Source organism: Flavobacterium johnsoniae, from assembly GCF_030388325.1.
Lineage (GTDB): Bacteria > Bacteroidota > Bacteroidia > Flavobacteriales > Flavobacteriaceae > Flavobacterium > Flavobacterium johnsoniae_C.
Genome location: NZ_CP103794.1, coordinates 461,374 through 519,044 on the forward strand (window position 1 = coordinate 461,374; position 57,671 = coordinate 519,044).

General features: G+C 33.6%; 42 protein-coding genes, 2 tRNA genes and 3 rRNA genes (2 of these 47 only partly in view). 10 read left to right on the forward strand and 37 right to left on the reverse strand.

The features are described from left to right. The 5 genes from NYQ10_RS02240 to NYQ10_RS02260 form a co-directional block, all read right to left on the reverse strand. Positions 1-3,700: the 5' portion of a hypothetical protein gene (locus NYQ10_RS02240; RefSeq protein ID WP_289878720.1), read on the reverse strand. It extends 77 nt beyond the left edge of the window; the window shows 3,700 of its 3,777 coding nt (coding positions 1-3,700); the start codon lies at positions 3,698-3,700; its stop codon lies beyond the left edge, outside the window. A gap of 26 nt (positions 3,701-3,726) precedes the next feature. Beyond that, the gene (locus NYQ10_RS02245; protein WP_289878721.1) at positions 3,727-6,033 is read right to left on the reverse strand and encodes a hypothetical protein; all 2,307 of its coding nucleotides are present in this window, start codon (positions 6,031-6,033) and stop codon (positions 3,727-3,729) included. A gap of 332 nt (positions 6,034-6,365) precedes the next feature. Next, complete coding sequence (locus NYQ10_RS02250; protein ID WP_289878722.1) at positions 6,366-7,994, reverse strand: hypothetical protein; 1,629 nt, start codon at positions 7,992-7,994, stop codon at positions 6,366-6,368. Continuing rightward, positions 7,991-8,623, reverse strand: a complete 633-nt coding sequence (locus tag NYQ10_RS02255) for a hypothetical protein (RefSeq protein ID WP_289878723.1) — start codon at positions 8,621-8,623, stop codon at positions 7,991-7,993. The genes NYQ10_RS02250 and NYQ10_RS02255 overlap by 4 nt, the downstream gene beginning before the upstream one ends. A gap of 69 nt (positions 8,624-8,692) precedes the next feature. Then, positions 8,693-9,244 (reverse strand): hypothetical protein, encoded by a 552-nt coding sequence (locus NYQ10_RS02260; RefSeq protein WP_289878724.1) that lies wholly within the window; start codon positions 9,242-9,244, stop codon positions 8,693-8,695. A gap of 180 nt (positions 9,245-9,424) precedes the next feature. On the opposite strand from NYQ10_RS02260, the gene NYQ10_RS02265 reads away from it, so the two are divergent. Next, positions 9,425-9,829: a helix-turn-helix domain-containing protein gene (locus tag NYQ10_RS02265; RefSeq protein ID WP_289878725.1), complete on the forward strand. Its 405-nt coding sequence runs from the start codon at positions 9,425-9,427 to the stop codon at positions 9,827-9,829. Between the two features lie 109 nt (positions 9,830-9,938). On the opposite strand, the gene NYQ10_RS02270 is transcribed toward NYQ10_RS02265, so the two are convergent. After that, positions 9,939-11,189 carry a site-specific integrase gene (locus tag NYQ10_RS02270; RefSeq protein WP_289878726.1) on the reverse strand — a complete coding sequence of 417 codons (1,251 nt, stop codon included), beginning with the start codon at positions 11,187-11,189 and terminating at the stop codon, positions 9,939-9,941. A 486-nt stretch (positions 11,190-11,675) separates the two neighbouring features. Between NYQ10_RS02270 and NYQ10_RS02275 the strand changes: the two genes are divergently transcribed. Continuing rightward, entirely contained in the window at positions 11,676-12,185 is a 510-nt protein-coding gene (locus NYQ10_RS02275) for a DMT family transporter (protein WP_289878727.1), read from the forward strand. 74 nt (positions 12,186-12,259) lie between these two features. Here NYQ10_RS02275 and NYQ10_RS02280 read toward each other — a convergent pair whose 3' ends face one another. From NYQ10_RS02280 to NYQ10_RS02320, 9 genes are all read right to left on the reverse strand, one after another. Continuing rightward, positions 12,260-12,853 carry a YdeI/OmpD-associated family protein gene (locus NYQ10_RS02280; RefSeq protein WP_289878728.1) on the reverse strand — a complete coding sequence of 198 codons (594 nt, stop codon included), beginning with the start codon at positions 12,851-12,853 and terminating at the stop codon, positions 12,260-12,262. A 268-nt stretch (positions 12,854-13,121) separates the two neighbouring features. Next, positions 13,122-13,231: ribosomal RNA gene (gene rrf / locus NYQ10_RS02285) — 5S ribosomal RNA — on the reverse strand. A 182-nt stretch (positions 13,232-13,413) separates the two neighbouring features. Further along, positions 13,414-16,295, reverse strand: a 23S ribosomal RNA gene (locus NYQ10_RS02290). A gap of 129 nt (positions 16,296-16,424) precedes the next feature. Then, positions 16,425-16,498: transfer RNA gene (locus NYQ10_RS02295), tRNA-Ala, on the reverse strand. A 107-nt stretch (positions 16,499-16,605) separates the two neighbouring features. Continuing rightward, positions 16,606-16,679: transfer RNA gene (locus NYQ10_RS02300), tRNA-Ile, on the reverse strand. A 125-nt stretch (positions 16,680-16,804) separates the two neighbouring features. Continuing rightward, positions 16,805-18,318, reverse strand: a 16S ribosomal RNA gene (locus NYQ10_RS02305). The 16S, 23S and 5S rRNA genes sit together here with 2 tRNA genes alongside, the layout of an rRNA operon. A gap of 435 nt (positions 18,319-18,753) precedes the next feature. Continuing rightward, the gene (locus NYQ10_RS02310) at positions 18,754-18,906 is read right to left on the reverse strand and encodes a hypothetical protein (protein WP_289878729.1); all 153 of its coding nucleotides are present in this window, start codon (positions 18,904-18,906) and stop codon (positions 18,754-18,756) included. A gap of 366 nt (positions 18,907-19,272) precedes the next feature. Continuing rightward, the gene (locus tag NYQ10_RS02315; RefSeq protein WP_289878730.1) at positions 19,273-20,508 is read right to left on the reverse strand and encodes an ABC transporter permease; all 1,236 of its coding nucleotides are present in this window, start codon (positions 20,506-20,508) and stop codon (positions 19,273-19,275) included. 89 nt (positions 20,509-20,597) lie between these two features. Then, positions 20,598-21,092 carry a YkgJ family cysteine cluster protein gene (locus NYQ10_RS02320; RefSeq protein ID WP_289878731.1) on the reverse strand — a complete coding sequence of 165 codons (495 nt, stop codon included), beginning with the start codon at positions 21,090-21,092 and terminating at the stop codon, positions 20,598-20,600. A gap of 72 nt (positions 21,093-21,164) precedes the next feature. Here NYQ10_RS02320 and NYQ10_RS02325 point away from each other — a divergent pair, with 72 nt between their 5' ends. Then, positions 21,165-21,872: a class I SAM-dependent methyltransferase gene (locus NYQ10_RS02325; RefSeq protein ID WP_289878732.1), complete on the forward strand. Its 708-nt coding sequence runs from the start codon at positions 21,165-21,167 to the stop codon at positions 21,870-21,872. 23 nt (positions 21,873-21,895) lie between these two features. Beyond that, positions 21,896-22,438 carry a YfiT family bacillithiol transferase gene (locus NYQ10_RS02330; RefSeq protein ID WP_289878733.1) on the forward strand — a complete coding sequence of 181 codons (543 nt, stop codon included), beginning with the start codon at positions 21,896-21,898 and terminating at the stop codon, positions 22,436-22,438. A 77-nt stretch (positions 22,439-22,515) separates the two neighbouring features. On the opposite strand, the gene NYQ10_RS02335 is transcribed toward NYQ10_RS02330, so the two are convergent. The 8 genes from NYQ10_RS02335 to NYQ10_RS02370 all read right to left on the reverse strand — a co-directional run bounded on the left by NYQ10_RS02335 (position 22,516) and on the right by NYQ10_RS02370 (position 28,999). Beyond that, positions 22,516-23,148 carry a 7-carboxy-7-deazaguanine synthase QueE gene (locus NYQ10_RS02335; RefSeq protein ID WP_276171994.1) on the reverse strand — a complete coding sequence of 211 codons (633 nt, stop codon included), beginning with the start codon at positions 23,146-23,148 and terminating at the stop codon, positions 22,516-22,518. Positions 23,149-23,248: 100 nt separating this feature from the next. Continuing rightward, on the reverse strand, positions 23,249-24,916 hold the full coding sequence (locus NYQ10_RS02340; protein ID WP_289878734.1) for a tetratricopeptide repeat protein: 1,668 nt from the start codon (positions 24,914-24,916) through the stop codon (positions 23,249-23,251). An 18-nt stretch (positions 24,917-24,934) separates the two neighbouring features. After that, positions 24,935-25,858, reverse strand: coding sequence for a PstS family phosphate ABC transporter substrate-binding protein (locus tag NYQ10_RS02345; protein WP_289878735.1), 924 nt, complete (start codon positions 25,856-25,858; stop codon positions 24,935-24,937). 6 nt (positions 25,859-25,864) lie between these two features. Then, positions 25,865-26,092, reverse strand: a complete 228-nt coding sequence (locus NYQ10_RS02350; RefSeq protein WP_289878736.1) for a hypothetical protein — start codon at positions 26,090-26,092, stop codon at positions 25,865-25,867. Continuing rightward, entirely contained in the window at positions 26,092-26,895 is an 804-nt protein-coding gene (locus NYQ10_RS02355; protein WP_184159656.1) for an energy transducer TonB, read from the reverse strand. The genes NYQ10_RS02350 and NYQ10_RS02355 overlap by 1 nt, the downstream gene beginning before the upstream one ends. 39 nt (positions 26,896-26,934) lie before the next feature. Next, positions 26,935-27,492, reverse strand: coding sequence for an ExbD/TolR family protein (locus NYQ10_RS02360; RefSeq protein ID WP_289878737.1), 558 nt, complete (start codon positions 27,490-27,492; stop codon positions 26,935-26,937). A gap of 19 nt (positions 27,493-27,511) precedes the next feature. Then, positions 27,512-28,123 carry an ExbD/TolR family protein gene (locus NYQ10_RS02365; RefSeq protein ID WP_289878738.1) on the reverse strand — a complete coding sequence of 204 codons (612 nt, stop codon included), beginning with the start codon at positions 28,121-28,123 and terminating at the stop codon, positions 27,512-27,514. Positions 28,124-28,174: 51 nt separating this feature from the next. After that, entirely contained in the window at positions 28,175-28,999 is an 825-nt protein-coding gene (locus NYQ10_RS02370) for a MotA/TolQ/ExbB proton channel family protein (RefSeq protein ID WP_184159650.1), read from the reverse strand. 380 nt (positions 29,000-29,379) lie between these two features. Between NYQ10_RS02370 and NYQ10_RS02375 the strand changes: the two genes are divergently transcribed. Beyond that, on the forward strand, positions 29,380-30,897 hold the full coding sequence (locus tag NYQ10_RS02375; protein ID WP_289878739.1) for a helicase HerA-like domain-containing protein: 1,518 nt from the start codon (positions 29,380-29,382) through the stop codon (positions 30,895-30,897). Positions 30,898-30,962: 65 nt separating this feature from the next. Here the strand turns inward: NYQ10_RS02375 and NYQ10_RS02380 are convergent, their stop codons facing one another. Further along, positions 30,963-32,303 carry an FAD-dependent oxidoreductase gene (locus NYQ10_RS02380; RefSeq protein WP_289878740.1) on the reverse strand — a complete coding sequence of 447 codons (1,341 nt, stop codon included), beginning with the start codon at positions 32,301-32,303 and terminating at the stop codon, positions 30,963-30,965. Positions 32,304-32,466: 163 nt separating this feature from the next. On the opposite strand from NYQ10_RS02380, the gene NYQ10_RS02385 reads away from it, so the two are divergent. The 3 genes from NYQ10_RS02385 to NYQ10_RS02395 all read left to right on the forward strand — a co-directional run bounded on the left by NYQ10_RS02385 (position 32,467) and on the right by NYQ10_RS02395 (position 36,458). Next, positions 32,467-33,261 carry a helix-turn-helix transcriptional regulator gene (locus tag NYQ10_RS02385; RefSeq protein ID WP_289878741.1) on the forward strand — a complete coding sequence of 265 codons (795 nt, stop codon included), beginning with the start codon at positions 32,467-32,469 and terminating at the stop codon, positions 33,259-33,261. A 71-nt stretch (positions 33,262-33,332) separates the two neighbouring features. Further along, a complete protein-coding gene (locus NYQ10_RS02390; protein WP_289878742.1) occupies positions 33,333-34,865 on the forward strand; it encodes a class A beta-lactamase-related serine hydrolase in 1,533 nt (510 codons plus the stop codon). Between the two features lie 144 nt (positions 34,866-35,009). Further along, on the forward strand, positions 35,010-36,458 hold the full coding sequence (locus NYQ10_RS02395) for a serine hydrolase (RefSeq protein ID WP_289878743.1): 1,449 nt from the start codon (positions 35,010-35,012) through the stop codon (positions 36,456-36,458). 121 nt (positions 36,459-36,579) lie between these two features. Here NYQ10_RS02395 and NYQ10_RS02400 read toward each other — a convergent pair whose 3' ends face one another. Further along, positions 36,580-38,970 (reverse strand): penicillin acylase family protein, encoded by a 2,391-nt coding sequence (locus NYQ10_RS02400; protein WP_289878744.1) that lies wholly within the window; start codon positions 38,968-38,970, stop codon positions 36,580-36,582. Positions 38,971-39,086: 116 nt separating this feature from the next. On the opposite strand from NYQ10_RS02400, the gene NYQ10_RS02405 reads away from it, so the two are divergent. After that, complete coding sequence (locus NYQ10_RS02405) at positions 39,087-40,643, forward strand: hypothetical protein (RefSeq protein WP_289878745.1); 1,557 nt, start codon at positions 39,087-39,089, stop codon at positions 40,641-40,643. 93 nt (positions 40,644-40,736) lie between these two features. On the opposite strand, the gene NYQ10_RS02410 is transcribed toward NYQ10_RS02405, so the two are convergent. Continuing rightward, a complete protein-coding gene (locus NYQ10_RS02410) occupies positions 40,737-41,048 on the reverse strand; it encodes a GIY-YIG nuclease family protein (RefSeq protein ID WP_289878746.1) in 312 nt (103 codons plus the stop codon). Positions 41,049-41,381: 333 nt separating this feature from the next. On the opposite strand from NYQ10_RS02410, the gene NYQ10_RS02415 reads away from it, so the two are divergent. Continuing rightward, complete coding sequence (locus NYQ10_RS02415) at positions 41,382-43,178, forward strand: hypothetical protein (RefSeq protein ID WP_289878747.1); 1,797 nt, start codon at positions 41,382-41,384, stop codon at positions 43,176-43,178. A 55-nt stretch (positions 43,179-43,233) separates the two neighbouring features. Here the strand turns inward: NYQ10_RS02415 and NYQ10_RS02420 are convergent, their stop codons facing one another. The 11 genes from NYQ10_RS02420 to rsgA all read right to left on the reverse strand — a co-directional run. Further along, positions 43,234-43,668, reverse strand: a complete 435-nt coding sequence (locus NYQ10_RS02420; RefSeq protein WP_289878748.1) for a YMGG-like glycine zipper-containing protein — start codon at positions 43,666-43,668, stop codon at positions 43,234-43,236. A gap of 350 nt (positions 43,669-44,018) precedes the next feature. Further along, positions 44,019-45,293 carry a kynureninase gene (gene kynU, locus NYQ10_RS02425; RefSeq protein ID WP_289878749.1) on the reverse strand — a complete coding sequence of 425 codons (1,275 nt, stop codon included), beginning with the start codon at positions 45,291-45,293 and terminating at the stop codon, positions 44,019-44,021. A 271-nt stretch (positions 45,294-45,564) separates the two neighbouring features. Then, positions 45,565-46,614 carry a tRNA preQ1(34) S-adenosylmethionine ribosyltransferase-isomerase QueA gene (gene queA, locus NYQ10_RS02430; protein WP_289878750.1) on the reverse strand — a complete coding sequence of 350 codons (1,050 nt, stop codon included), beginning with the start codon at positions 46,612-46,614 and terminating at the stop codon, positions 45,565-45,567. A 409-nt stretch (positions 46,615-47,023) separates the two neighbouring features. Beyond that, the gene (locus NYQ10_RS02435; protein WP_289878751.1) at positions 47,024-48,253 is read right to left on the reverse strand and encodes a 3-phosphoshikimate 1-carboxyvinyltransferase; all 1,230 of its coding nucleotides are present in this window, start codon (positions 48,251-48,253) and stop codon (positions 47,024-47,026) included. Between the two features lie 134 nt (positions 48,254-48,387). Beyond that, the gene (locus tag NYQ10_RS02440; protein ID WP_012022600.1) at positions 48,388-48,714 is read right to left on the reverse strand and encodes a nucleotide pyrophosphohydrolase; all 327 of its coding nucleotides are present in this window, start codon (positions 48,712-48,714) and stop codon (positions 48,388-48,390) included. Positions 48,715-48,717: 3 nt separating this feature from the next. After that, on the reverse strand, positions 48,718-50,682 hold the full coding sequence (locus NYQ10_RS02445) for a DUF3857 domain-containing protein (RefSeq protein WP_289878752.1): 1,965 nt from the start codon (positions 50,680-50,682) through the stop codon (positions 48,718-48,720). A 3-nt stretch (positions 50,683-50,685) separates the two neighbouring features. Continuing rightward, on the reverse strand, positions 50,686-52,677 hold the full coding sequence (locus tag NYQ10_RS02450) for a DUF3857 domain-containing protein (protein WP_289878753.1): 1,992 nt from the start codon (positions 52,675-52,677) through the stop codon (positions 50,686-50,688). Continuing rightward, a complete protein-coding gene (locus tag NYQ10_RS02455) occupies positions 52,677-54,689 on the reverse strand; it encodes a DUF3857 domain-containing protein (protein WP_289878754.1) in 2,013 nt (670 codons plus the stop codon). Before NYQ10_RS02455 ends, NYQ10_RS02450 begins: the two co-directional genes overlap by 1 nt. Positions 54,690-54,725: 36 nt before the next feature. Continuing rightward, positions 54,726-56,633: a DUF3857 domain-containing protein gene (locus NYQ10_RS02460; RefSeq protein ID WP_289878755.1), complete on the reverse strand. Its 1,908-nt coding sequence runs from the start codon at positions 56,631-56,633 to the stop codon at positions 54,726-54,728. A 64-nt stretch (positions 56,634-56,697) separates the two neighbouring features. Then, positions 56,698-57,150, reverse strand: a complete 453-nt coding sequence (gene dtd / locus NYQ10_RS02465) for a D-aminoacyl-tRNA deacylase (RefSeq protein ID WP_289878756.1) — start codon at positions 57,148-57,150, stop codon at positions 56,698-56,700. A 113-nt stretch (positions 57,151-57,263) separates the two neighbouring features. Beyond that, positions 57,264-57,671, reverse strand: partial view of a ribosome small subunit-dependent GTPase A gene (gene rsgA / locus NYQ10_RS02470; protein ID WP_289878757.1) — the final stretch only. The gene runs 570 nt beyond the window's last position; only the last 408 of its 978 coding nucleotides appear in the window; the start codon falls outside the window, past its right edge — the gene reads right to left on this strand; the stop codon is at positions 57,264-57,266.

Here is a 57,671-nt window from a genome sequence, read left to right on the forward strand (position 1 = left end):
AATAGTCTATATGCTCAGAATAGTCTAATATATTTGGTAATGTATTTATCATTGTTAAAATATCCTGATAAAATTCAATTTTCTTCTGATACACGGGAACCCAACTGCCAGTTGTACTTGAGGATCTACCAAAACTAATTTGTTTTGTAATTTCTACACCTTTAATCAGTAAGAGGAACTCTTTGAAAAATTCCACAAACCAATCTCTATAGTTGCAGTAGATAACTTCTACCAACATCAATAGTAATTTTTCATTGTTAGAATGTTTTTGAGTTAAATTAAAAATTAATGCCTTAACTTTTTCTGTTCTCTTTTCATTCGCATTCCTAAATCTGAATAAGGAATTAATATCATCTTCGATAAATAATATATATATATCTTTATTTAAAATCGTAATCAATAAGTCTTCTATCAATTCTTCATATTCAGGATACTCCCAAATATAATCAGTATTAATGTTTTCTAATCTAATTTTAGAGGAATAATCTAACCCAATCACATCATTTTTTAGACTATCATTAATAAAAGCCCTATCAATATCCAATATTGCCTTCAACTCTTTACCATCGTAATCAAAATGAGAATCAATCTCATACTGTGCCCAATAAGCATTTTTTAAAAGTTGGGGATGATTATTAAAGTAAGGTGCACATTCTGCACAAAAATGAAAACCAAAATCACGTCTTGTTTTTCGTACTTTATTCAGCATAATACTTGTTATGCAAGTGATAATATTATGATTTTCTAATTCCGGAATTTTCTCTTTATAGCTATCAAATATAGTTTCGTATTTCAGATAGTCAAGCATCCGATGAATATAAACGTAATCATCAGAATTTTTGAAATTATTTAGTAGTAATTCTAAGAAATTTTCATTTATCTGTTCCTTTGGCAACATAGTTAACAATACAGATTCCCAGTACGGTTTTCCTTTAAATTCATAATCGCTCATTATATTTATGAGTTCTTGTCCTGTCATAGTATTTTCTAGTAAGGCAACATTTACAACGGTTGATCTTAATGGGAAAACAACTTTACCACTGAAGAATAATCTCAATGCTTTTTCAAATTCAGATTTACCTTTTCTTGCTATAGAAATATAAATATCAGTAACAGCGGATTCTATGTGCCAGACATTATTGTCTTTTTGCTGTTTGGATAAAGCATCAATATTTATAAGGAACTTTTCTAAATATTCCCAACCATTTGCTCTCACAAAGTCATCAAACTCTTTTCTTTTTTCTTCTTCAGACTCTCGAAGAGATTTATCTCTTTTATATTCCCAATCATATTTTAAGAATTTGGATAGTTTCCTGATATCCGATTCAATAAACTTATTCCAATCTTCAGGATAAACAGTACCAGCTTTGGTTAACTGTTTAGCAAGTACACTTACAAATTTGCAATGCGCATATTGTTTGTTATCCAGCTTTTCAGAAATGAGTTTTTGATAAATAGGTAATTCATCTACATAAATACTCTTGTCAATATTTCCACCAGGACGAATAATTTGATGTAGTATTTTTTGTATTTGCTGGTTTTCAGAATCAAACAAGCGGTATATTTGATTAAGAATTCGCTCTCTCAATTTCATTAATTCATCTGATTTATATAAATCAAAATTATATATGGTAAATGCGTGTCCTTTAGCTGAGGCAAATTGTGTATAATGCCAACCTAACAGAGCTTCTGATAAATTCAGAAAAATACCATTTGCAAATGATTTTTCAATGTCACTTAACTTTTCATCTATCAAAATATCGAATAACATATTTTGCCTTAAGTATCCGTGTTCTCTGTCCTCTAGTTTATAATTAAAGTCTTCGTGGATAAACTTTAATATTTCGGGCAATCGACTTGGCTGTTTGTTTAACATTGCTAATGCAAGTTCAAGCGATGGTTTGAGTAGCTCATTTGGATGATTCCAAAAATCTTTTAAAAGTTCAAAATGCTTTGTGGCTCTTGTATGATCATTATGCTCATAACTAAAGGTAAGCTTTTCAGGTTGTTCTTCCTTTGGAAGGTCTTCTATCCATTTTTTTAAATACAACAGGCAATCCCGACCTTTGTAAAACCAAAAAAGATTGTAAAAAGCATATAATTCTTCATCTGAATTGACTTGCTTTATAACTTCATTTAAATGAGGCAATACTAAGTCTTTCACGTGATGATAAACAAATGTATTATTGACATCTATAAGCGTAGCACGGATTCTATTCGAAAACTTTTCAATAAAAGCGCCAATCCATTCTGCATAATTTATAGTGGTAGACTGGTCGTCAATAAAACACTTGTAAAATGCGTAAGTTGCTAAAACCTGATCTGACACTTTTACTATCTCATTAGAATAGACATCTAATATTTCATTATTGTGAAGCTCGATAATTGCAGTCCATAATTCATTCCAATTAATACCAAATTTTATTGAAAGTATATTCTTTAATTCTTCATTATTTCTATCTAAAACACCAAAAAATGAAACAATAGCGAGAGATTTGAGAATAATAGGATTATTAAAAACACCTATGTCTTCAGATATTTTTTTAAAGTACTTTTCATATAGTAATACAGGACTACTCAAATAATTTGTTTCTGAATCGGGGGTAACAGAATAAGTTGCCATTAGCGCAACTCTGGCATTTCCCTTGGCTAAATCTACTATTTTTCGTTTTATATCGCTATGATATTGAAGATTGGGTAAAGCCGTCACAATAATTTTTCCTATTTCCTCATCCTTAAATTCAGGTATATTAAATTCTTTATATGGGTAATTGTCAAGACTTACAGATACTTGTTTTTTCACATAATCTCGTGATGTAACTATTACTTTTGCAGAATAAGATTTGGAACCTTCCAATTTGCTCAGTAAGTAATTTAGGTTATTTATTGATTTATTAGCGTCATCAAATAAGATTATATGTTGTTTTCCTCGAGAAAAAAGATGCTGATAGTCATCCCATAATGAAACACCTGAACTTTGAATAACGATTGGAACATAATTATCTTTTGAAAGTTCCTCCAAAATCTTAACCGCCAATTTAGATTTTCCCACACCTGCACCACCTGATAATAACAAAACATCATATTTCTTTAAAGCTTCAATACTATTTTTAAGTTCTTCCTCCCTGCCAATGAATTCGTTGGTAAGCGATGGCTGTAATCCTTTTTCTGTTTTTAAAAGAAATTGATCGAGAGTGTATATATCTCCTTTTATCATTTTGATATTTAGATATTCTTCAGCTAATTTGGGGATGTCAAATATTAACATTGGCAAATTCTGAATATTTAAAACCTCGAACATCGTATCAGGATTATATGATTTTACTTTATTATTTAATAGATTATGTTCTTCTGCAGTTATTTTTTCATTACAAGCTAGTATGACTTTTTCTATTTTATTCTTTGCTATTGTTGTTACATCTTCCTTAAAACAATGGTCTATATCTTTTATAAGTTTTTCAAAAAAGGATTTTGATTTCCCTAATTTTTCCTGAGTTGTGCACTCCACAAAAATGTATTTCTCTTCATTTACAAAAAAAGAATCTGGCGTCCCTTTACTTGTTTTCTCTTTTCCAACAACGGCACCAGGAGCACCAATAAATTTATTGCCTTGTAAGTATAATAAATGGTTTACTAAGGTCTGAAAACTTGCCTGATTAATTGCTCTTAAAGCAATTTCTATTTGGGTTATGGTATTCATAGGGTTTTATCTATTATCAAAAAGTTCTAAGATGTTCGTTCTTTATTATCATTGTTTAGAGGTTCAATGTCGTTTATATGATTTGGGATACCTTGCTCCCTAAATTCAGAAGTAATATTAATTTGAATTACTTCTCTGGTGTCCTTCCAATGAATTATACTTAAAAATGAAAGAGCCAACTGAACTTTTAAATCTAGATTATCAGGTTCATTATCTAAATTCCATTTGTCTTTTATTTCTTTATTCTCTTCTTTATTGATATCAATAACTGATGCATAGATTTTTAATTCATCATTTATTGACACAAGTTTTAATTCTTCTTTTTCATTATCCAATAAATCCCTGTGTTCGACTGCTGGTAAATCATCTTTTCGTAATACAAATAATAAATCTTGAGAATTGTATTCCGTAGATGGTATATGTATAATTCTATCTTTAAAACTACTATTTTCAAGAATTTCGCGAACACGGTATTGAATATTTATTCCAACAATAATTATTTCAGAGTTTTCACCAATTAACTTAGATAAAGATGTTATTAAATCTTCCCGTTTTAATAAATATCTCTTCGTTTTTGCGACAAAAAATGAGTTTGGTATATACCGTTTTATACTTTCTCGTGCTATTGAACTAGCAAAAAAAGTATCATAATTTAAATGAGGTATATCATTTTCTGTAAAACCTGATTTGGACATCAAGATAATTGCTCCTCTTATTGACAACTTCAAGCTTCCTTCATTATGCTCATCATCCAAAGGAATAAAAATAGGATTATATACCTCAAAAGCTTCAGTAAGTATTGGAGTTGAACTTTCATAAAAATGCGTAATCATTTCCTTAGATAGCTCTGCATTACGTTTTTGTTCACCTATTTTATTTGTTATTTGTTCTTTTAACTCTTCAATAAATTGTTTAAACGTTTCTTTTTTCTGTAAGACTAATTCTTCATAGCCTAAAGCTTTTGTTAAATCTTTATTTTCAATAACATTATTTAAGCATTTTTCGAAAAAAGAAGTACTATCTAGCCAATTGCCCAATTCTCGTATATCATCAGGAAGATTAGGAAGGTCAGTGAAATTCTGATAAGTATAATATTGATTTAAAGAATACTGTCTTATAAACAAAATCGTCAGGTAACTACATATCCAATAATTTACTTGTCTCCGGTTACCTAAATTATCTAGCTCGGGAAAATAGTATTTTAAATCTATAGGTGTACCAATATTTTTAAACTCATTCCTAAAGTGCTCAAACCAATAAAATATCTCAGTCATTGACTCAGGTAACAATACATATTTAGGAGGTAGTGATTGAGAGTATTCAAAAAAGTACTTTAATAAATCATACTTTTTTCTATAATAAACTAATCCACCTAATGCATAATGGAACTCAATAAATCTCTTACGCTCTTTCTCTCTTCTTGCTACTTCCTGTTTATTAATTATTTCTCTTGCTTCAAAATCATAATTTTGATGTATTGGTTGAAGTCTAAAGTCATAATACTGGCTTGAATTAGCCCAAAACATTTTAACTAATCTAGGATAATCACAAATTGTGTATATATTTCTCCATAGCCAGTTATAAGTCTCTTCTGATATAGTAATCTCTTCAAAATCTTCTCCCAATAACCAAATGCCACTTACTGCTCTATGTTCAATAGCCCTTAATTTTCTATTTTGAACAACTGTAGATTCCTCATTTAGTTTATTTACCATAAAGTATAAATCCACAGGGTATTCTAATGGTTGATTTTTGGCGTGAGCTCTCCTTATGTTTGCAAAAGTTTTGTAGTAAAACTCTAGTAATGTTTCTTGCAAATGTTCATCTTGCTTTTCAACTGCATAATATGTTAGCTCATTAATAGCTTTCAGATAATATTGCCGAATTTCATCCTCTTCTGATAAAGCATCATATTTTTTCACAATATGTATTAGTAGTGAACTTGACTTACCATTAAATAAGATTACCTTATCTAACCATAGAAAGAAAAGTATTGTCAACACAAATGAGAAAGTAATAACTATAAGGTTGGATGAATTATTAATCATCCAGTTATCCCATCCCCAAAATGGTTCTGTTTTAAAAATTATGAATAAAAATGATACAAGTGTAAAAACAAGAAGAAGCTTAAAAATTGTAACTTTATACTCCTTTTCTTTATAGACAAATTTTAATGATTTCTGAGGGAATTCATTGTTAAATAATACAGGTATATATTGTGACTGATACTTGTCTCCAATATTTGATATTTTGTCAACAATAATAGGATAAGCAATACCTAAAATTGCAATATCTATTGCCACACATATTTCTATTACATTTTCAATAGTCATTAATAAAATAATTTTGGATATTTAATCATTCATTGGTGGAATGTATTTCACCTGCTCTGTTTATGAAGTCTACTAAAGGCCCCCTAAATAATTTTGGCTTTGCACAACTGTCTTGCGTGTAATTATATAAAAGCTAAAGTACAAAAAAAGCCAATGCGCTTTGCATTGACTTTTCTTAGTTAGGATATACTAATTGTTCAGAATTGATTAAAAAAAAGAGTTTAGTTTCTCTTAAATTTATATAATATCTCTTACATATACATGCTGGCTTTCTCAGCGCTGATCATTCTTTAATACTTCATCTTTTGAAAATAATGCTTCCTTACAAATAACTATTCATCTGAATCATCCTTATGAAAGTTCGATAACAATTTACTCTCAATAACCAAATTATGCAATTCATCCATCAGTTTTTCAACAATAACGTTCATTTGGACGACCTTTTCTTTATCCAGTTTAGACAGCCTATGATGAATAGCCATATTTTTATCTAAATAAGGAAAGAAATCCGTCCAGAACTGTTCTGTTAAATACTCATACTTTTGAATATCAGAATCTGCATAAAGGCATAATTGCCATAATGATTGACTGGATAGATAATTAGGCAGGTAATATGTTTTTACAAAAATGTATGTCCTGCAAAAGGATAGAAAAAACAATGAAAATAGATATTCTAAGCCTTGGTAGTTTCCTTTAGGATTATTGGCAATCTCAAAGAACTGGAAAGCACTGTTCTTACTCGATTTATAATGAAAGTACAAATCAGCGTGACAAGGATTATGAGGAACTTCCCAATGAAATTCTGGATGGTAAGGGCTGGATGAATATATGAGGCATTTCTTTTTAATAATGCTAGTAAAGAAACTCTGAGTATGAAAGAGATTTTTTTGAATCCAGCTACGGCTGTGGCTTATCAAAACAAAATCAAATTTCCCATTCATACTGCTTTTGAGTGATTGGCTTATCAAGCTTAATTTTTCGTTGCCTGCCCCTTCAGATATCAGCATAAGGTAATACGTTGTTTTTTCTCCAAATGTAATTTGTTGGTACAGATAAACTTGTTCGGCTTCAACAAAATTCAGTATGGTTTCAATAGCAGTTTCAAGAACTGAGTCTTTCGGTTTTCCGTCAATCTGATTCGGAACTTTTTCCACTAGGAATGATTGTTTTTTTATCATTCTCTTTAATTCATCCAACCGTTTTTCAATAAGTTGGTACAGATTCTCTTCGGCAATTCCAACAGCTTCGTACATCTCGTTTTGATATATTGCATCATCATCGGCGGTAGCTTCTTTCGCCTTCGCAAAAAGATCAGTGAGATAATATCTGCTATTACCACTTTTCACAAAGTATTTCTGAATCTCAGGAATATACTCGATCATATCGTTTATTCTTTCATCCAAATTCAGTGCATTAAAAGTAGTTCCTGCATAAAGTTCTTCTAAATATTCGAGATCATATTTTATCAATCTTGCATAGGATGTAAAAACACTGTTTGAACAACCTTCCGAAATGAGATTTTGGACTTGTGACTTATGAAGATCGTGATCGTGATAAAACCTTTCTTGAAAGGCATTGAACTTTTTCTTGTATTTTTTCCATTCCCTTGTAATGATGGGCGAATCTCTTAATTCTTCATTCTGGTAGATCACTGCCGAAGGCTGACAGTAGAATTCAACAAAAGGGTGACCCAAAGAAAATTTATGATGAAACTTTACGGAGTAGATGAAATAGACATCTATCTGATAGCGATTTCTAACTTTCTTTACCCATCTGCTTTGCTGTAGCTCTTGCGCATCGCTATTTTTTTCAATATGGATAATCAGATGCGAAAATACGGATGAATGATTTTTGCTGAAAAATATCTGAATAACACTGTACTGATTGACCAATTGTCTCAGGATATTTTCTATAAACTCGTTATCGAGTTTTGGAAATGTGAGTTTTTTTGAAGCTTTCATAATGTACGATTATTAAGGTTTTGATCTGGAATATTGAAATAGATATAGACCGATTCTAAAAATAGCCTGACTAATGCAAACCAAGCCATAAGGTCAATATGTTCCTGCAACTCAGGATCATTTTCCAGACCCTTTGCGCTTTCTAAGCTTAAATCCAAATTTTGAATTCTCTGCTGGAATTTTTCGTAATATTCTACTCCGACAACTGAAACGGTAATAATCAGCAGGTCGTGTACAAACTTTTCGGAACTGATTGAACCCAAAATATATCTGAGACTGTCATAACAATCATCGCTGGGATTTGGATTTTCCTTAAGTTCATAACAAAAATGCATCAGTAACTGAAGACAGGAGAAAAGTCCTGCCGTCTTCACATCGCTTGTTTCAGCATCAGGAATTTCAAGTTCGCCTGAAAGAAGCTCTTCCAGTCCGTATTCCTGCAAAAGTTCGGGATACCTGTCCAGCAATAAATCGAGCTTGGGATTTTTCAATTTTTCCAGAAGCTCCGAAATTCCTTTTTCGAGATTAAGCTTTTCTGAATCCTGCAGTAATATATTCAATGCTGTCTTTGCCTGCTCTGACGATTTTATAAGCCTTTTTCCTTTCTTAAAGTTTTCATTATTTTCCATATCATAAAAATTTAGCTTTAGTAAAGTTGGAAATGTGCAAAAGGATATTCTATTCCATTATTGGATATATTATTCTAAAGGGGTGATAATCTTTTTGATCTTTTCAAGACCACTTTCGCGCATCATCTGGCTTGCATCAAGCATTTTGACCAAATGGATATAGGGCGTGACCAGATCATAATCAAATTCCACGACATTGGGGGATAATGCTATATGTATGATTTCACAAAGAAAAAATTCAAATTCATCTAATGAATTCTCTGCAAATGCAATTTTGAATACGGTAAACGGATTGGCATACTCTTCTCTTGTCAATGAACCTTGATGAAGAATCGATTTACAGTCAGGTTCCTGCTTGAGTTTCCATTTTTTCCCTTTGTCTTTCAGGTGAAAACAAGCTTTAAGAAATGATCTGATGATAGTGTAGAAAAGAAATACCCGTCCTGGATACTCTTTCTTGTAAACTTCCTGCTTATTGATATAAAGAACCGCTTCTGCTAATCCATTCTTGTAGTGGTCAAGATCCGCATAATCAAAAAAAGCATCAATTACCTCAAAAGGGTTTTCTACCTCATAGGCGTACCAAAAATTCGTTTCAAAAGACATTTTTTTCTTTTTCATAATTGAAATTTTAAATATTGATTAGCCAAGTTCTATCATTTGGAAAGGATAATCTATACGGAATTCGGATATAATATCTGTCAAAATGGATATTTTACAGTATATTTTTTTACCTTTGAAATTCAGATTTTTTAATCCAAATGGCTTTATCTTTGAGCCTTCAAAAAATTGGTACTCGTTATGGAACAGAAAATACATCAGGGAAGAAATGTAAAACGCTTCAGGGAAATGCTTGGCATCAAGCAGGAAGCACTGGCTTTTGATCTTGGAGACGACTGGAATCAGAAGAAAATTTCTATGCTGGAGCAAAAAGATGTAATCGAGGATGATATGCTTAGGCAGATTTCAAATGCACTGAAAATACCAGTGGAAGCTTTTCAAAATTTTGAAGAAGAACAGGCGGTAAATGTAATTGCTAATACTTTTGGTAATAATGGTATTGGATATCAGAGAAATGATAATCCTACTTTTAATCCTATAGAGCAAGTGCTAAAGATGCACGAAGAAAAAATTGCTTTGTACGAGCGTATGTTGAAAGAGAAAGATGAAATGATGGCAAGGCTTGAAAAATTAATCAATAAATAGTAATAGGAATAATTCTTAATTCGTAAAAGGCTCAACTGTTTAGTTGAGCCTTTTAATATCTGATAAGGATAATTTAGATGTCTTAGAATTTCATTTACTTCAATCCCTATTAGAATTGAGAAATAAAAGAACTCTCCATTCCTTTGAAATTTTCTGCTATCTTCTCCATATCTTTTCCCACTTTTTCGTTTAATATCTTTGCATAGATTTGAGTAGTTGCAATATTCTTGTGCCCCATCATTTTGCTAAGACTTTCAAGCGGAACGCCTTCGCTTAGAAAAAGAGTGGCAAACGTATGCCGTGCCAAATGGAACGTTACCTTTTTGTTCTCAAGACACTGAATCAACTGGGATATCCGATTAAGGCTTTCATTGCAGACACTATTGGAAGGTACTGGAAATACCAGCCCATTTTGGGAAAGACCTTCATATTTGCTGATAATCATTTTTGGAATATCCAACAACATCACATTGGATGAAGTGGCTGTCTTTCTCCTGCGAATGATAATCCATTCCCTACCATCAAAAAACTCTTGAATATTGCTTTTTTTCAATCCTTTCATATCAGAATAAGAAAGTCCAGTAAAACAGCTGAAAACAAAAAGGTCTTTCACCAATTCATCTTTCTTTTTAATACATTCAAAAATAACGAGTTGTTCCAATTCAGTTCGTAGCAGATAGCCTCGATCCCTGTCCTTCTTGGTGTTTTTGTACTCGCTGAATGGGTTGCAGGAAAGATGTTTTCTGCTTATAGCCAATCGGCAAACGGTAGTAAGCCCGATCATATAGACCCATATTGTGTTGTGTTCTAGACTTTGGTCATTACGAAGATAGTAATCAAATTCCTGAATAAATTCACAATCAATAGTATTAAAAGAAATATCGGAACTTTTATATTTTGACCGGGCAAAACTTCTGAGATGGATTAAAAGGCTTTTGTATTTTCCAAGCGTTCCGTATGCCCGAAGTCCGCTATCGACCTTTTTCTCAAAGTCCAGTACAAATCTATCGAAGAATTTGAAAAATGTCAGCTCTCCCTTTTCCATACCAAGAAAAACATCTCTCAGCTTATCGCTATTTACACTTCCATCACTCTCCATAATTTTTGAGTGGCACTTTTCAATACCCATACGGATGCTGTCAAGTTTGGTGTTGAGGTTCTGTGCTTCCTTGCTTTTGCCCGAAACCCTGCCATATTTCAAATCCCAAGTAGAAGCAGAAATATCCAGCTTGGCACTGAATGTGGATTGCTTGCCATTAACGGTTATCCTGCACATAACAGGCACCATTCCGTTTTTCTTTGGTGCATTCTTTTTAAGGTAGAATAATACCTTAAATGTTGATCTTTTTGTCGTTTCCATAACTCAAATTTCTTAATGTTAAATTAAAATTTATCGAGCTGGGAAACAATATGAAATACAATGCAATAAACTGAAAAACAATCAAATACAAATATTCAAAGGTTTTTTAAAAGTAACGATTTGGTAACCGAACTTTTGTAATTCCTTGCGTTTTCTTGCTTTTAACTGCACTACCAAAAAGTGAAAAACAGTTGCAAATCCTTTATTTGCAACTGTTTTACCTGTTTTCTATCTTTGATGTATTTTATCTAAAACTTTATTTTAAAAATATATAATTTAAAATTGCTCAAATCATTTTCTGAAGTAGCAAAAATTTCTAAAGCTGGAGTATTGATTACCATTCACTGGATTTTTTTCTACGCCAGCATTAAATATTCCAACATATCAATTGGTGTTGTGTGTTATTGTCTGACTAGTTTTTTTACAGCTTTTTTTGAACCGATTCTCAATAAAAAAAGATTTAATCTGGTTCAAGTTTTATTAAGCATGCTTACATTACTAGGAATAAGCTTGATTTTCCATTTTGATTCCTCATATCAACTCGGAATATTACTTGGAGTAATTTCGTCAGCATTTGCTGCTTTATACACTATTTACAACGAAAGGCTAGTGCAACATTACGATAGCAAATTAATTAACTTTTATCAGATGCTTGGCGGAACTTTAGTTCTAGGAGTTATACTGCCTATTTATTTTTACAATTTTCCAAACCAAACTTTCGTTCCAAGCTTAACAGATACTTTCTATTTATTAATCTTAGCATCATGTTGTACCGTTGCGCTTTATGTTATGTTTGCAGAATCACTTAAAAAAATTCCAGCATTTACCATAAATCTAACCTTCAACCTAGAACCAATTTATTCTATTATATTAGCTTTCTTATTTTTTAATGAAGGACAATCGGTCAATTTCTCTTTTTATATCGGAATAAGCTTGGTAATGACCTCCGTTTTACTGCAATCTATTATTTCTATCCGAAAGAAAAACACTACATAACCTCAAATCTCTTAAAAGTATAAAACAAAAAAAACTCCTTTCACACAAAGGAGTTTTCTGTTTTTAATATATTTTTAGTCATTCAATCCTTTCCCATCAAGAATTCGTTGAATATTTTTTTCCACTCTCGACTCTCTTGTTTTAGATTGTTTAGGCTGCGAAAAATGAAGCAAATATGCACGTTGTCTCCCTGGAGTTAAAGCATAAAAAGCTTTTTTAAAATCAGAATTGGCATCAAATTTATTCTGAAGCTCTTCGGCAATTTCAAATTCAGAAACTTTTTTCAGTTCTACCTTTTGCCCTGATTTTTCAATTTCAGCCGCTTCAAAAATATACTTTTTTAGAATTTCTTTCTTATCTAAAATATCTTTAACATTCGCAAATCTAACTTGACGAGCCGCTTGTACATTCTCTGATTGCTGAATTAATATAATATCTGGATCTTTCATTAAAGCTCCTTTGAAAAACAAAAAAGCGCAATATTCCTTAAATGAATGAATCAAAACAATGTTTGCTTTTTCGAAAGTATAACAAGGGCATCCCCATTTTAATTCTTCTGACAAATGACAGTCTAAAACAATTTCTCTCATTTGTTCGATTTCGGCTTTCCATTTTTCAGCTTTCTCGAAATAAAAATCAACTTTAGGATTTGTAGCATATTGTGCCATAAATTTTCAAATTAAAATTATCCTTTAAATTTAATAAATTTTAAAAATTATCCGATAAGTCTTTTTCAAGATTAAAGAAACCTAAAACATTTTAAAGACATCCTAAGACAAGTTTACCTAAAGAATAGTGGAAACCAACTCAAATAAACCAAAAGACTTCATTATTCGAAGCAATATTAAAAAAAAAAAAAAACAATAAGCATTCAAAATATTTCCGAAAATCTATAAAAACAGAAAACCCCATCCGATTAGGATAGGGTTTTCAAAAGAAAGGCGACGACATACTCTCCCACATGACTGCAGTACCATCTGCGCAGGCGGGCTTAACTTCTCTGTTCGGGATGGGAAGAGGTGAGCCCCGCCGCAATAACCACCTTAAGGTTTTTAGTCTAAAGTTTAAGGTCATAAAGCCTAAAGCCATTATTGCGGCTTTTTAACTTTTGACTTTCCTCTTTACGACTTACTCGCGTCGAGCAAATATTTTAACATACTGAGATAAAGAAAAGAAGAATATTTTAGAAAGTTCCTTCCCGATCCGCTGGGCGGATCGGGAAAAAGGCGTGCATAAGCTTACGGATTATTAGTACTACTCGACTGTGACATTACTGCCTTTACATCTGTAGCCTATCAACGTGGTCATCTTCCACGATCCTTAAAAGAAATCTCATCTTGTGGTGGGTTTCGCGCTTATATGCTTTCAGCGCTTATCCCTTCCCAACGTAGCTACTCTGCGGTGCCCCTGGCGGGACAACAGATACACTAGAGGTTAGTCCAATTCGGTCCTCTCGTACTAGAATCAGATCCACTCAAATTTCTAACGCCCGCAGTAGATAGAGACCGAACTGTCTCACGACGTTCTGAACCCAGCTCGCGTGCCACTTTAATGGGCGAACAGCCCAACCCTTGGGACCTTCTCCAGCCCCAGGATGTGACGAGCCGACATCGAGGTGCCAAACCCCCCGTCGATATGAGCTCTTGGGGGAGATCAGCCTGTTATCCCCGGCGTACCTTTTATCCTTTGAGCGATGGCCCTTCCATGCGGAACCACCGGATCACTATGCTCTACTTTCGTACCTGATCGACCTGTATGTCTCTCAGTCAAGCTCCCTTATGCCATTGCACTCTACGCACGGTTACCAAGCGTACTGAGGGAACCTTTAGAAGCCTCCGTTACTCTTTTGGAGGCGACCACCCCAGTCAAACTACCCACCAAGCACTGTCCCCCACATCGCGGGGTTAGGCCTCAGATAAACAAAGGGTTGTATTTCAACAATGACTCCACAACGCCTGGCGACGCCGCTTCAAAGTCTCCAACCTATCCTACACATCATTTATCCAAGGTCAATACTAAGCTATAGTAAAGGTGCACAGGGTCTTTTCGTCCCACTGCGGGTAAACGGCATCTTCACCGTTACTACAATTTCACCGAGCTCATGGCTGAGACAGTGTCCAGATCGTTACACCATTCGTGCAGGTCGGAACTTACCCGACAAGGAATTTCGCTACCTTAGGACCGTTATAGTTACGGCCGCCGTTTACTGGGGCTTCAATTCAATGCTTCTCCGAAGATAACATCTCCTCTTAACCTTCCAGCACCGGGCAGGTGTCAGGCCCTATACTTCATCTTACGATTTTGCAGAGCCCTGTGTTTTTGATAAACAGTCGCCTGGACCTCTTCACTGCGGCCCCGATTGCTCGGGGCGACCTTTCTCCCGAAGTTACAGGTCTATTTTGCCTAATTCCTTAGCCATGAATCTCTCGAGCACCTTAGGATTCTCTCCTCAACTACCTGTGTCGGTTTACGGTACTGGTTCTTATTGCCTGAAGTTTAGAGGTTTTTCTTGGAAGCCCTTAGGCGCACTATCTCTTTGTCCGAAGACTCCGAGTACTATCGCATTTCACCAAACTCTCCGGATTTGCCTAGAGAGCCTATAGCTAGGTGCTTTAACGAACTATTCCGTCAGTTCGCGGCGCTTTCATCACTCCGTCACCCCATCACAGCAATAAGAAGTACGGGAATATTAACCCGTTGGCCATCGACTGTCCCTTTCGGGTTCGCCTTAGGACCAGACTAACCCACAGCTGATTAGCATAGCTGTGGAAACCTTAGTTTTTCGGTGTGCGGGTTTCTCGCCCGCATTATCGTTACTTATGCCTACATTTTCTTTTCTGACCGGTCCAGCATACCTTACGATACACCTTCTGCCCTGTCAGAATGCTCCCCTACCACTTTGCATTGCTGCAAAATCCATAGCTTCGGTAATATGTTTATGCCCGATTATTATCCATGCTCGTCCGCTCGACTAGTGAGCTGTTACGCACTCTTTAAATGAATGGCTGCTTCCAAGCCAACATCCTAGCTGTCTGGGCAGACAAACCTCGTTCTTTCAACTTAACATATATTTGGGGACCTTAGCTGATGGTCTGGGTTCTTTCCCTCTCGGACTTGGACCTTAGCACCCAAGCCCTCACTGCTGTGAAACATTATATAGCATTCGGAGTTTGTCAGGAATTGGTAGGCGGTGAAGCCCCCGCATCCAATCAGTAGCTCTACCTCTATATAACTGTCATCAGCGCTGCACCTAAATGCATTTCGGGGAGTACGAGCTATTTCCGAGTTTGATTGGCCTTTCACCCCTACCCACAGGTCATCCGAAGACTTTTCAACGTCAACCGGTTCGGTCCTCCACTGTGTGTTACCACAGCTTCAACCTGCCCATGGGTAGATCACACGGTTTCGCGTCTAACACTGCCGACTAAAGCGCCCTATTCAGACTCGCTTTCGCTGCGGATCCATGGCTTAACCACTTATCCTTGCCGGCAACGTTAACTCGTAGGCTCATTATGCAAAAGGCACGCCGTCACCCCACGAAAGGGCTCCGACCGCTTGTAAGCGCATGGTTTCAGGATCTATTTCACTCCGTTATTCACGGTTCTTTTCACCTTTCCCTCACGGTACTGGTTCACTATCGGTCTCTCAGGAGTATTTAGCCTTAGCGGATGGTCCCGCCAAATTCAGACAGGGTTTCACGTGCCCCGCCCTACTCAGGATACCACTATCTATTATGCTCGTTACCCATACGGGGCTGTCACCCTCTATGGCGCTCCTTTCCAGAAGCTTCCGGTTCCTTGCACATAAAATGCCGTGGTCCTACAACCCCAGCTATGCCGTAACATAACTGGTTTGGGCTAATCCGCGTTCGCTCGCCACTACTTACGGAATCACTTTTGTTTTCTTCTCCTCCGCCTACTTAGATGTTTCAGTTCAGCGGGTTTGCCCACCTATCGGTGTGCTATGCCTTCAGCATAGCGGGTTGCCCCATTCGGATATCTGCGGATCGATCTGTGTGTGCCAGTCCCCGCAGCTTTTCGCAGCTTATCACGTCCTTCTTCGCCTCTGAGAGCCTAGGCATTCCCCATGCGCCCTTATTTTGCTTATTGCACCAATCATAAAATCAATTATGACCGTTTTTTTTGTTTTTCCTATCTGTTAGAATCAGAAAAACGCTTTCTACTTTCTTATTATTTTCTTATCTCAATATGTCAATGAACTTTTTTCCTTTCGGAACTGTGGAGAATAACGGAGTCGAACCGTTGACCTCCTGCGTGCAAGGCAGGCGCTCTAGCCAGCTGAGCTAATCCCCCATTTTGAATCTTAGATTTTAGAATTCAGATTTTAGATTTCTAATTCTTCTCTAATTTCCTTTGGTGAATCCCAGCTTCCAGAATTTCCTTCAAATCAAGCCAAATAGTAGTCCCGGGCAGACTCGAACTGCCGACCCCTACATTATCAGTGTAGTACTCTAACCAGCTGAGCTACGAGACTCTGTTTTACTTAATTTTCATCATTTTTTTAAATTAACAGCAAGAGTAATGCAATCACGATTCCAAACCTACCGTCCGGCATCTTATTTCCCAATCGTGCCTTGCGGCTAACGGATTGGGCTCTAGAAAGGAGGTGTTCCAGCCGCACCTTCCGGTACGGCTACCTTGTTACGACTTAGCCCTAGTTACCAGTTTTACCCTAGGCAGCTCCTTGCGGTCACCGACTTCAGGCACCCCCAGCTTCCATGGCTTGACGGGCGGTGTGTACAAGGCCCGGGAACGTATTCACCGGATCATGGCTGATATCCGATTACTAGCGATTCCAGCTTCACGGAGTCGAGTTGCAGACTCCGATCCGAACTGTGACCGGCTTTATAGATTCGCTCCTGGTCGCCCAGTGGCTGCTCTCTGTACCGGCCATTGTAGCACGTGTGTAGCCCAAGGCGTAAGGGCCGTGATGATTTGACGTCATCCCCACCTTCCTCACAGTTTGCACTGGCAGTCTTGTTAGAGTTCCCGACATGACTCGCTGGCAACTAACAACAGGGGTTGCGCTCGTTATAGGACTTAACCTGACACCTCACGGCACGAGCTGACGACAACCATGCAGCACCTTGTAAACTGTCTTGCGAAAGATCTGTTTCCAAATCGGTCAGTCTGCATTTAAGCCTTGGTAAGGTTCCTCGCGTATCATCGAATTAAACCACATGCTCCACCGCTTGTGCGGGCCCCCGTCAATTCCTTTGAGTTTCAAACTTGCGTTCGTACTCCCCAGGTGGGATACTTATCACTTTCGCTTAGCCACTGAAGTTGCCCCCAACAGCTAGTATCCATCGTTTACGGCGTGGACTACCAGGGTATCTAATCCTGTTCGCTACCCACGCTTTCGTCCATCAGCGTCAATCGATTGGTAGTAACCTGCCTTCGCAATTGGTATTCCATGTAATCTCTAAGCATTTCACCGCTACACTACATATTCTAGTTACTTCCCAATAATTCAAGTCCTGCAGTATCAATGGCCGTTCCACCGTTGAGCGATGGGCTTTCACCACTGACTTACAAGACCGCCTACGGACCCTTTAAACCCAATGATTCCGGATAACGCTTGGATCCTCCGTATTACCGCGGCTGCTGGCACGGAGTTAGCCGATCCTTATTCTTACGGTACCGTCAAGCTCCTTCACGAAGGAGTGTTTCTTCCCGTACAAAAGCAGTTTACAATCCATAGGACCGTCATCCTGCACGCGGCATGGCTGGTTCAGGCTTGCGCCCATTGACCAATATTCCTCACTGCTGCCTCCCGTAGGAGTCTGGTCCGTGTCTCAGTACCAGTGTGGGGGATCTCCCTCTCAGGACCCCTACCCATCGTCGCCTTGGTAAGCCGTTACCTTACCAACTAGCTAATGGGACGCATGCTCATCTTTCACCGTTGTGACTTTAATTATAAGATGATGCCATCCTATAATGCTATGAGGTATTAATCCAAATTTCTCTGGGCTATCCCTCTGTGAAAGGCAGATTGCATACGCGTTACGCACCCGTGCGCCGGTCTCAGATTCCGAAGAATCCTACCCCTCGACTTGCATGTGTTAAGCCTGCCGCTAGCGTTCATCCTGAGCCAGGATCAAACTCTTCATCGTATATTTTTATATTATTATGCGATGCTTTTCCAGTCGGTTCTTTTCGAATCTCTCGATTCCATTACTCTTATTTTTTCTGTTTTGAAATCTCTTTCAAAACGGCTGTCAATTCAATATGTCTACGAACGTGTCTTCTTTTGTTTTTCGCTTATCTCTCAAAGCGGGTGCAAAACTAAAACTTCTTTTTATTTCCTGCAAGAAAAAATTCAAAAAATTTGAAACTTTTTTTTCGTTTCCATTTTCCCATTTTCCCTTCCAATCTATCAATGAACCTTCCCTGTTTTGCGGGGTGCAAATGTAAAACCCTTTTTCTTTTCCTGCAAGCTTTTCCGAATCTTTTTTTCGAAAATCTCTTTTCTTTCGATTCTTATTTCCTGGCAGTATTTCGATGAGCGTCTTGCTGATTGCGGGTGCAAAAGTAGAACCTTTTTCCAGTTATACAATACTTTTGGACGCCTTTTTTTCGCCTTTTCTCAAATTATTTTTTAACTTACTGATAACGGCTTCTTTACGTTTTGAAGTTTTTGGATTCCCGTAAGGATTTTCTCCGTTTGGCTGCGTTTTTCCTGTCTGCTGCCGCTTCCGCATTCCCGTTTTTGCGGGTTTTCAGGTTTGGCGGACGTTTTCCGCCCTTTCTCTAATTACGGAAAAATCCATTTTTAGCAAAAAAGCCCTTCCCAAGACGGGATTTATAGCCCCGATAGTCCCGAAGCTTCGGGAGGAAATCCTTTTTGGGGACGGGGTTCGCCCCAAAAAGATTGCAGCGCATAGCGGGAAACAGCTCCTGAAAATAATTAAAGTGTTTCCCTTTACATATGCTTGCACATAAAACGCAATGCCGTGCGCCTCTACAGAAAATTGGGGTTTAATTTCTTCCTTATATATATGCGTAAAAAGAAACCCGACAGATTTTTCAAATCTGTCGGGTTGAAATGGTAACATTAAACTCCTTTATTAATCAAAACGAATAGCTTTTACTGGAGATATTTTTGTTATTATATAAGATGGAATCAATAGTACCAAGAAACAAACGGTAACTGTAAGCAGATTTAACAAGAGAATATAAATCCAATTTAAATAAACAGGCGCTTGATTTACATAATAGTTTTCTGGATTCAGTTGGATTATACCAAATTGCTGTTGAATCAGTAAAATTGAAATTCCTATTAAATTTCCCCAGAATAATCCCCGAAGAATAAGATAAAAGGCATTATACAAAAATATTTTTCGAACCGACCAGTTATTAGCTCCCATCGATTTTAAAATCCCAATCATTTGTGTTCTTTCTAAAATAAGAACCAATAATGCGACAACCATATTAATTGTAGCAACTAAAATCATTACCGCCAAAATCACTACTATATTAAAATCGAATAATTGAAGCCAATCAAATATATAACTATATTTTTCTACAATAGTTTCAGTGTCAAGAGTAGAAGATGTTTTTTCGTAAACCAGATTTCCAATGGTTTTAATTTCATTAAAGTCATTTACAAAAACTTCAAATGCTCCAATTTGATCTTCATTCCACTTATTAATTCTTTGAATATGTCGAATGTCACCTATTATATAAGTAGCATCAAAATCTTGAAATCCTGAATTGAATATTCCAACAATTTTAAATCGACGACTATTAGGCAACTTTCCTTGTTCTTCTTTTATAAAAAAAGTATTGAATTGGTCGCCAAGTTTCAAATTAAGTCTGTTTGCCAGAAATCTTGAAATAATAACATCTTCATTTATTTGTTTACTAAAATCTGGCAATTTGCCTTCTACAATATATTCTTTAATATTATTCCAATCATAATCTGCCCCTACTCCTTTAAAAACAATTCCTTCAAATGCATTTTCTGTTCTTATAATTCCGGCTTTACTTGCGATTGCTTGTATATGACTAACTTCTGGAACACTTTTAAAATTAGGATAGAAATCTTGTTTTTTGGAAATTGGAACCAAAGTAACATCTGAATTATTATTATCATAATTAGAAATAATAATCTGTCCGTTGAACGCAGATACTTTGTCACGAATTTTTTTCTGAAGACCAATTCCTGTCGCAACAGAAACCATCATCATAATTATTCCAATTGCAATTGCCGAAATAGCAATTTTAATAATAGGCGCCGAGATACTGCTTTTGTAATCTTTTGCAGTAATAAGTCTTTTGGCTATAAAATATTCTAAATTCAAATTTTAGGTTTTTTAATTATTCCTTTCTCAAAAGTACACCTTAAAAGAATAAAACGAGAAATTCTTTAAATTAATTAATATTCTTTTCTTTAAAGAGGAAGTTTCTTTTTCATTTCTTCGACTATATTGTATGCTGCTGGGCAAATTTCAACATTTTTTAATGTTAGATTTGAAATCTGATAAAATTTGTTTCTATCGGTGTGAGGAAATTCTCGACATGCTTTTGGACGAACATCATAAATCATACAGTAATTCTCATGGTCTAAAAAAGTACAAGGAACACTTTTCAAAACATAATCTTTATCTTCATCAATGCGAAGATATTGCTCTATAAATTGCTGTGGCTTTTTTCTAAAATGCTTTGAAATCCGCTCAATATCTGCAAGAGTAAATAATGGTCCCGTTGTTTTACAGCAATTAGCGCACTTCAAACAGTCAGTTCTTTTAAATTCTGCATTATGCAAATCCTGCATAACGTAATCTAAATTCTTTGGCTGTTTCTTTTTAAGCTTATCGAAATACTTTTTATTTTCGTTATGCTTATCTTTGGCTAACTTACTTAAGTTATTTAAAATCTGTTTCAAGTTTAAAATTTAAAGTTGATCTGCAAAATTAAGCAACTTTGAACTCGAAACCTTAAACTTTAAAATAAAACAATGAAAGATCTTTTTGGAAAAGCGATATTTGATTTTTACACCAATAATTCGCCCGAAGATATTATTACTGAAACTTCAATTTCTGAAGAAGATGAAATGAGTGTCGAATATCTTTTTCGAGCTTATAACGAAATGCCAAAAATCGAGCAAAAAGCACTTCAATTGGCTTACGGAAAAATATTAGATGTAGGATGCGGAGCTGGAAGTCATGCTTTATCGCTACAAAATGAACGAAATTTGGATGTAACTGCTATTGATATTTCAGAAAAGGCAATTGAAACCGCACTTTTGAGAGGAATAAAAAATGCTCAAGTGAAAAATATTTTAGATTTTGAAGGCGAAAAATTTGATACTATTTTAGTTTTAATGAATGGAACGGGAATTTTCGGAAAATTAAAAAACTGTAATCAATATCTTTTGAAGTTAAAATCTTTACTAAATCCTGGAGGACAAATTTTAATTGATAGTTCAGACATCATTTATATGTTTGATGAAGATGAAGATGGTGGAAAATGGATTCCGTCTGAAAACGATTATTACGGAGAACTCGTTTTTAATGTATCTTACAAAGGACAGAAAGAAGAACCTTTTGATTGGCTATATTTAGATTACAATACACTACAAAATGCCGCAATTGCAAATGGACTAAAATGCGAACTTGTTTTAGAAGGAGAGCATTATGACTATTTAGCAAAACTTTCAATTTAAAAAACAAAACCGAATTCAGACTTATGAAAGAATTAGATTTAGAAAAATTAAAATATCCGATCGGAAAATTTATTGCTCCCGATGATTATTCGACTGAATATCTTTCTACCAAAATTCAAGAAATTGAAACATTTCCAAATCGATTAGAAAAAGAAGTGATTCATTTAACAGACGAACAATTAGACACACCTTATCGTCCAGACGGATGGACTGTTAGGCAAGTTATTCATCATTGCGCTGAAAGTCATATGAACTGTTACATCAGAATTAAATGGGCGTTAACCGAAAATAATCCTGTGATTAAAGCTTATGATGAAGTTCTTTGGTCTGAAATTCACGATAATTTGACAATGCCAATTAAACCAACACTTGATTTATTGAATGGATTACACTTTAGATTAGATTATATCATGAAAAATTTATCTGAATCTGATTTAGAAAAGACATTTGTGCATCCATCTGATAATTCAGAAAATAAAATAAAGAAAATTATTGGCACATATGCATGGCATGGAAACCACCATCTTGCACACATTACAACTTTAAAAAAGTATAAAAATTGGTGATAAGGACAAATTGTTTATTCTTTACACAGTTGTATACTTCAGCTAAACAAAAAATCCCTTCGTCTGAAGGGATTTTTTTATGGAATATTTAAATACTTATGTGTTTGTAACGAAACTCTCCATTTCGGATTATTCATAACATAATCAACAATAAGCGGTGTCATTTCTTCTTTTTTGCTCCATTCAGGTTGCAAAAATAAAATAGCATTGTCATTTACTAATTCTGCTTGTTCCTCTGCAAAAATAAAATCATGCTTATTATAAATAATCACTTTTAATTCGTGTGCATTATCATAAACGGTCTGAGTAGGCAGTTTATTTTTTTTAGGAGAAAGACAAATCCAATCCCAAACGCCTGATAGCGGAAAAGCTCCCGAAGTTTCTATATGAACCTTTAAGTTTTTTTCTTTTAAACTTTTTGTTAGAAGCGTCATATCCCAAGATAGAGGCTCTCCACCTGTTACAACAACAGTATCAGCATATTTTGCCGCGTTATCTACAATTAAATCAATGCTTGTTGGCGGATGAATTTCTGCATTCCAGCTTTCTTTCACATCGCACCAATGACATCCAACATCACATCCTCCAATCCTAATAAAGTAAGCAGCTCGCCCTGTATGCGCGCCTTCCCCTTGAATGGTGTAAAACTCTTCCATCAAAGGAAGCATAGCCCCTTTATTTACTTCTAATTGTATTTCTTTTGGTAACATTTTAATATTTTAAGAGTGCAAAGATAGTCAATAATATACATAACAAAAAAACCGATAGTTTTTTGAACTATCGGTTTTTGATTTATTATAAAAATCTAGATTATTTTAAAGATTTTATAGACTGTGTAGCATAAGAGTTTGCTGGATCTAATACTAAAGTTTTATTGAAATATTCAACAGCTTTAGCTTTGTCTGTATTTGCATAAGCAGCACCAATTGCATTATAAGCCTCAATAACTTTTTTAGTTGTTGCAGGTTTCGCTAACTCTTCTGGACCTTTAGCAGTTATTTTAGTAACATACTCTTCGTAGTTTTTAATGATCATGTCATCTTTATCCAATGCACTGTTGATTCTTCCTTTGTACAAGTAAGCTTCATCATATGATGGAGATGCTTCAAGAACTTTATCAAAAGTAGCGTTTGCATTTTCTAAAGCAGCTTTATCACGGCTTTCAGCAGGTTTACCAGCATTACCGTAGTAAACAGAAATTCCGTAATATACAGCATCATCTAAATAATTTTTAGACTCTTTATTGTTTGCACCAAGCTCAAAGATTGATGCCGCTTGCGTGTATTGTTTTTTACTAAATAATTCTTTTCCAAAATCAGCAAATTCTTCAACTACCAATGGCTCTAATTCGATTGCTTTTTTGATATCAGCTAAACCAGCATCAAAAGCAGCTTGATCAATTGTTCCATCAGCAGCAGTTCCTTTTTTAATTTTAGCTAAACCTAAATAATAGTAATCTCTACCAATTACTTTATTTCCAGGAGCTTTCATGAAATCTTCAATCGATTTAATAGCTACATCAACATTTCCGTTTTCGTAAGCCGCATAACCTAAGTATCTATAGATTCTTGGATTTACTTTATCCTCAGCAATCATTTTGTTTGCTACAGTTTCCAATTGTTTGTAATCTTTAACCAAGATTAAGAAATCTGCGTGACGCATTTTTGAATCTAAAGAGTAATCTGTTAAACTCAAATATTTCTCATAGTTTGTAATTGCATTTTGCAAATTAACTTTAGCAGTAGAAGGTTTATTTCTTGCCCATTTGTAATAAGTTTCAGCAAGTTCTCTGTAAACCGGTCCATAATTAGCATTCAAAGCAATTACTTCATTAAATGATTTAATAGCTTCGTCGTAAGATTTAGCTCCTTTTAACAAAACACCTAATTGCATTTTCGCTCTTAACAAAGTGTTATCAGCTGTAAAAGCATCACGGTAAGATTTGTAAGCATCATTTTGATTGTTAGATCCGTAATATGCATCTCCAATAGCTAAAAGAGCTTGAGCATTTTGAGGATCAACCAATAAAGCACGTTTTAAAACATCAACAGCACTTTTATAATCTGGATTTTCCGAATTCATATAAGCTCTAGCAATGTAAATAAATTCATTTACATCTTTTTTTCTCATATCTTTTGTTGCTAAAGCAAAATTTGCTTGAGCAGCTGCTGTATTTTTAGCATCTAAATCTAACTGTCCTAAACCAATATAGCTTAAGTTTTTCTTATCTGAAGCTTGTAATCCATTATTATAATAGATTTTCGCAGAGTCTACAACAGATTGATTTAAATAAACATTTCCTAAAACAAAATTCGCTTCACCGTCAGAAGGTTTAGATTTAATGATTGATTTAAGTATTGTTTTTGCTTTATCAAACTGTTCTGCATCAATAGCCTTTTTTGCTTCACTGATGTCTTGCGCTGTTGCCGCAGTCGCCGAAGCTACTAATGCAAGACTAAAAATTTTAAATTTATTCATCTTTCTATCGTAATTAATTTATTCTTTATCTTTTATAATTTCATTTCTAATTTTAAGTTTTCTTCCTGGAGTTTTGTACGGAAGCAAACCTGATTTCAAAACGATTCTTTGTCCAATATCTCCAGCTATGAATGAAGCAAATCCCATTCCTAGTCCAGAATAACCTTGACAGTTAATTATAAACAAATCACGTGCCAAAGGGTATTTCCCAGTTTCTAAGTCATTTTGAGTAGGACTAGAGTATTCATTGCTATTTAAGCCTTTTACGTAAAGAACGTTTATTTTATTTATAGTTTCCGTCATGTCAGGAGTAGGCTGATAAAACCAGTTAATACCTATAACACCAATCATTCCTTCGTTTTCAGAAACAAATTTTATTACTTCATTATTTGTTTTAAAAGAGAAAACTCCAGATTTCGGAACCTCTTTTACTTTCGCTAATTCTTTTATATAACGAACCGTACTTGAATTAGGATTATCAAAAACCAACCCTTTAATTTTTGGATCAGGTTTACCTTGAAGAAAATCGATTACACTTTTCAACGCAATAAGTGTATCATTATTGTTTTTGCTAGAAATAAATGCAATTGCATCGTGAGCAAAAGGCGTTACACGCGGATTGATTTTACTTTTTTCAAATCTAGCTTTTTCTTCTGCCGTTAAATCTCTAGTCGTTATTGCAACTTTTGTTTTTTGATTCAACAAATCATTGATTACTTCAGCTTCCGATTTTGGTTTCACCGTAATTTTTGCATCATAGTAAGTTCCTTCAAAAACAGCAACCTGATCGTCTACAATCTGTTTTACAGTCTCGTCAACCGCAATATCAAGTGATCCTTTTAAAATGGTTTCTTTTTCAGCCTCATTCTTGTTTTTTTGGTTGCAAGTAACAAACAAAAAGACAAAAATTATTAATCCCAAAGCCTTACTATATTTCAACATATCTTTTTAATCTTTTGAATTAATTAACCTTAAAAATCTAATTGCAGAATATACAATTAGTAATCCTCCGAAAGCATATCTGTATTTTGGTTCCATATTAAGCGGGAGTTTTTCCCAGAACATAATCATTAAACCGAGTACAAGATAAATTAAAAAAAACAGTATTCCTAAAACAAGAAGAAATCGCTCTTTGAGCGATTTCTTCTGAATATTATTAAGCATATCTTTTAACATTATTCTGCAGATTGAATAGTAATAGGAAGAGAGTATAATACCCTAACTTTTTTACCATTTTGCTCGCCGGGAGTCCATTTTGGACATTTTTTAAGAACACGAATTGCTTCTGCTCCTGTTCCGTAACCGATATCTCTTAAAACTTTGATATCTGTTAACGACCCGTCTTTTTCAACTACAAACGTAACGTAAACTTTACCTTTTAATCCTTCTTCCTCTGGAGTTTTATAATTGTTTCCTACGAATTTGTAGAATTTATCAATTCCTCCTGGGAAATCTGGTTTTACCTCGATACCAGCTGTGTTATACACAGTGTTATCTTCTTGAATTACTTCTTGAACTGGTCCTTTACCAACTGGCTCATCAACAGTTAGAACTGCATCTGGATCTCCTTTGATAGTTTCAGCACCAACTTTTTTGTCTTTCAAATCCACAATTTTCGGTGGATCTTCAGTAACTTCTTCCGCTTTTGCAACCACTGGTTTTACGAATTTAACCTGATCCACTTTTGGTGGTGGCGGTGGTGGTGGCGGTTGATTTGGTTTAATTTCCTCTTTTTTCTTTGGAGGTAATTTTACCGTTGCAATCTTAATATCGTTGTTTTCTTCCACTTCTTGCGAATCTGGTAAAAGACTAGCAATAAGAGGTGCAGCAACTGCAAAACTAAAAATAATAGAACCGATAATAAGTGCTTTCACAGTTGTTTTACCGTTCGATTTTCTTAGCTCGTATGCTCCATATATCTTATTACGTCCTTCGAATACGATATCAAGCCATTGATTTTTTATAATATCTAATTTCATATCTCTTGATTTTTTAGTTGATAAAATTTAAGATTGCTCTTATTTTTTATCAATCACTTTTGTCTCTTCAGGTGTAAACTCAGGAACGATAGCATAAGTATCTACTCCTGTAATTGCCATTTCATCCAAAATATCAACCAAATTTTTGTAATTTGATTTCTTAGTTGGTTTAATGATTACAATGATACCATTTTTAGGTTTTCCTAAAGAAGCAGAGTATGCTAAAACATTTTTCTTTTGTTTTAACAATTCTCTACGGATACCATCTTTACCATAAGTAATGTCTTTAGGACCTACTTTAGGAGTAGCTAATAACCCCATATAGTAAACCATTTTGTTATCGCCTCCTAACATTACTGTCATGGTACGATTTTCGTCTACTTTAGTGTCCTTATTATCTTTCTCATTCGGATCTTTATCTGGCAGAGACAAATCCATGGATTGAGGTTTTGACAACGAAGTAGTTAACATAAAGAATGTAATCAATAAGAATGCCAAATCTACCATCGCCGTTAAATCGACTTTAGAGCTTTGTTTTTTGCTTCTTACTTTACCGCCTTTACCACCACCGCCGTCGCCAGTATTTAATTCAGCCATTTTAGTGTATATTTTTTAATTAAAAGTCTCTCCCTCTCTTGCCTGTTACCAAGTTAAAAGAGTTGATTTTCTGATCTTGTAAGATATCCATAATTTTTTTAATTTTTGGATATTCTTCTTTAGCATCTCCTTTTATCGCAATCTGTAATTCTTTATCATCTAAATCAATTGTAGCTCTTCTAGAAATAAGAAGCCATTCTTTTAATTGATTATCTAATGAATCCAAAGGAATTCCAGGTTGTTCTGCTTTGGTTCTGTCCGCCGCTTTCATATCAATGATTTGCTTTAAACCTGCGATTGGCACACCAAAATCGTCCATAAGAGAAAATTTGGTTTTATCTTCTTCTGTGAAGTTGATACCGTATTTTGCTCCCATTCCTTCAAGAGTTCTTTTACGAATCTCTCTACCTTTGATGTCAAAAAACACTTTTCCTTTTCCTACTGTAATAATAGCCAAATCTGAATCTGGCAATTTAGTTTGAGCAACAGAAGAAGGCATGTCTACAGGAAGTGCTTCTGGCACTTTAGCAGTAGCGGTCAAAATAAAGAACGTTAGCAAAAGGAATGCAACATCACACATCGCAGTCATATCTGTCGATGTCGACTTTTTTTTCATTTTTATTTTAGCCATTATCTTTTTATTTTATTTTTTTGATATTGAAATTGAAATATCAAAAATTAATTATTGTCTTAAACTTCCTCTGAATTTTCTGTAAGTATTAACGATTGTAGTACCAGCCTCATCGATAGAGTAAGTTAAATCGTCAATTTTAGCAGTAAAGAAGTTGTAAGAGATGATCGCTAATACAGAAGTAGAGATACCTGTTGCAGTGTTGATAAGTGCCTCAGAGATACCTGTTGCAAGAGCAGCTTGATCTGGAGTTCCAGCAGAAGCTAACGCACCAAACGCTTTAATCATACCAGATACAGTTCCTAATAATCCTCCTAATGTACCTAAAGATACTAAAGTAGAAACAATAGTCATGTTTTTCTCTAACATTGGCATTTCTAATGAAGTTGCCTCTTCAATTTCTTTGTGGATTACTTCAGAAGCTTCTTCACTGTTGAATCCTTCTTTTTTAACGTCTTGATATTTAATCAAAGCAGATTTAATTGCGTTTGCAACAGAACCTTGTTGTTTGTCACATGAAGCGATAGCAGCTTCGATGTTTCCTTCCTTAATACTACCTTGAACATTTTTCATGAATGTATCTAAATTAGCTTTTCCAGCAGCTTTAGAGATAACAATAAATCTTTCAATAGAAAAAACAACAACCATTAAGAACATACCTAATAATGCTGGTACAATAAAACCTCCTTTGTATACCATTCCTAAAGTATTGATTGGGTGACCAGTTTCTGGATTCCCTCCCTCAAAGTTAGCAGGAGAACCCATAACGAATTTCCAAATTAAAAACCCAACTAAGATACACGCTACAATAATGATTCCTGTAATCATTCCTCCCCCATTTGAAGTGCTCTCTTTTTTAACTTTAACGTTTGCCATTTTTTTTAATTTTAATAGTTTTAAATAATTTTTATTTTTTAGTTATATTTAACTTGTAGAGGAGCAAATTTATACGTTTAGTTTAAATAAAAAAACTTTTTTTAATTTAATTGACCGAAATTTAACTTCAATTTAAAAAATATCTCATTAAATTGGTCGCGTCATTTTTTAGATAAAACAAAAAATACGACGATAATTGGAAAAATTACAACGTTTTAGTAAATATTCAAAGATTCCTTTGATATCTTCTTAAAAAGCTGCGAATTTTTTTTTTATTAATATTTCAATCAAAAAAGTCTTTTTCTTACTAAAAAAAATCATAATAAATGTGCTCGAAAACAAGCTATACTTATATAATCACCTAAATTACAAATAAAAACATGAATAAAAAAGACAATTTTATTGAAGCTATAAATACGGGGTATTCTTCAAAGGGTGATAGCATCATCTTAGGAGGGGCAATACTTGACGGTGAGCCACTTGCAGAAGCACATGTTAAGATTCCGCTTAAAACTTTAAATCGTCACGGATTAATTGCTGGTGCAACGGGAACCGGAAAAACTAAAACAATTCAGGTTTTTTCAGAACAGCTTTCTAATGCTGGAATTCCTGTTTTGATGATGGACATTAAAGGTGATTTTAGTGGTATAGCCAAAGAAGGAAAAGAACAAAGCTTTATTACAGAACGTCATGCTAAAATGAACATACCTTATAATGTAGCTTCCTTTCCTGTAGAATTAATGTCTTTGTCAAAACAAAACGGAGTTCGCTTAAGAGCAACGGTTTCTGAGTTTGGACCCGTTTTATTTTCCAGAATACTAGACCTTAATGATACACAAGCTGGTGTTGTTGCTGTAATCTTTAAATATTGCGATGATAATCAGATGCCTTTATTGGATTTAAAAGACATTAAAAAAGTTATCAATTATATTACTGAAGAAGGAAAAGATGAAATTGCTGCGAATTATGGAAAAATCTCAACGGCAACAACTGGAACAATTCTGAGAAAAATTATCGAATTGGAACAACAAGGCGGTGATTTATTTTTTGGCGAATTATCTTTTGAAACCGATGATTTAATGCGAATTGATGAAAACGGAAAAGGCTACGTAAATATCATCCGCTTGACGGATATTCAGGACAAACCGAAATTGTTCTCTACTTTTATGTTAAGTCTTCTTGCAGAAATTTATCAAAAAATGCCCGAGAAAGGAGATGCAGATCAGCCAGAATTGGTGATTTTTATTGATGAAGCGCATTTAATTTTCAACGAAGCGAGCAAAGCTTTATTAGAACAAATTGAAACGATTGTAAAACTAATTCGTTCTAAAGGTGTTGGTGTTTATTTTGTAACACAAAATCCGATGGATGTTCCGAGTGGTGTTTTGGCGCAGTTAGGTTTAAAAATTCAGCATGCGCTTAGAGCTTTTACAGCAAATGATCGCCAGGCGATTAAAAAGACTGCCGATAATTATCCTACTTCTGAATATTATAAAACAGATGAATTGCTTACTAGTTTAGGAATTGGTGAGGCATTGGTTACAGCTCTTAACGAAAAAGGTATTCCAACACCTTTAGTTGCGACCATGATGCGAGCGCCAATGAGCAGAATGGATGTTTTAACAAATGAAGAAATTGACGAAATAAATGCCAAATCTAAATTAGTTAAGAAATACGCTGAAGAAATAGATCGCGAAAGCGCTTATGAAATTCTAACCAAGAAAATCGAAGAAGCAACACAAGCCGCAACAGAACAAGAAGAACAAGCGCCAACAAAATCTTCAAAAGCAGAACCGAGCACGGCAAGCGTTGTTGGAAAATCGGTTTTGAAAGTGGTTACAAGTGCTACCTTTATTAGAGGTGTTTTTGGTGTTTTGACTAAAATCTTTAAGAAATAACCAATATCAAAAATCAATTACAATATCAATTTTAAATTGACATTGATATTGTAATTGACATTGATTTATTTTTGCAATAATTCCAGAATTTTATTTTCTACTTCTGGAGTGTTCCAGATATTTTCGATGTTTTCAAGTTTTAAAACTTCCTCCATAATTCCGTTTTGAAAATCTCCAATTGCCAAAGCTTCGGCATACGGACGATCGCTAAAAGTAACGCGGCTGTAAAGCGGAATCCATTTATCTGGATGTTTATCTGAGAAAATTTTCTCTATTTTCTTTTGCAATAAGAATTTTTCGTCGGCAGTTTTGGTACTCATTTCGAGGAAATTTCGATACGAAAGTTCTGCAATTGCATCGGCATTTGGTTTTCTTGAAATCTGATATTCGGCGAAAATCTTTTTCCAGTCGTCTCCGTATTTTTCAATCTTTTCATTTAAAACCGTAATATCTTCAAAACCGGCATTCATTCCTTGCCCGTAAAACGGAACTATGGCGTGACAAGCATCTCCAATAAGAGCAATTTTATTTTCAAAAGTCCAAGGAAAACACTTCATTGTTACCAAAGTACTTGTTGGATTTTTGAAGAAATCGTTTGCCAATTCCGGAATTACTTCTATCGAATCTGGAAAATTTTTCTCGAAGAAATCTTCAACCATTTTTCGATCTGTTAAAGATTCGAAAGAATTTGATCCTTCAAAAGGCATAAACAAAGTACACGTAAAACTTCCGTCAAGATTAGGAAGCGCAATTAACATATACTCGCCTCTTGGCCAAATATGAAAGGAGTTTTTATCTAATTTATGTGTTCCGTCTGCGTTTGCGGGAATATTCAATTCTTTATATCCCATATTTAAAAATTCCTGAGAATAATTAAACATACTCTGACGCTGCATTCTGTGGCGGATTCTAGAAAAAGCGCCATCGGCACCAAAAACCATATCAAATTTTCGTTCTTCCCACTCGCCTCTTTCGCTTTCGCCAATATGTAAAGTTGCATCGCTTAAAGTTACATCCCAAACTTTTTGTTCAAAATGAAACTCAGCTCCAGCTTCTTCAGCAAGATCAATCATTTTTCGATTCAATTTTCCTCTCGAAATAGAGTAAATAGATTCGCCTTCTTGACCGTAATTCTGAAAATTCAATTTGTCTACCAAATGAATGGCTCTTTTGTCCATCGGAATTGCAATTTCACGAACCGAATCGCCAACGCCAACTGCATCGAGCGCTTTCCAGCCGCGATTAGACATTGCCAAATTAATGGAACGTCCAGAGAAATTTATTTTTCTGATATCTGGGCTGCGATCATAAACGTGAACGGTGTGACCGGCTTTTTTAAGATAAATTGCCAGCAGCGATCCTACAAGTCCAGAACCAACAACTGCAATTTTTAATGAAGTTTGCATCGAGGAAAATCTAATATATTGGGACGTAAAAATAAGTAATAAAAATACATAAGCTTTAAAATAAAGGAAATATTTGCTTTTAATAACTCACAAGAAACTTTCAATTGCTTATTTTAGTCTACAATTTTTAAAATTTTAAACAACATCTAGAAAAAATCAAGAAATGAACCTTTATTCAGAACATTACGTAACTCAAAAGACAGAAAGGTTTGTCAATAAAATTTGGTGTCTGGATAACAGCTTCGGCGAAAGCCTGATTGAAAACAAACTTGTTTTGCCAAACGGCTGTTTTAATCTTGCTATTGTTTCTGGAAATGCAATCGAAGTTCATACCAGCAAAAACAAATATGTGATGAACGAAGGAATTTACTTTTGTTCGCAAATGACTAATAAAGTTTTGGTAAATATTCAACCTAAAACTAAAGTTACCATAATTCAGTTTCATGCTTGGACGCTTTCATTTTTTCCAAAATATGATTTGGGTAATTTTACAGATTCTATTATCAAAATTAATCCTGAAGAACTTCCTTTTCAGGTCGAAATCGATAGTCAAACTGAAATTTTATTAAATACTATAAATGTTCATTTTGAGGCATTAGCGTCTTTACATTCTGAAAAAAATATAATTGAAAAGATTTGCGAAATCATTAAAATTCGAGAAGAAGAAATTTCGGTTTCAGAAATTAGTTCAGAGCTTAATTTTTCGCAGCGATTATTGCAGATTAAATTTAAAACCGCAACTGGATTAACGATTAAAAAGTACATTCAGATTTTAAAATTCAGAAAATCCGTAGATCAAATGGTTAATGCTGATTTAGAAAAACTAAAGTTAACGGATATCGCACTTTATAATAAGTATTTTGATCAGTCTCATTTTATAAAAAAGTTTAAAGATGTGACTAAAACAACTCCAAAAACATTCGATCCAGATTTATATTTTCTTTCGAAAAAAAGATAAGATTTCGCTTTTGTACAATTTTATGAGTTTTGATTAGATTATTTTTGCAAAATTATTAATCAATCATCAAAATGAAAATCATCCATTACATTTTTCAATTAAAAATATTTTTAGTTGGAATACTATTCTTTCAGATTCAAAATGCAATTTCTCAAGAAGAAAAAAGCTCAGAATTGTACAAAATTATTATGTCGCGAGACAGTCTTCTTTTTAATGTCGGCTTTAATACTTGCGACATTTCTGTATCCGAAAGCCTTTGCAGCGATCAGTTAGAATTTTACCACGATAAAAACGGACTTTCTAACAAAGCAGACTTTGTAAAAACAATGAAAAGCGGTTTATGTGCTTCTCCATCAACGTATCAATCCAGAAGAGAACTTATTGACGAAAGCACTAAAATTTATCCGTTATATAAAAACGGGGTTCTGTACGCTGCTTTACAAACTGGAATTCATTATTTCTATGAAAATAAAACAAACAAAGGCGAACCATTTTTAAAGGAAAATGAAAAACTAGTTGGAAAAGCAAGATTTTCACACCTTTGGGTTTTAGAAAATAATGTTTGGAAATTAAAACGAATTTTGAGTTACGATCATGAACCAACCAACTCAATAGAAGAAAAAATCGCTCTTTTTGACAATGATCTGGAAACCGAAAAATGGTTAAAAGAAAATAATGTTCCTGCTTTAGGTCTTGGCATAATTTCGGAAGGAAAACTAAAACAAATTAAAACTTTTGGTCATTTAAAAAGAGAAGTTTCTGCACCTTTTAACACGATTTGGAATGTTGCATCTTTGACCAAACCTGTTACGGCAATTGTCACTTTAAAATTGGTTTCTCAAGGAAAATGGAATTTAGACGAACCTCTTTATAAATATTGGACAGATCTAGATATTGCAAAAGACCCAAATCTTAAATTATTGACTACGAGAATTGTTTTAAGTCACCAAACTGGTTTTCCGAATTGGAGGTCTTTTAATGATTCTAAAAAACTGGATTTCAAGTTTAAACCTGGAACGCAATATCAATATTCTGGTGAAGGTTTTGAATATTTGAGAAAAGCTTTAGAAAAGAAATTCCATAAAACTTTAGATCAATTGGCATCTGAATTAATTTTCGAACCTTTGAAAATGAATGATTCTCAATTGGTTTGGAATGACAAAATTGATCTTTCGCGATATGCAGTTAATTATGACAAAGACGGAAATGCGTACGAACCTACAAAAAATAAAACCGCAAGCGCCGCCGATGATTTGCTAACTACTGTTGGAGATTACGGAAAGTTTCTTTGCAGTGTAATGAACAGCGAAGGTTTAAGTCAGAACGTTTATAATGACATGATTTCTCATCAAGTTGAAACCAAGAAAAACAAATATTTTGGCTTAGGTTTTGAAATCTACGATTTAGGAAATGATAATTATGCTTTATCTCACGGCGGAGCAGATAAAGGTGTGCAAACGCTATTTTTTTTACTTCCAAAAACTAAGCAAGGCTTAATTATTTTTACAAATGTAGACGATGGTTATAAAGTTTACGCAAAGCTTATAGAACACTTTTTAGGAGAAAATGGAAAAAAGTTAATTGATATTGAAACCAAATCGTAAATCGGTCGTCTAACAATTTGTGGACATCAATTTATATCATTTGAAAAAATCGTATTTTCGATTTAAATTACTGAATATCTTTTTGTTACAATGTTTCAATCATCAATCAAAAACGAATTATTTCATTAATCCAAAACCATCATCATGAAAAAATCAATCCAACTTATTCTGCTTTTTGCTGCTTTTCAATTCAGCACATTAAGCGCTTTTGCTCAAGATAAAGCAAAACAAATCGAGCAGCTTTTAAACAAATACAACGAATACGGACAATTTAACGGTTCGGCTTTAGTTGCTGAAAACGGGAAAGTCATTTTCAAAAAAGGCTTTGGTTCAGCAAATATGGAATGGAATATTCCGAATCAGCCTGACACTAAATTTAGATTGGGTTCAATCAGCAAACAGTTTACAGCGCTTTTGATAGTTAAACTTGCCGAAGAAGGAAAGTTAAAACTAGATGTCCCGATCACGACTTATTTGCCAGATTATCCAAAAGAAAATGGCGATAAAATTACCACGCATCATTTATTAACGCATACTTCTGGAATTCCAAATTATACTAATGCGCCAAATTTCTTTAAAGACAAATCTAGAAATCCTTATACACCCGAAGAATTTGTAAAAACGTTTTCAAATCTTCCGCTTGAATTTACGCCTGGCGAAAAATTCAATTACAGCAATTCTGGTTATTTTTTACTTGGTTATATTATAGAAAAAGTTTCTGCCAAAACATACGAACAATATTTGCAAGAAATTATTTTTACGCCTTTAAAAATGGTTAATTCTGGTTACGATCACAGCGATGTAATTTTAAAAAACAGAGCCGCTGGTTACGAAAAACACGGAAAACAAATTGTAAATGCGGCGTATCTTGACATGAGTATTCCGTATGCTGCAGGATCTTTGTATTCTACTGTAGAAGATTTGTACTTATGGGATCAGGCATTGTATACGAATAAACTTCTTTCGGCAAAATCTATGGAATCTCTTTTTAAACCTTATATAAGCGTGGGAAAAGCGTCTTACGGTTACGGTTGGTTTGTTGATGAAGTTGAAAATGGCGACAAAGGCAAACTAAAAACTATCGGGCACGGAGGCGGAATTAATGGCTTCAACACCATCATTTCAAGATATCCTTCAGATAAAAATCTAATTGTTTTATTGAATAATACTGGCGGAACTGTTTTAGGCGAAATGAACGACGCAATTCGCGCAATTTTATACAATCAGCCTTTTAACCAGCCGAAGAAATCATTGGCTTTAGATTTATTAGATATTTATAATGAAAAAGGCGCTTCAACGGGAACTGAAACGTATAAAAAACTGAAAAATGATCCTTCTTATGCCATCAAAGAAAACGATATGAATCGTGTTGGATATCAGTTATTACAAGATGGAAAAAAGAAAGAAGCTATAGAAGTTTTCAAAATAAATACAGAAGCTTTTCCAAAATCTGGAAATGCATACGATAGTTTAGGCGAAGCTTATTTAGCTGACGGCGATAAAAAATTGGCTATCGCAAATTATAAAAAATCAGTAGAATTGGATCCAACTAATGAAAACGGCAAAAAAGTTTTAGCTGAGATTTCGAAGTAGTTTTTTTTTGAAAGGGACAAAGACTCAAAGAGACAAAAGGTTCAGAGGTTTTTATTGAAACCTTTGAACCTTTGCTATTAAGTTTAGGATGAACTTGAAAATTTAAACATAAAACCTGAAACTAATTTCTCAGTTTGAAAACCAGTTTAGTTGAAGTTTTTATAATTTCATCTTTATTCAATTTCATTTTTCTGAACTTTCCGGCGTTGTACATTTCTGCTTGATCGTCGTAATGTTTGCTGAAAGGATTTCCAGATTGTCCTGTTGGTAAAATACTCCAACTGTTTTCTACATCTGCAAAATCTACAATTCTTCTTGTTGAAGGTCCACCTTTTGTGTAATATTTTCCTTCGTCGTTAAATCCGAAAAATAAATTATTGATTACTTCATTTGATCCTGGCGAATTGAAAGGCCCGACATTAAATAATCCACGAAGTGCTGCCACTTTTCCTAACGGATGTTCGTGTTCTACGGTATGCACTTTTCCCCAATTCCATTCTGAAATATTTTCTCCCAATTGATTTTGTAATGAAACAACGGCGTCATGAAAAGATTTCGAAACAATTTCTGTTCTCGTTTCTTTTATATTTTTGGTTTTTATATTATCCCACCAAACCGAATTTTCATTTTTAATTTGATTGGCAATAACTTGTTTTCCAAGTGAAATTCCTGTAAACAAGTCGAAATTTTCCTTGCCCATTTCGTCTTCAAACGTATTTTTCAGATACAGATAAATCCATTTGTTGTAAATTGTTGGCGCAACGTCCTCTAGATTTGTTGTTCCTTTCCAAGATTTTAAAACTGTAATTACTTCTTTTTCTTTGTTTGAAAGCGGTTTTGAATCTAAACTAGAAATTAAATCTTTTACTACGCCAACTGCAACATCAGAAGTATTATCATAAATCATTTTGCTGATTGCTTCTTTATCCCAATCTGATTTTGCATCTAAAATTCCTGAAATTCTTTTCGCGCGATCTTCTGGCAAATAATATCCTGGATATAAATAACCATTATCAATTGCTTCTGGCTGATTATTTGCAGAATAAACATAACCCCATTTCGGATTTTCTGCCGACGGATTTTGTTCAAAATCTAAAAACCTCGTAATATCATCTTTACCGCTTGCACCGTCTAAAATTAAATGTGTATTAACGCCTTCATTGTGTCGATATAATTTTCCGCTTGCCCACCAACCAACATTTCCTTTGGCATCTCCGTACATTACGTTTAAACCTGGAGCCGCAATTAAACTAACCGATTTTTTAAAATCCGTAATATTTTTAGCATGCGAAAGTCCGTAAGCTGCATCTAAAATCTGAATCGGTTCTCGAGTATAAGTCCATGACATTGCAATCGGATTTTTCTTTTCTAGACGTTCCATCAAATCATTCATAATAGGCCCGTGACGCGTTATTTTAAAAGTCATCACAACATCTGAAGAATCTTTTACTTTAATGGTTTTCTTTCTGATTTCGTATTTACTAAAACCTGTTGGAGTTTGATATTGAGTTACATCACCCGTTTTATTTTTTTCTTGGTAAAAATCAATATCATCATTTTCAAACATCGTTAAACCATAAGCATAATCTCTATTATGTGCCAAAAGCGGAAATGGAGTTCCAGCCAAATAACATCCATATAATTCCTGTTTTGGCGTTACGATATGCGCTTCGTACCAAGTTGCAGGCTGAGAAAACCCAATATGCGGATCATTCGCAAAAATAACTTTCCCTGTTTTCGATTTATGAGGTCCAACAACCCAACTATTACTTCCAACAAAAGGAGGAATTGGAGATTGATCTAACATTGCCGTTATTGTTTTTGAAATCTCGGTATATTCTTCTGTTTTCTCTTTTGAGACTTTGATTTTCGTGTTATTAAATTCGCCTTCAATACCTAAATCTTTCAAGTACGCAGCGCCAAATTTGTTTTTAATATCTGTCAATAACGGATCTGTTTTTTGAGCCATTGCAAAACTAAAAGACATATATCCGAAAATATTGTAAACGTCTTTTATGGTAAATTTTTGCTTTTTTACTCCAACCAAAGTAAACTCAATTGGCGTAACTCCTTCTTCCAAATATTGGTTAATTCCATCTAAATATGCTTGCGTCAGTTTATAACTTTCACTGTTTTTATCTAATTTGGCAATGGCTTTCGCCGAAGCTTCTTCGATACCAATTCCAGCAAAAAACTTATCATTTTTAAGAGCGACACCCCCGAAGATTTCTGATAATCGTCCCGGCGCAATTCGACGCAATAACTCCATTTGCCATAATCTTTCTTGCGCATGTACATAACCTAAAGCCGTCATAGCGTCTTTTTCAGAATCTGCATAAATGTGAGGAATTCCAAAATCATCAAAATAAACGGTGGTTTCTTTTTCTAGATTTTTGAGTTGCACTTCACCTTCATATTTTGGTTTCAAATGAAAAATATAAGCAAACAAACCAATTGAAATCAATACAATAATAACCAATAAAGTCAGCAGGATTTTTTTAAGTATTCTCATATTCTAAAAACGTAAAAAGGGTAAAAATTCAAAATGATATAACTTTTCTCTAAAATCTTATAAAAGAAAACGCTCTTTAAAAGTCTAAATTTATGTATTTAAAATTAATACTATAAATGTCAATCTATAAAAAAATAGCGATTGGAGTAATTTCTTTACTTGTAATTCTACTTCTGGCGAATGTCGGACTGAATTATTGGATCAAAAAACAACTTCCGATTATCATTCACGAGAAAAACAAAACAGCTTATAATATTAATTATGAAAAGATTGAGGTTTCGCTTTTTTCTCGAAATATCTACGCTCAGACTTTATTGGTAAATCCGAAAAACGAACCAAAAGACAGCAAAAATGGACTTTTTTCTAAAATTGAATCCATTACCATAAAACATTTCAATATCTGGGATTTGGCTTTTCGCGATATTATTCAGGCAGAAAGTATTATCATCAATAAACCAAGAATCATTTTATACAAAAAAGGAGAAAAATTAATCAATAATAGCAAAAGTATTCAAAAAGAAATTGTCGATCCTTTTCGTAAAATTGTTGCCGTTTCAAACATTTACATCAATGACGGAACTGTTGATGTTATTTCACTAGATACTCAAAAACCGATTTTCAGCGTTAAAAAAATACTTTTAAAATTAGAAGGAATTTTAATAACTGATGCCACTCTAAAAGAAAAAATTCCGATTCAGTATAAAAGTTATGCTTTGGTAATTGATAGCTTATTTTACAGACCGAGTATTTTTTATCACATTAATATCGGAAAAATAAGCACCGAAAAGAACTTTCTAAAAATCAATAATTTTTCTAATATTCCACAGTTTAACCGACGAGAATTTACAAAACGTTTAGAAAAAGAAAAAGACATTTATACCTTAAAATTCGATTCGGCACAAGTTTCAAAAATGGATTGGGGATTTAAAAATGATCGTTTTTTCTTCAAAGCAAATTCATTAGTAATCAATCATTTTGATGCGAATATTTATCGCGGAAAAATGCCAAAAGACGATTTAAGCAAAAAATATCTTTACAATCATTTGTTGCGAAATATAAAATTTCCACTTCAAATTGATACGCTTCAGGTTTTAAAATCTAAATTGGTTTACGAAGAAGAAATTGATTTTTCTAAAGGTCCAGGAATTTTAAATTTTGATAAATTTAATTTGCAGGCAACAAATCTGCGAAGTGGTTTTGGTTTGAAAAAAGCTGCTGATGTAAAAATCAAAATAAAAACCATTTTCATGAAAAATTCTCCGCTTGATGTCGATTGGAGTTTTAATGTTTTAGACAAAAATGACGGTTTTCATATTCAAGGCGTGATTTCAAACTTTGATGTTCGAGCGATGGGGCAATTCAGCAAACCTTATATGAATGCTTCGTTTACAGGAACTTTCAATAAATACCGTTTTAATTTCTACGGAAATGATAATATTTCAAAAGGAAATGCTTCTCTGGATTACGATGATTTGAAAGTGAAATTATATAAAAAGAAAAATCCTGAAAAAGAAGCCAAACTGAAAAGCGCGGTTGTAAATTTATTTGTAAAAGACGATTCTAAAGACAAAGCAAAAACCGCCGAAGTTGAAATAGAAAGAATTCAAGAAAAATCGTTCTACAACTTTTTATGGCGAAGTATTGCGGAATCTTTGAAGAAGATTTTGATATAGAAGAATTTAAAATAAAATATTCTCTCAATCTTGTCATTCCGAGGAACGAGGAATCTTCGTTAGAAACTCTACAAAGTATCTCGACAAAGTAAGTCAACTAAAAATATAATTCAAAAAATCTAAGTCTGGATTAATCTTTTTAATCAATTCTATTTTCTTATCTCTGGTCCAACCTTTAATTTCTTTTTCACGACTAATTGCTTCTTGAATCCAAGTGAATTTTTCATAATACAAAAGAAATTTAGCAATATATTTCGACGCAAAAGTTTTGTTGTCTCCTGTAATATTTTCTTTATGCTGGCTTAAACGAACTCTAAGGTTATTAGTTACTCCAGTATAGAATACTGTTTTAAATTTATTTGTTATAATGTAAATATAATATGTGTGATAACCTTGTAATTCCATCTAGTCTAAATAATTATTTTATATCAATTTCAGAAACAAAAATAGAGAGATTTTTCTTATTTATTAATGGTTTAACATAAGCACTTATAATTTTGCATACGGAGTTTCTTGTGAAGATTCCTCGTTCCTCGGAATGACAATATTGAGGAAAGACCTTGGCGGATATTCATGTGGATAAACTTTATAGAGTTTCTTACGAGGATTCCTCGTTCCTCGGAATGACAAAATTGAGGATAATTAGTGACGATAAAACTTTACCCACAAACCTGACAATTATCAGCTTTTAAAAAAAATTATTGTTTTTCATTTGTCTCTATTTTAATCTAAAAACAAATGACCAAAACACCCTTACACACTTTTCATATTCCGGTAATGGGACTTGCCTATACGATAGACAGCCCGATACGAGTGGCACAATATGGGATTTCGTCTGTTGTTGCTCTTGCTGATGATGATTTAATTGAGAAAATGCGTAACTTTTATAGCAATAAGTTTAATATTCCTTACGAAGAAATTACTCAGAAATTTCACGATTATCGTGCAGAAAGAATTACTTCTTATTTAAATCTAGTTGATAAAATCGTAAAAGAAAAATTCGAAAGTTTCAAAATAGAACTCGCAGAAAGCAAAACGGCTCTAGAAAATTTCATATCAATGTTGCCCAATACTTCTGACATCAAAAAAGGATTTCAGAATTTATTAGACGATGGAATTTCTTTTAAAGAAAACATTCAGAATTATATCGAATCACATCTTTTTCCTGGAGAAATTGACGTGAATATTATGACGAAATTAGATAAAGATAATTTTGTAAAAAACGAACAGCTTCCAATTGAATTTAATGACGCACATGCCGCTTTACGAGGTTTCGCCAACAGCAATCTAGAATCTTCTGTTGTACTTTCTGCAGGAATGAATCCGAGATTGTTTGGTTACTTTGAAAACTTCAAAGATTTTTTTCCGAATGAAAATAACGAACTTAAAAAGAAAATTATTCTAAAAGTCAGCGATTTTAGATCGGCTATGATTCAGGGAAATTTTCTAGCTAAAAAAGGGCTTTGGGTTTCAGAATATCGAATTGAATCTGGATTAAACTGCGGAGGACATGCCTTTGCTACCGACGGACTCTTATTGGGCACCATTTTAGAAGAATTCAAGCAAAAAAAAGAACAATTGGTACAATCGGCTCACGAAATAATGATTAAAGCGTTACAGCTAAAAAATCATCATTTTCCAGAAAAACCTTTAGAATTAAAAATCACTGTTCAAGGCGGTGTTGGAACCGCAGAAGAACATGAATTTTTATTAGACGAATATAAAGTCGATTCTGTAGGTTGGGGTTCACCATTTTTATTAGTTCCAGAAGCCACTTCTGTCGATCAGGAAACACGAAATTTATTGATGAATGCTAAAGAAGATGATTTTTATTTAAGTAATATTTCGCCTTTGGGAGTTCCGTTTAATACTTTGAAAGGAACTACAAACGAGTTTTTAAAACAAAAACGTATTCACGAAAATAAAGCGGGAAGTTCTTGTCCGAAAAAATTCTTGGCTTTAAGCAAAGAATACGATCCACATGGAATTTGTACAGCTTCTAAAAAATATCAAGATATTAAACTTGAAGAATTAGAAAGCAGAAAAGATATTTTATCTGCTGATGAATTTGAAAAAAGCAAAATCAAGATTACCGAAAAATCCTGTTTGTGTGTTGGTTTGGCGAATGCATCTTATCTCGAAAATGATATTAAAATAAAAGGTCAAGCGCAAGGCGTCGTAATTTGTCCAGGTCCGAATTTGGCTTATTTTGATCAAGAAGTTTCTTTGAAACAAATGGTTCAGCACATTTATCAGGGAAAATCAGTTTTAAGAACAGATCGCCCGAATTTATTTGTGAAGGAATTAAAAATGTATATCGATTATTTTCGAAATGAAATTCAATCTATTTCTGGAGAGCTAACAAATGCTCAACTTAAGAAATGGAATACTTTTAAATCTAATCTGTTAGATGGAATTGAGTATTATAAAAATTTATTTGAATCGACAATGCCTTTTAAAGGTGACTTAAATCAACTCGATTCTTGTAAATCAGAATTAGTTGGTATTAAAATTCCCGTTTCAGAGTTGGTTTAAAATGAAAACCCCAAATTAGAATCTAATTTGGGGTTTGTTTTTATTTATAAAATAACTATTCTTTCTTCTTGTTTTTACTGTCAATAACAGCTCCAGTTCCTGTTCCTAAAGCAGCTCCTGCTAAACCACCAATAATAGCGCCTTCACCTTTCTTCTTACTAACAATTGCTCCAGTCGCAGCTCCAACCCCTGCACCAATTACAGCACCTTTAGCAGTTGCACTCCAACCTTTCTTTTTTGTAGTAGTTGTAGTTGTTGATGCATTTCCGTTTGCTGGTTGATGTACAACAACTACTTTTTCAGATTCAACTTTTTGTTCTTCCTTTATCTTAGCCATTTCAGTCTTCATTGAATCGATAACGCGTTGTTTGTTAATCTCAACTTTCATTGAATCAATACTGGCTTGTTTGGCTTTATTTATATCTTCTTTGCTCTGATGTTGGCAAGAAGTAAAAATTATTGCTGCTAATAAAATATATAAGCCTTTCATGATTGTAGTTTTTAAATTATACACTACAAAATACGGAATATCTGTTATAAGGGTTGTTACAGAATTTTTTAGAAAGGTTATAAGATTAGAAGATTATGTGGTTTTCTTGCAGAGTTTTTAATTTTTGGCTTGATGTTTTAATCTCGCAAAGACGCAGAGCCGCAAAATTTTTTCTCATTTTATGTCATTTCGAGGAACGAGAAATCTCCACGAGAAGCTCTACAAAGATTGGATTTTCGTTGCGGAGTTACTTGCGGAGATTTCTCGTTCCTCGAAATGACAAATAGTGTGATTAAAAATAGTAATTAAATAAATCTTTGTGACTTCGCGTCTTTGCGAGATTATTTTTTTTATTTCCCTAAAATTCCTTTTTTCAGAATTTGTCCGAAATCGTACATATCTTCATAAGAACAATACAAAGGAACTGGAGCCAGACGAATTACATTTGGTTCACGCCAGTCTGTAATTACTCCATTTTTCATTAAATAATCAAACAAACTTCTTCCTTCTCCATGAAGAAAAACAGATAATTGCGAAGCTCTTTCTTCTGGATTTGATGGTGTAATAATTTCGAAATTACCTGCAACTTCTTTATCAATTTCGTGTAGAATAAATTCTAAATACGAAGTTATGTGATCTCTTTTTGCAATCAAAGCATCCATTCCAACCTCAGCAAACATTTCAACAGAAGCCAAATATGGCGCTAAAGACAAAACCGGAAGATTACTAATCTGCCAACCATCTGCTCCGTGAACAGGATCAAAGTTTGGTTCCATTTTAAAACGGCGTTCTTTGTTGTGTCCCCACCAACCAGCAAATCTTGGCAAATCTGAATTGTGATGTTTTTCGTGGACAAAACAACCAGAAGCATTTCCTGGCCCTGAATTCATATATTTATAACTGCACCAAGCAGCAAAATCTACATTCCAATCGTGAAGTTCAAGTTTGATATTTCCTGCGGCGTGTGCTAAATCCCAGCCTACTTTTGCTCCGGCTTTTTGTCCAGCTGCAGTAATGGTTTTTATGTCAAAAACTTGTCCGGTATAATAATTTACTCCACCAATTAAAACCAAAGCCAATTCATCTCCAACTTCTTCAATTTTAGCTAAAACATCTTCCAAACGAATATTATGTTCGCCTTCACGACGTTTGATTTCTACGATTGCATCTTCTGGTTTATAACCGTGAAAATTAACCTGACTTTGAAACATATATTGATCTGATGGAAACGCTTTTTCTTCGCAGATAATTTTATAACGTTTTTCTTTTGGCTGATAAAAAGAAACCATCAACAAATGAAGATTTACAGTCAAAGTATTCATAACCGTAACTTCTGACGGAAGGGCACCTACAATTTTACTCAAAGGTTCTGCAAATCTTTCTTGATAATCCCACCAAGGTTTTTCGGCATAAAAATGACCTTCAACGGCAAGTTCTGCCCAATCATTCATTACTTCATCAATATAAGCTTTGGTACGCTTTGGCTGTAATCCTAATGAATTTCCTGTAAAGTAAATTACTTTTTTACCGTCAACTTTTGGAAAAATAAATTCTTGCTGATAATGGTTTAATGTGTCTTTCGAATCTAGCTCTCGTGCAAATTCGCGTGTATTTTGAAAAGTCATTGTGTTTTTGTTTTGTCTGCTAAAATAACAAAAATTGTTTGTTTTGTTTAAGGTTTAAAGTTTCAAGTTGATATACTGTGCGTGATTTAACGCAAAGTTCGCAAGGATTTTTCTCAGCTTGTGTTTATCAGACGCAAAAGAACGCAAAGCTTTGCGAACTTTGCGTTAAATTTCTCAACGAACGTCAAACCTGAAACTTGAAACCTTTTAAAACAGAAAACCCGACAGCTTCTAAAAACTGTCGGGTTCTTATCTTGAAAATTAATTTTAATTAAAGAATTAACATCGCGTCTCCGTAAGAATAGAATTTATATCCTTCTTTGATTGCTTCTTCGTATGCTTTTTTCATTAAATCATGACCACAGAAAGCAGAAATCATCATTAATAATGTTGATTTTGGAGTGTGGAAATTAGTAATCATACAGTTTGCAATACTGAAATCGTGAGGAGGGAAAATAAATTTATTTGTCCATCCTTCGTATGGATTCAAAGTATTTGCAGAAGAAACAGAACTTTCAATTGCACGCATAGAAGTTGTTCCTACAGCACAAATACGTTTTTTCTTTGCTTTTCCTTCGTTTACAATATCACAAGCTTGTTGAGTGATGATCAATTCCTCAGAATCCATTTTGTGTTTAGATAAATCTTCAACCTCAACTGGATTAAAAGTTCCTAAACCCACGTGTAAAGTTACCTCAGCAAAGTTCACTCCTTTGATTTCTAATTTTTTCAAAAGGTGTTTCGAGAAGTGTAAACCAGCAGTTGGCGCCGCTACAGCTCCTTCTTCTTTTGCATAGATAGTTTGGTATCTTTCAGCATCTTCTGGAGTTACATCTCTGTTGATGTATTTCGGAATTGGAGTTTCTCCAAGCTCAGTCAATTTGTTTCTGAATTCTTCATAAGAACCATCGTATAAGAAACGTAAAGTTCTTCCACGAGAAGTTGTATTGTCAATTACCTCAGCAACTAACGAATCATCATCACCAAAATAAAGTTTGTTTCCGATACGGATTTTTCTAGCTGGATCAACTAAAACATCCCAAAGGCGTTGTTCTGAATTCAATTCTCTTAATAAGAAAACTTCAATTCTAGCTCCTGTTTTTTCTTTGTTTCCGTACAAACGTGCAGGGAAAACTTTTGTATTATTTAAAATTAAAACGTCTCCGTCATCAAAATAGTTGATAACGTCTTTAAACATTTTATGTTCGATAGTGTTTTTTTGACGGTCAATTACCATTAAACGAGATTCATCTCTATTTTCTGCTGGAAATTCAGCCAAAAGTTCTTTCGGTAAATTGAAATTGAAGTGTGATAATTTCATATTTGAATTGTTGATTTTAGAGTGTAGATTTTAGATTTGTTTACCTAAAATTTTAAATCGGATGCAAATATACGATTGTGAGATAGGCGTTGTCAAGTGTTTTGACGTTTATTTTTAAAAGTCCTTGATTTTGTGAGGTTTCGAGATGCGTTAAAAGTGTTTTTTTTCTATAAAAAAGATTTTCAACATATTATTGTCATTTCGACGAAGGAGAAATCTTAGTAAGTAACTCCATTCCAATAAGCTAATCTTTGTAGAGCTTCTTGTGGAGATTTCTCCTTCGTCGAAATGACAAACTTTATGAGTACAATCAAATTCACAAATAAAAAAACCTCTGGTTAAAACCAGAGGCTATATTTATCGAGCTTTATTTAAATGAACTTATATAACTTATATGGTTCAAAAATTTTTACAATTCTGAGATTTGGAAATTCAACGCTCTTAAATCATTCCAGAAATCTGGGTATGATTTAGAAACTACTTCTGCATCATCAATAATAATCGGAACTTTAATTGCTAAAGGCGCAAAAGCCATTGCCATTCTGTGATCGTTGTAAGTTGCAATATGAATATCGTGTTTAATATCGTCAGACTTTACTAAAGTTAAACTGTCATTTGTTACTGAAATATTCGCGCCTAATTTTGTCAATTCGGTTTTTAAAGCTTCAAGTCGGTCTGTTTCTTTAATTTTTAAAGTATGAAGACCAGTTAAATGACATCCAATTCCTAAACCTAAACAAGTCACAACAATAGTTTGCGCAATGTCTGGAGTATTATTCAACTCAAAATTTACATCTTGATAATTAAATCCAGCTATTTTTTCCAAAGTCATTTTGTTGTTTTGGAAAGTCGTTTTTACACCCATTTTCGCGTAAAGAGAAACTAATTCTGAATCTCCTTGAAGGCTGTTTTCTTTATAACTGCTTAAAGTAATTTTTGCAGCATCGGACAATGCCACTAAACTAAAGAAATAAGAAGCTGAACTCCAGTCAGATTCTACAACCATTTCTTTTGTTTCAACTGCTTCTTTAGGATAAACTTTAATTACATTTCCTTCAAAACTAGTTTTAATATCTAAATCAGCTAATAAAGCCAAAGTCATTTTGATATATGGAATCGAAGTAATTTCTCCTTCTAAAGTCAATTCTAAACCATTATCTAATTTTGAAGCCACTAATAAAAGTGCCGAAATATATTGGCTGCTTACATTTGCTGCCAAAGTAACTTTTGAAGCCGTAACTTTTTTTCCTTTAATTCGGATTGGCGGATAACCAGCTTCTTTTTCATATGAAATTTCAACGCCTAATTGTGCCAAAGCTTCAACCAAAATTTTGATTGGACGTTCTTGCATTCTGCTTGAACCCGTTAAAACTACTTCTCTTCCTTCGTTAACAGAAAAATATGCAGTAAGAAAACGCATTGCAGTTCCAGCGTGGTGTATGTCTACAATTTCGTCATTTCCTGCCAAAGCTTTTTGCATTACTTCGCTGTCATCTGAGTTTGAAGTATTAGCTAAAGTAATATTTGGAAATAATGCTTTTAGTAACAATAAACGGTTCGTTTCGCTTTTTGAACCCGTGATATTTAGTTGCGAATCATCAATAGTGAAAATTGAATTCGTGCTTAATTTTAAATTCATTTTTTTAATTGTAAGTTGTGAATTATGAATTATGAATGATTAGAAACATAATTCAGCCCCGCAATTTACCACTCCCCATTCATAATTCAAAATTGAAAACCCATAATTCAAAACTTATGAGCGATATTTCACAATTATTTCAATTTATCATTGTTTTTGTGACGATCTTTATCTCTAACCGATTTTAAGTCCATTTTTTTGTCAAAAGCCGCCTGCAAATCGATTCCTGTTTGATTGGCTAAACATAAAACTACAAAAACAACATCTGCTAATTCTTCGCCTAAATCTTTATTTTTATCACTTTCTTTTTCAGATTGTTCTCCGTAACGGCGTGCAATTATTCTGGCTACTTCTCCAACTTCTTCTGTTAATTGAGCCATATTTGTCAATTCGTTAAAATAACGAACGCCGTGTTCTTTTATCCAAGTATCTACATCTAACTGTGCATTTTTCAAATCCATCTTCTAGGTCTTTTTAAGAATTATTTTGTCATTTTGAATTTCGATTATTTTCTGAAAAAAATCTTTTATCATACTATAATCTTCAGCTGCAAAGATAGCTTTACTTATTTCTTGTGTCACTTTAATTTGTATTTGATTTTCATCAGACATTATATTCATTGTATAAGAGGCCGCTTTGTCTTCCATTACAATTCTTATCGGAGAAGGCAATGATTCTACTTTATAGCCTTCTGGTATTTGCAAAAACATATTAAATCTTCGTTGCTCTGGAAAACCAAAATAAATTGGCATTTGTCTTTTTTCTAATTTAAATGGATTGCTTTTATAGGCAAAAAATAATAACGGATTCACAAATAATTTCCCTCCAATTACATCATACGCTTTATCGATACTGAAAGAAGCTTTTTCCATAACCGGCTTTGACAAGTCTTGAATATCAGCCCTATAATCTTCTATTTCGACGCCAATAAACTGCTGTTCAAATTTTTCTATGTTGCTCTCGTTTGTTTTAGTACCATATTTTTCTCTAAAAATCAAAGCATTATAATCTGTTTTCTGCAAAGACAAACTTCCTTCTAACTTTGCTTGCTGCGGATCTATAAATGCACTGACAGTATTATTAATTACGGAGAATTTGGTCGGAATTAATTCTACTTCTTCACTGTTCCCATTTTCTTTTATCAATCTTCCTTTCCAATTTAGAACATTTAGCGGAAGAATATTTGGAACTGTAAATTTACTCGTTGCATCTAGTAAAATTTGCTCTCCATCTATCGTTGCTGCTGCTATTAGATAATTGAAAACCGTTCTGTTAGGAAAAACTGGAACTCCATTTTCTACCGTACTTACCAAAACAGGATCAACTTGTATCTTTGCTGCTTTTAGCATAGAAATCAGCAAAAGATTGATTTCTGCTGTATTTCCTGTTTTTTCTTCAAATGCTTTTTTTACACCTTTATCAACATAATAGCCTTTCTTTTTATTCCAGTTCATTCTGTTCTGAACGAACTTAAAAATGGTATCCAAGCGTTGTCTCGGCGAATTTATGTTTAGCAGAATTCTCTTCAAATCTTCTTCATAAAAACTTCTATTTCCTAATTCTTTTGCAAAATCAGCATTTTTATAAGTTGACTCGGCTACACCTTCCCAAGTTTTGGTAAAGTTTACGACTGGTTTATCTGGAAATCTTTTTAGCTCTAATTCATTTTGAATTGAACCTTTGAAATTGTTTATGTTATTGACGTAGTTTTCATCTTGAAGTGCAGGAACATCAACTCCAGAATATAAACTATTAATTTGTTTATAATCGCTTCCGTAAACTTGTTTAATAGGCTGAACATCGGCGGTCATTTCTGGTTTATAAGTTCCAACAAGAAGTGTTTTATAAATAAAAAACTCTGGAATCTCAGATTTATATTCGAAATAATTTACTGGAATCTCGTATTGAAAATCAAAATCAGGAAGACGAACCAAATCTTCTGACTTCAAAGTATATTTAAATTCAATCACAGAACCGACTTTTACATTTGGCAAAGCGATTGAAGCAACATTCCAATTCTTATTTACTTTTTCTTTAAAGCTGCCTTCACTGTTTAATTTCGTTTTTACAACTGCTCCATTTTCAAGATTATAGGTCGCAGCATCAGAAAAAGTTACTTTATCGTCTCTTAAATTTTCGTAACCAACATAATAAGAAACTTTTTGAGTTGCCCAGCTTAAACCTTCCTTTTTATAAATTTTTACTCGAAACTCATAAACATGATTGGCAAGAAAACCGCTTTGTTCATTGTAAGTAAAAAAAGTTCGTCCTTTTTTAAATAAAATCGCGGCTGGCGCAGAAGTGTCTTTAGGATTTTCTTTTTCCGTCAATTCCTGAATTGTTACTTTTCCTAATTGAAACTTTTGAGCATTTATTCCGTTAAAAGAAAAAACTAAAAAAAAGAAAACAGCAAGAGAACGAAAATTCATTGGTTATATTTTTTTGAGAATAATTTTTTGATCTAGACTAACAATCATTTTTTGAAAAAGCATTTTTAATGAATCATAGTCATCTGCCGCAAAAATACTACTGTTTATGTCTTTAGAAAAACTAAACTGAATTTTGTTTCCATCTTTTAAAATATTCATCATTACAATAATAGAATTATCCAGAAACACATATTTTGCTGGTTTTGGAAGCGATTCAACATCATAACCTTCGGGAATTTCTAAATTGATTAGAATTTTCTCTAGGTTTGGATAACCAAAATAAATTCTCATTTGCCTTTTTTCTTGAACAAAAGGATTTTTCGCTTTTGCATAAAACAACATCGGATTTATAAATAGTTTTCCTCCAATGCTTTCAACAAAATTATTAGTTTCAAAAGCAAAAGTTTCTAAAATTGGATCAGAAAGATTCGTGTTTTTATTGCTTACAGAATAATCCGAAATCTTCAAATCGCCTAATTGTTGCTCTAGTTTTTCGATGTAATTTTCCTGATTTTTAGTCGCATTCTGAACTCTAAATCTGTAAGCATCATAATCGGTACGCAGAATTCTGGCTTTTCCATCTATTTTTCCATTTGCATTTAGTACAGCTACTATATTAGAAACTTCTTTCGAGGATTTAGCAGGAACTAAATCAATTTCTTTTGATGTACCATCGCTTTTAATTAATCTTCCTTTCCAATTTAAAACATTTAGAGGAAGAATATTTGGTGATGTATATTTTCTGGAAGCATCGAGCAAAATTTGTTTCCCGTCGATTTCTGCACACGCAATTAAATAATTAAAACCTGTTCTGGTAGGATAAACTGGAATTCCATTCTCAATTGTACTTACTAAAACCGGATTGGCATCGACCCCAGCCAATTTGAGCATGTTTATTAATATGAAATTAATTTCGGCAACATTTCCTGTTTGTTCTTTGTATGCTTTTTCAACTCCTTTTTTTGCGAAACAACTATTTATTTCGTTCCAATTCATTTTGTCTTGAACGAACTTAAAAATGATATTTGTTCTTTCTTCCAATGACTCTACATTTCCAAGCAGCTTTTTTATATCTTCCAGAAGAAAATCTCTTTTGCTAAGTTCTTTCCCGAAATTTTCATCTTTAAAAATTGTTGTTGCAACGCCTTCCCAAGTAATTGTAAAATCTTTAACGGGTTGTTCTGGCATTCGGATACGTTCTAACTCGTGTTTAATAGAACCTCTATAATTCTCCAAATTATCAATATAAGGCTCTTCAATTAAAGCAGGAATATTTTTTCCAGAATAAAAAGCGTTTATCTGTTGGTAGCTTAATGTTCGCGTTTGTCCATATTCATTGTCAAAACTTTGATTTCCACTTCCAAGTTTCGCATCGTTTTCTATTTTATTTTTTCCCGTCAGAATGGTTTTGTAAATATAAAACTCAGGAAATTCTGGTTTGTATTCAAAATAATCTACAGGAATATCAAATTGAAAATCAAAATCAGGAAACTCTACAATATTTTCAGATTTTAAAACATATTTGTATTCTATAATAGATCCAACTTTGACATTTGGAAGCGTTATCGTTTTTTCATTCCAATATTCATTAATTTTTTTCTTGAATAATCCTTGGCTTTCTAGTTTGGTTTTCTCCACTTTACCATTTTCCAAATTGTATGTCACAGCATTAGAAAACTCTAACATATCTTCTTTCAGATTCTGATAGCCAACGTAGTAACGTACTTTTTGATCTGCCCATTTCAGTCCTTCTTTTTTATAAATTTTAATTTTAAATTCATAAGTATGAACAGCAGAAAAGCCAACTTTTTCATTATAGGTAAAAACAGTTTTTCCTTTTTTAAATAAAATTGCGGCAGGCGCCGAAGAATCTACAGGATGTAATTTTTCTTCTAATTCAGCAACAGTAACTTTTCCAAGCTCATATTTCTGAGCTTGGATATTTATTGCACTACAGCATAACGCAATACAAAGAAGCAGGGATCTTAGCATCATTATATGCGTTTTAAAACTATTTTTTCTGTTTGTTTAGCTATTACACCTTTGTAATATTCTTTTAACATTTCGTATTGTTCTGTACTAATAATTGCCTCATTAATCTGATTTACAACCATTAACTGCAAAACATTCTCATTAGCTAAAATATTAAATTTGAAACTTCCTAGATTATTTTCCATGCTATAAGCAACAGGCTGTGGCAATGTTTCTACTGCAAATCCGTCTGGAATTTTAATTGTAATATTAAATTTATCTTGAAACGGATAACCAAAATCTACTGGATATTCGCGTACTTCTTGCTTAAACGGATTTTTTTCTTGAGCAAAAAACAACATCGGATTTACGTATATTTTTCCGCCGATCATTTCAGACAAATCTCCTCCTTTAAATGAATAAGATTCAATTGTTGGAGATAATAACTCTTTTTCGTTGGTTCTAGAATATTCGCTTACTTCAATTTTTCTGTTGCTATTTTCAAGTTTTTCCAAGTATTCATCTTCTTTCGATTTTTCGAAATTTTCTCTGCTCAACATAGCTCTATAATCTGTGCATTGTCTTCTGGCTTTTCCGCTTACTTTTCCATCAGCATCAATATCATAATTCATAAAAACAATATCATTTGATGTTTTATGCGGCATTAAATCTATTTCTTCAGAAGAACCATTTTTTCTAATCAATCTTCCAAACCAATTTAAAGTTCTGAATGGAAGAACATTTGGCACAGAATATTTATAACTTGCATCTAATAAAATATAACCTTCTGGAGTTTCAACAGCAGAAACAACATAATTAAAGGCATTTCTGTTCGGAAACAAGGCAATTCCGTTAGAACGTGTACTTACCAAAACTGGATTCGCTGTTAAACCTGCAGAACGAAGCATGGCAGTAAGCATTAAATTAATATCGGCTATATTTCCTGTTTTATCTTTATATGCTTTTCTTACGCCATTATCGCAGCTGAAGCCCGTGTAGCCATTCCATTTTACATTTCCTTTTACAAAATTTAGAATCGCCCAGATTTTTTCGTTCTGGTTGGTAATTCCACCTAGAAACTTTTTCAAATCTTCTTCAAAATAACCTGTTTTATTCAATTCTGGACCAAAGTCATCATATTCGTAAATTGTTTTTACCACAGAATTCCAATCGGTAGAAAGTTCCTTAACTGGTCGATTAGGAAACTGAACTAATGATAATTCATGTTCAATACTTGAAGTATAATTATCGATATTGTTTACAAAATCTTCGTCTTTTAAAGCAGGGAAATCTTGCGCAACATAAGTAACCTGAGTTTCTACATAATCTATTTTATCATTATAAAATTCTGTTCTCGAAACAAGCCCAGTTGCTCTTTCTTTACTGTTAATTGTTAAACTTTTAGAATTTTTAGTAGTTGTCATTTTAGGAAAGATATACCCTTTTTGCCTTGCTTTGAAAACGTAATATTCTGGATAAGCGATCTTAAATTCAGAATAATTAACTGGGATAGAAGTTTGAAAATCCCAATCGCGAATAATATTATCGCTAGGACATCTAATAGTATAATGATATTCTATAACAGAACCTTCTTTTACATTTGGCATTGTAATTTTCTTCAGACCTCTAAATTTAGAAAGAACTTCATCAAAAGATCCATCGCTTTTCAGCTTTGTTTTTTCTATTTTTCCATTTACAAGATTATACGTAACGGCATCAGAAAAAAACACTTTTTCTTTTAAATTAGTATGATTGTAATACCAAACACTTTGATTTGCCCACTCGTAACCTTCTTTTTTATAAATCTTAATACGAGCTTCTACATCGGTAACAATACAGAAACCTTCATTCTGGTCAAATTCCATTCTGGAAGCTCCTTTTTTGTACAAGATTGCAGCTGAAGCCGAAGAGTCTTTAGGATGGACTTTCTGTTCTAATTCTGCAATAGAAACTTTTCCTAATTTGAATTCCTGTGAAATCGCTTTGGGCGCGACCAACAGAATCCAAGACAAGCTAAGTAATTTAATAATTTTCATTGGTAATTTTTGGTTTGTTTTGGGTTAGGATTCGGTTTAATTCTTAGTTAATATTATTTTGGCATTATCATTTCTAGAAATTTGTTCCATAAATAAGCGATATTCATCGTAATCTTTATTGGAGTATTTGCCTTTATTTAAAAACATAGACCTTTTGTAAGTCAGTTTGTTATTTTCTTTTTTAATAATTTCGGTTTTATACTCGCCAAACTTTCCTTTTAGTTCATAATTTGAAGGAAGAAATTCGATGCTAAAACCTTCTGGAAGATTGATTTCGATTTCATCATTATCTAAATAACCACGCTGAATTTGAAATGGATTTTTTCGGTTTCTTATTCGCTTAATATTGGCACTTGATTGATTGAATGCATCAACGACAAAAATCATTTTATTGCCCGAGATTGCTCCATAATTAGAAGCAGTTAAACGAACATCTTCTGTAAAACGGATATTTTCTTTGTCATTTGTAAAAGTTATTTTACCCAATTTCAAATTGTTGATATTATCCCAATATTCTTTATAATGCTCTTCTTTTTCGTTAGGTTGAAAAGTTTCAACTCTTGATTTTTGAGCATATTGACTTCCCTCAGAAACTATGGCTAAAGTTCCAGAAAAGTTTCCCTCTTTATCAATCGAATAATTGCCTTTTGCCAACTGTTTATTTCCTTTATCATCATAGATTTTAGTTCTAACAATTTCTCCGCCTTCTGGTTTCACGACTAAAACATCTCGGTCGTCTGTAAAAGTTCCTTGATAGCCAAACGGATTATCTTGACTGGTACATTCTAGCCAAACGTAATTATCACCATTTGGAACAGCAAGAATCATATGATCTCCTTGCATCGAAACAAAATCGGACTGAATATCTTTCTTATATGAATCTCCATATAAAATAGTATTATAAGAAGGAACATCAACAACCTGCAAAAGTGCTTTTGTATAATTTGACAATGCTTTGCAATCTCCATAACCCAAACGATCTACATCGTTGGCAAGCATAGGTTTCCAGCCGCCAATGCCAACAGCAATATTTACGTATCTGGATTTTTTCTGCACATAATCGTAAATAATTTTTGCTTTTTTAATTGGATCTTTTTCATCTCCAACAAGCGCTTTTATTTTTGCTTTGGTTTCTTCTGGCAGATTTGTTGTTCCTGTCAAAATTTTATCGCCGTACCATTTTCCAAAGGCTTCCCAGGTAGTTGCTTTACCATCTACTCCTTCCAAATGAAAATTCTCCAATCCCATCATTACTTTAGGAAAGAGATCTGCATAATTTGGACTCAAATCTTCTGGTTTCTGAGCTGGAATATTTGTGGCTAAATAACTTAATTGCGTATCGGTTTCAGCTGTTTTTTTGATATTGAAATCTGAGAAACGAAATTCTTTCTTTTTGAATCCAAGTTCTTTAGGAAAAGTAACATTCAAGACACATTTTTCCACACTTAAATAATGACCACGCAAAAAATATTCTTGAGGAATAAAAGCGGTGTTTGAAGTCTCGATTTCGCAATTATAAACAACCGTAAATGGATATGAAATAGGAGTATAATCTAGATAAATAACACGATTATCCGAAAAAAGTGTGCTCCCGCTTACAGCACTTTGGTCTCTAAAATCTTTTCTTTTAATTTTTTTGATTTCTTTACCAAAAGCATCATAAACAATAGCTTCTATGGTTTTGATTGAAGTTGACTTGTCGTAATATTGAAATGCGTCAATATCATTTTGCCCTTTGGCATTTAAAACAGATACAACTCTTTGAGTTTTTATATTCATACTTCTTTGAGAAGTAATTGTAATATCTGTCTGATCCAAACGAGTAACTGCATTGGCATTATCTTTTAAACTATCGGAAATTGCAAATACCGAATAATCAATCTTTTGAGAAAAAGAATTAACTGTAAAAAGAATAAAAAATAATGCGCAAAAAAGTTTTTTCATTAGTAAGTTTTTTCTCCAAATATATATTATTTTTAGAAAATCTTAACAAATGTTTAGTAAATTTTTACTCTCTATTTTGGCTGTCAATTAAAATGGTAACAGGTCCATCGTTTATTAGGCTAACTTTCATATCTGCACCAAAAATTCCGGTTTGAATTTTCTTTTGAAATTCCTTTTCTAAAGCTTGTACAAACTTTTCATACATCGGAATTGCAAAATCTGGTTTTGAAGCTTTTATATAAGAAGGACGATTTCCTTTTTTTGTAGAAGCATGAAGTGTAAATTGGCTAACGACAATGATTTCGCCGTCAATATCTTGAACTGAGCAGTTCATAACGTCATTTCCGTCGCCAAAAATTCTCATTTTTATGATTTTTCCAGCAAGCCAATCAATATCTTCCTGAGTATCGGCATCTTCTATCCCGACTAGAACTAATAATCCTTTTTGAATATCAGCAACAATTTTAGAATCAACTTTTACAGATGCTTCGGAAACTCTTTGAAGTACAATCTTCATTAATGATTAATTGTTAGTTATAAATTATTGATTTTTTATTTAGAAGTTATAATTACTAAGCTATTTCAGTCAATCATAATTAAAATTTACAATTAACCATTCACAATTAATAATTATTTGCGTGTTTCATCACTCGCAGCACGATCTTCACCATAAGTATCGGTTCTGTAATGCTCTTCGTCTCCTTCTAGGATTTTAAGATAACTGTTGTAACGCGACCAAGCGATTTCGTCTTTTTCTAAAGCTGCTTTTATGGCACAATGCGGTTCTTCTTTATGCAGGCAATTGTTAAACTTGCATTGATCTTTTAATTTAAAGAATTCCGGAAAATATCCGCTGATTTCTGAAGGTTCCATATCAACAATTCCGAAACCTTTTATTCCAGGCGTGTCAATAATTCGGGCATCAAAAGACAAATCATACATCTCGGCAAACGTAGTGGTATGCTGTCCTTGTTTGCTTTGTTCTGAAATTACAGTAGTTTTCAAATGAAGACTTGGTTCCATTGCATTTACTAAAGT

Excerpts from the sequence above, each read along its gene's own strand:
- NYQ10_RS02245 (WP_289878721.1), bottom strand. The coding sequence starts at position 6,033 with ATGACTATTGAAAATGTAATAGAAATATGTGTGGCAATAGATATTGCA.
- NYQ10_RS02250 (WP_289878722.1), bottom strand. The coding sequence starts at position 7,994 with ATGAAAGCTTCAAAAAAACTCACATTTCCAAAACTCGATAACGAGTTT.
- NYQ10_RS02255 (WP_289878723.1), bottom strand. The coding sequence starts at position 8,623 with ATGGAAAATAATGAAAACTTTAAGAAAGGAAAAAGGCTTATAAAATCG.
- NYQ10_RS02260 (WP_289878724.1), bottom strand. The coding sequence starts at position 9,244 with ATGAAAAAGAAAAAAATGTCTTTTGAAACGAATTTTTGGTACGCCTAT.
- NYQ10_RS02265 (WP_289878725.1), top strand. The coding sequence starts at position 9,425 with ATGGAACAGAAAATACATCAGGGAAGAAATGTAAAACGCTTCAGGGAA.
- NYQ10_RS02270 (WP_289878726.1), bottom strand. The coding sequence starts at position 11,189 with ATGGAAACGACAAAAAGATCAACATTTAAGGTATTATTCTACCTTAAA.
- NYQ10_RS02275 (WP_289878727.1), top strand. The coding sequence starts at position 11,676 with ATGCTTACATTACTAGGAATAAGCTTGATTTTCCATTTTGATTCCTCA.
- NYQ10_RS02280 (WP_289878728.1), bottom strand. The coding sequence starts at position 12,853 with ATGGCACAATATGCTACAAATCCTAAAGTTGATTTTTATTTCGAGAAA.
- NYQ10_RS02310 (WP_289878729.1), bottom strand. The coding sequence starts at position 18,906 with ATGCGGAAGCGGCAGCAGACAGGAAAAACGCAGCCAAACGGAGAAAAT.
- NYQ10_RS02325 (WP_289878732.1), top strand. The coding sequence starts at position 21,165 with ATGAAAGATCTTTTTGGAAAAGCGATATTTGATTTTTACACCAATAAT.
- NYQ10_RS02330 (WP_289878733.1), top strand. The coding sequence starts at position 21,896 with ATGAAAGAATTAGATTTAGAAAAATTAAAATATCCGATCGGAAAATTT.
- NYQ10_RS02335 (WP_276171994.1), bottom strand. The coding sequence starts at position 23,148 with ATGTTACCAAAAGAAATACAATTAGAAGTAAATAAAGGGGCTATGCTT.
- NYQ10_RS02340 (WP_289878734.1), bottom strand. The coding sequence starts at position 24,916 with ATGAATAAATTTAAAATTTTTAGTCTTGCATTAGTAGCTTCGGCGACT.
- NYQ10_RS02345 (WP_289878735.1), bottom strand. The coding sequence starts at position 25,858 with ATGTTGAAATATAGTAAGGCTTTGGGATTAATAATTTTTGTCTTTTTG.
- NYQ10_RS02350 (WP_289878736.1), bottom strand. The coding sequence starts at position 26,092 with ATGTTAAAAGATATGCTTAATAATATTCAGAAGAAATCGCTCAAAGAG.
- NYQ10_RS02355 (WP_184159656.1), bottom strand. The coding sequence starts at position 26,895 with ATGAAATTAGATATTATAAAAAATCAATGGCTTGATATCGTATTCGAA.
- NYQ10_RS02360 (WP_289878737.1), bottom strand. The coding sequence starts at position 27,492 with ATGGCTGAATTAAATACTGGCGACGGCGGTGGTGGTAAAGGCGGTAAA.
- NYQ10_RS02365 (WP_289878738.1), bottom strand. The coding sequence starts at position 28,123 with ATGGCTAAAATAAAAATGAAAAAAAAGTCGACATCGACAGATATGACT.
- NYQ10_RS02370 (WP_184159650.1), bottom strand. The coding sequence starts at position 28,999 with ATGGCAAACGTTAAAGTTAAAAAAGAGAGCACTTCAAATGGGGGAGGA.
- NYQ10_RS02375 (WP_289878739.1), top strand. The coding sequence starts at position 29,380 with ATGAATAAAAAAGACAATTTTATTGAAGCTATAAATACGGGGTATTCT.
- NYQ10_RS02380 (WP_289878740.1), bottom strand. The coding sequence starts at position 32,303 with ATGCAAACTTCATTAAAAATTGCAGTTGTTGGTTCTGGACTTGTAGGA.
- NYQ10_RS02385 (WP_289878741.1), top strand. The coding sequence starts at position 32,467 with ATGAACCTTTATTCAGAACATTACGTAACTCAAAAGACAGAAAGGTTT.
- NYQ10_RS02390 (WP_289878742.1), top strand. The coding sequence starts at position 33,333 with ATGAAAATCATCCATTACATTTTTCAATTAAAAATATTTTTAGTTGGA.
- NYQ10_RS02395 (WP_289878743.1), top strand. The coding sequence starts at position 35,010 with ATGAAAAAATCAATCCAACTTATTCTGCTTTTTGCTGCTTTTCAATTC.
- NYQ10_RS02400 (WP_289878744.1), bottom strand. The coding sequence starts at position 38,970 with ATGAGAATACTTAAAAAAATCCTGCTGACTTTATTGGTTATTATTGTA.
- NYQ10_RS02405 (WP_289878745.1), top strand. The coding sequence starts at position 39,087 with ATGTCAATCTATAAAAAAATAGCGATTGGAGTAATTTCTTTACTTGTA.
- NYQ10_RS02410 (WP_289878746.1), bottom strand. The coding sequence starts at position 41,048 with ATGGAATTACAAGGTTATCACACATATTATATTTACATTATAACAAAT.
- NYQ10_RS02415 (WP_289878747.1), top strand. The coding sequence starts at position 41,382 with ATGACCAAAACACCCTTACACACTTTTCATATTCCGGTAATGGGACTT.
- NYQ10_RS02420 (WP_289878748.1), bottom strand. The coding sequence starts at position 43,668 with ATGAAAGGCTTATATATTTTATTAGCAGCAATAATTTTTACTTCTTGC.
- kynU (WP_289878749.1), bottom strand. The coding sequence starts at position 45,293 with ATGACTTTTCAAAATACACGCGAATTTGCACGAGAGCTAGATTCGAAA.
- queA (WP_289878750.1), bottom strand. The coding sequence starts at position 46,614 with ATGAAATTATCACACTTCAATTTCAATTTACCGAAAGAACTTTTGGCT.
- NYQ10_RS02435 (WP_289878751.1), bottom strand. The coding sequence starts at position 48,253 with ATGAATTTAAAATTAAGCACGAATTCAATTTTCACTATTGATGATTCG.
- NYQ10_RS02440 (WP_012022600.1), bottom strand. The coding sequence starts at position 48,714 with ATGGATTTGAAAAATGCACAGTTAGATGTAGATACTTGGATAAAAGAA.
- NYQ10_RS02445 (WP_289878752.1), bottom strand. The coding sequence starts at position 50,682 with ATGAATTTTCGTTCTCTTGCTGTTTTCTTTTTTTTAGTTTTTTCTTTT.
- NYQ10_RS02450 (WP_289878753.1), bottom strand. The coding sequence starts at position 52,677 with ATGATGCTAAGATCCCTGCTTCTTTGTATTGCGTTATGCTGTAGTGCA.
- NYQ10_RS02455 (WP_289878754.1), bottom strand. The coding sequence starts at position 54,689 with ATGAAAATTATTAAATTACTTAGCTTGTCTTGGATTCTGTTGGTCGCG.
- NYQ10_RS02460 (WP_289878755.1), bottom strand. The coding sequence starts at position 56,633 with ATGAAAAAACTTTTTTGCGCATTATTTTTTATTCTTTTTACAGTTAAT.
- dtd (WP_289878756.1), bottom strand. The coding sequence starts at position 57,150 with ATGAAGATTGTACTTCAAAGAGTTTCCGAAGCATCTGTAAAAGTTGAT.